Below are 56,555 nucleotides of genomic sequence, written 5' to 3' on the forward strand. Positions count from 1 at the left end.
GCCAGCGAAGGAACCACCAAGGTCGTCACCTCAGGCTTCTATCGCGTACGCTTCGCCAAGGCAGAGTCCGGGGTCTGGCAGATCGAGTACATGTTCGGCGGATTCGATAACCCGTTCTAAATAACCCGGAACCGACCAGGTCCCGCCTCCCCTGGGGGCCGTGAGCCCACTCCGGCCCCCACCACCCCTTGAAGTACTACCGCCAAGGCATCCCGATCGAGGACGATGCCTGCCCTTAGTGCACCCAAAATCCCCTCTGGAAGGCACCCCATGGCCACCTCGGACACCGACGTCCGTGTCGCGACGAATGCGCTGCGCATAGAGAACCTCTCCAAGACGTTCGCCAGCCAAAAAGCGCTGGACTCCGTATCTTTCTCGGTACAACGCGGGAAGATCACTGCTCTGCTGGGCATGAACGGATCAGGAAAATCCACTCTCATCAAGGTCCTCGCCGGCGTCTACCAGCCCGACGACGGCGCCAGCTTGACGATCGGCGACACGGAGGCCCCACTGCCGATGACGCCCCGGACCGCTCATGAGGCAGGTCTCCGTTTTCTGCACCAGGACGTCGGGCTCGTCGACAGCCTGACGATTGCCGACAACTTCGCTTTTGTCGACCGCTTCCGTTCCCCGGGACTGCTCGGTCCCATCAACCAACGTCGCCAGCATGAGCATGTGGCCGCGACGTTGGCGAAGTTCGGCGTTTCCGTCCACCCCGGGACCCTCGTGGCACAGCTGAACCCGACTCTGCGTACTATGGTCGGTCTGGCACGGGCGTTCCAGGACGAGGAAGAGTCGGGCGTTGCCGCGTTCGCAAAGAACGTCGTTGTCCTCGACGAGCCCACCGCTTCCCTCCCTGTCGAGGAGGTCGACACCATCCTGACCTCCTTGGAGGAGCTCAAGGCCAACGGCGGCACGGTGATCTACGTCAGTCACCGCACCGAGGAAGTGAAACGGATCGCGGACCAGCTCGTGATCCTCAGGGATGGAAAGCTCGTTGCGGATGAGCCGATCGCGGACATGACAGTGGACGACATCGTCTCCCGCGTCGTCGGAAAGAGGCTCGAGAAGACGCGCCTCCCCCGGCAGAGCGAACGCGAAGGAGGCGTCGTCCTCTCGGCCCGCGGCATCAGCGGACCGCGGTTGCGCGAAGTGGACCTCGATGTCCGCTCCGGAGAGATCGTCGGCATTGCCGGCCTCGTCGGGTGCGGGCGCAGCGAACTCGTCCGCATCCTGGCCGGGGCGCAGAAGCCGTTGGTGGGGGAGATGCAGCTCGATGGCAAGCCGTACCGGCCCGACTCTCCAGCCACCGCCATCTCACGCGGGGTTGCATGCGTTCCTCAGGAACGCCGCCGCGAGGGCGCTGTGCTTTCCATGACGGTGAGGGAGAACATCACCCTCGGCCGCCTGAAGGCCTTCGCGAAGAACGGCATGCTCGACGGGCGGAAGGAACGTGAGGGCGCACTGCGGCTGATCGAACAGTTCGCCGTCAAACCCCCTGCTCCCTCCCAGCTCATCGGACTGCTCTCAGGCGGGAACCAGCAAAAGGTCGTTGTCGCCCGCGCCGCCGGCTATGGCGGGACCGCGCTCCTGCTGGACGAACCGAGCCAGGGGGTGGACGCCCTGGCCAAGCAGGAGATCGCCAACATCGTCCGGTCCCTCGCGGCCGACGGCCTGGCCGTGGTTTTGGCCTCGACCGACTTCGAGGAGTTCGTCGGCCTCTGCGACAGGGTCCTCATCCTCGACCGCGGCCGCTTGGTTGCCGAAGCCACGGGACTTGACATCAGTGAAGAGCACCTTGCCCTCCTGTGTGCCCAGCACGGATCTACGAACGGGGCCGCGGCATGAGCGCCTTCACCACATCACGCACGACCACCCACGAGAATCAGCAGAAGGAAACCATGAGCACCACCACCAGCACGCCATCGGAGGTCCAGCGGTCCCCGAAGCCAAAGAGGAGCCTTCCCGATTTCGGCACCATCGCCACCTCCTATGGCGTGATCATCTTCCTGATCGTGATGGTCGCTGTCTTCTCCCTTCTGCTGCCGGACACCTTCCCTACATTCGATAACGCCAAGGCTGTGCTCTCCGACCAGTCGATCCCCGCGATGCTTGCCCTGGCTGCTGTCCTGCCGCTGGCTGCCGGCGAGTTTGACCTGTCGCTTGGTGCCGTCCTGGGTTTCAGCGCGATCACGTCCATTGCTCTTTCTGATGCGGGGGTCCCCTGGCCCGTGGCAGTGTTGGTGTCCCTGCTGGTCGGCGCTGCCGTTGGTGGCGTGAATGCCTTCCTCGTCGTCAAGGTCGGGGTCAACGCGTTCATCGCCACGCTCGCCTCGGCGACGATCCTATCGGGCCTGAACCTCCTGCTCACCAACAGCTCCCTGCTCGTCCTGGACTCGGCCGAGTTCGGAGCCCTCACCACCACAGAGACATTCGGTATCCAAATCGTCCTCGCCTACGCCATCGTGCTGAGCCTTGTGCTCTACTTCGTGATGGAGAAGACCCCGTTCGGCCGCTACCTGCGGGCCACGGGCATGGGCCGAGACGCCGCACGCCTCAGCGGGGTCCGCGTTGACCGCTACCTCGCCACATCCTTCATCGCCGCGGGCGTTCTTGCCGCGCTGGCCGGGGCTCTGCTCGCCTCCCGGGGTGGCACTGCCGCCCCGACACTCGGTCCTGACTTTCTCCTTCCTGCCTACGCCGCCGCCTTCCTCGGGGCGACCACCATCAAGCCCGGATACTTCAACGTCTGGGGCACCGTCATCGGCGTCATCCTTCTCGCCGTCGGCAGCAATGGCCTGACCCTGCTTGGGGTGGCGACCTGGGTCACCAACATCTTCAACGGAGTCGCCCTCATGATCGCCGTATCAGCCTCGGTGCTCGTCGGCAGACGCCGGCGCCGCGCCGCCCGCTAAAACACCATCAACCCACCCCCTTAGTCGAAAGAGACACCATGATCCTCAGCAAGCGCCGCGTTGCCCCCTGGGCTGCAGCCTTCGCCGTGACCGCCCTCGCTCTCACGGGTTGCGGAAGCGCGAAGAGTACATCCGCTTCCGCCGGCAGCCACGACATCACTGCGGCACAGAACGTGGTCAAACAAGCACAGGCCCCCGTCACCAAGTTCGATTTCCCGAAGGATGCCGTCTCCGTCCCCAAGGACAAGCTCGTCATCGGTATTCCCTGCGCCTACGCGGCCGAGGGCTGCAAGCGGGGCGTGGACGCCGTCGCCGAGGCTGCTAAGACTCTCGGCTGGCGGTACCAGATGATCGACCCGGCCGGGGATCCACAGAAAATGCGATCAGCTGTGCGCACCGCCATCCAGCTCCACGCAGACGGAATCGTCCTTGGCGCCGTTCCCGCCAGTGTGGTCAAGGACGACGTTGCGGCAGCCCGGTCGGCGGGAATCAAAGTGGTGAACACATTCGAGCCCGCCCCCGAAGGCTTTGCTGACGCCAACAGCCTCTACGATCACGTCCAGGCCGGACGGGCGAATGCTGCCTACGTGGCCGCGGCGACCAACGGTGCCGGCAAAGTCATCTCCGTCAACGACTCCGAGTTCCAGTCCGACGTCGAGCTCCACCAGGGCTTCACTGACGGGCTCAAGGAGCTCTGCCCCGGCTGCGAGATCGCCAAGGACTTCGATTTCCAGATCGCCAACCTCCAGAGCCAGGTCCCAACCCAGTTCCAGGCCATCCTCCAGGCCAACCCCAAAGCCAACGCTGTCTGGACCGCTTACGACCCTGTAGCCCTGGCAATCGCCCCCGTTATCACCCGCTCCGCCCAGAACGGCAAGCTGACTGTCGTCTCCCACAACGGCGATCCAGAGGCGCTCCAAGCCATTAAGGCCGGCAACCAGCCGTTCAGCGCCAGCGTCGCCTTCAGCGTTGAGTGGCAGTCCTACGCCGCCATGGACCAGATGGTCCGCCTTTTCGACGGTAGCCTCCCGGCGAACCTCAAGACCGTGAACGTCCCCCAGAAACTCGTGAACAAAGACAACGTCACCTCGGTCCCGTGGGACGGGGACATCGACTGGAAGAGCGCCTACACCAAGCTCTGGAAGACCACTAAGTAACCTCCAGCAAGAAAAGGAACAGCAATATGGGACGTCTCAATGGAAAGGTCGCGCTGATCACCGGCGCAGCGGGCGGTCAAGGGGCCGTCGAGGCCGAACTCTTCGCCCGGGAAGGAGCTAAGGTTGTCGTCGCCGACATTAGCGCCGACGGGGTAGCCGCAGTGGTCGACCGGGTAGAACGGGCCGGCGGAGAGGCCCTCGGTATTGAACTGAACGTCACCGACGAAGCAGCTTGGGAATCCGCGATGGACAGCATCCGGACACGCTTTGGGCGCCTCGACATTCAGGTCAACAATGCCGGCATTCTTTCGCTGGAGGGGATCGCGAAGATCGACCGCGGCGAATGGGACAAGGTGATCAGCGTCAACCAGACCAGTGTGATGCTCGGAATGAAGCACGGCACCGCTCTCATGCGCGAGGGCGGCAGCGGCGGCTCGATCATCAATCTGTCCTCGACCTACGCGCACGTCGGCAGCGGAGGCGCCGTGGCCTATCAGGCAAGCAAGGGTGCCGTGTTCATCATGACGAAAACTGCGGCCGTCGAGTTTGCCCCCGACGGGATCCGCGTCAACTCCGTCGCACCAGGCATCATCGAGACACCGATGACCCGTGAAGTGCTCGCCGCAGCGGGCCCCTCACACCCGGACATCACGAGGACGCCCCTGCAGCGCGCGGGCCAGCCCATCGAAGTTGCCCAGACAGTTCTCTTCCTCGCAAGCGATGAGGCCTCCTACATCACAGGCGCTGAGATTCTGGTCGACGGCGGCCGGACCATCACCTGATGGCAGCGACGCAGCCGGTCGCGTGCACCCCGGGATGGGTGCACGCGGCCGGAGTCATCAATTTGCAGCCCGTGGCTCCGGTGCCCAACGAGATAACCGCCATTGCGGACAGGCTCATGGTTCAGGAGACGGCGTCCAGGTACTGTTTGGCCTACGACGAGCGTCGGTTGGACGTCCTCGAAAGCCTCATGACGGAAACAACCACTTTCGCGTACCGCTTCGGTGAAGGGCCCGTGCACAGCCATTCGGGGCGAACGAATGTTTTGGACTGGCTTGCGCATGTGATGCAGTCCCAACCGGATCAAAGACGGCATATAGTTGGCAGCCTTGTGGTGGAGAGCCTCAGCGCAAGGGAAGCCAAAGTACTGGCACACACTGCGATCTACGGGATAACGGATAGCGCACGTCTTGTGACGACCGGGATCTACGTTTTCAACATGGTGAAGCAAAACAGCAGGTGGCTGATCAACGAGGCGATCGATGCCCTCGACCTTCCCTTTTGACCCGTGGCGCAGCGCAAGAGGGACTCTGATTAAGAATCCCAATGATTAAAATGGCAGGGCGGGCCAGTCTGGACTGGCCCGCCCTGCCGTTTATCCTTACAACCAAGACAGACGGCGATTGGGAACCCTACCGAACCCAGCGGGCCTCGTTATTCAGGTACGGATGAAACAATTTCCGAACATAGGTCCCGCGAAGCTGCCTGCAACGGTACAAGGTTCCCCAACAGAGCTGCTGTGCATGAACTGTGTCCGGGGCGGTGATGTCCACGGCGCTTCCCCCTTCGCTTGCCGGGAGCAGCGGAGCAGATGTATCCACCCAGCCGGGACCTTACCTGCTGCTTCCCACGAAACCGTTCGCCTCCATGGCACGGAAGACTCCCACGGTCTGAAAAAATGACGGGCTTGCCGTTGGAAGCCAGGCATCTTCGCCCCGGTCTGTCCTGGAGCCAGCCGAAAACGCTCTTCCGCCCAGCCTGTTCGATGACTTGACCTGGAGACGTATCTCGTCAGCCGGCAACCTCACTTTCGAGGCTGCTGAAAGCGGAGCCGTTCAAGTGATCTGATGGGGCCTGAGAAATTGTCGGCCTTAAACTCAGAGCCGGTCCTAGATATTCGGGTTCAGATCGACTACCCGCCCAGGCCCTTCCTCGCTAGTCGGGGCGAAGACTATAAGAGCCGGTTCGAGCCGCAAAAATCACCGCCGGCAGCTCCGGCACGAGGAAGCAGTCACGGCCTCGAACGTGGAGTACGCCTGGACCAGCGCGCAGTACCCTGAACCGGGAGACAACGTGGGGTGGTATCAGGAACAATGGGCCCCGCAGGGAACACGGCCCGGCCCTTTGCGACGCGATGAAGGTTCCAGGGCCTTACAGGCTCTTACCATCGGCACAATCGGGCAGCAGCCCGATTGTGCCGATGCTCGTTCCTTGGCAACCAGCCATATTCCGCCGCCGGGCTGCAGGCTAGGGGGATTCCCTGTCCGCGGGGACTCTCCAGACAACCGCTCCTTCAGAACGCAAAAACAGTTTGCGCCCTTCTCCCGCTGCTATGTGCAGCCAGAGAATCGAGCCATCCTCTGCGACCACATCAACGCGGCCAGGTACTCCACGCCCGTTTAGAGGGCACATACACACACAGTCTCCTGCCTCCAGCGCTGCCCAGTCCCGAACGTACTCTGCCCCTTGGGGAGGTAGAAACGCCGTTGACTGCTCCTGCACTCTCAATCCTCCCTGGAACTTCAAAAGAGGCCGTCCACGAGCCACGACGGTCGCCCCGTGAACCTACGCGTTGCGCAGCCCCGGCTGGCTTCATTCAGCCTTTGTTGTCCAGGCCACCGCGTCAGGGCTATACCCATAGATGCTGTCACTTGGTGTAGGGGTTGGTGATGCCGATGTATTGGGTGGTGGTGTATTCGGCGATGCCTTCGGTGCCGCCTTCGCGTCCGAGGCCTGATTGTTTGACGCCGCCGAAGGGGGCTGCGGCGTTGGAGATGACGCCGGCGTTGAAGCCGACCATGCCGAATTCGATTTGTTCTGCGACGCGCAGGAGGCGGTTGAAGTCGCGGCTGTAGAGGTAGGAGGCGAGGCCGTACTCGCTGGCGTTGGCGAGCCGGATGGCGTCTTCCTCGGTGGTGAAGGTGGTGACCGGGGCGACGGGGCCGAAGATCTCCTGGCCCAGGATGGCCGCGTCATTGGGGACGTTGGCCAGCACGGTGGGCTGGTAGAAGTATCCGGGCCCGTCGACGGGTGCGCCGCCGGTGACGGCGGTGGCTCCGGCATCCACGGCGGCAGTGACCAGGGCGTGGACGTCGTCGCGGGCGCCGGCGTCGATCAGGGGACCGACATTCGTGGCCGGTTCGGTGCCGCGGCCGGTGGTCAGGGCCCCCATGGCGGCGGCGAACTTGGCGGTGAACTCCTGCGCCACGGATTCGTGGACGAGGAAGCGGTTGGCGGCGGTGCAGGCTTCGCCCATGTTCCGCATTTTGGCGGCCATGGCCCCTTCGACGGCGGCGTCGAGGTCGGCGTCCTCGAACACGATGAACGGCGCGTTGCCGCCCAGCTCCATGGACGTGCGGAGCACGTTTTGGGCGGCGTCGGCCATGAGGCGTTTGCCGACCGGGGTGGAGCCGGTGAAGGAGACCTTCCGCAGCCGCGGGTCGGCCAGCAGCGGCCCGGATATACCAGAGGCGGAGGAGGAGGCTACGACGTTGAGGACACCGGCGGGCAGGCCGGCGTCGAGCATGGTCTGGGCGAAGTACTGGGCCGTGAGCGGGGTGAGTTTGGCGGGTTTGAGGACCATGGTGCAGCCGGCGGCGACGGCGGGTGCGACCTTGCGGGTGGCCATGGCGAGCGGGAAGTTCCAGGGTGTGATGAGCAGGCAGGGGCCTACGGGTTTGTGCTGGACGAGGATCTTGTTTTTGCCCTCGGGGGTGGTGAGGTAGCGGCCGTAGTCGCGGACGGTCTCTTCGGAGAACCAGCGCAGGAACTCGGCCCCGTAGGTGACTTCGCCGCGGGCTTCGGCCAGGGGCTTGCCCATTTCCAGGGTCATCAGCAGCGCGAAGTCCTCGGCGCGTTCGGTGACCAGGTCGAAGGCGCGGCGCAGGATCTCCGCCCGCACCCGGGGCGCGGTTCGGGCCCAAGGCGCCTGGGCGGCGTCGGCCGCGTCGAGTGCGGCGATCGCGTCGTCGCTGCTGGCTGAGGCGACGGTGGCGAGCAGCTCCCCGGTGGCGGGGTCGTGCACGTCAAACGTGCCGCCGTCGGACGCGCCCCGCCACTGCCCGCCGATCAACAAACCAGTGGGCACGGAGGCGAGGAGATCGGCTTCACGGTCGGAGGTGATGGCGGCGGACGTCAGTGGAGAAGTGGTCATGGGTGTCTCCTGAGAAAGGTGTGAGGCCGGTGGTTGGGTCTGTCGTGGAAGAGGTCGGCGGGCCCAACCACCGGGGTTAGTAGCTGGCCGGGGTGTCCCCGTCAGGTGGCTTGATGTATTCGGCGGCGAGGGCTTCGGAGCCGCGGGCGAGGAGGGCGACGTCAGCGCCCACCAGGATAAAGGCGGCGCCGTTGGCCAAGTAGTGCTGTGCGGTGTCCGGGTTGAAGGCGTTCACGCCGGCGGGTTTGCCGGCCGCCTTGGCGGCGGCGAGGCAGTGTTCGACGGCGGCGCGCACCTCGGGGTGTTCCTGCTGTCCCAGCAGCCCCATGGAAGCGGCGAGGTCGGAGGGCCCGACGAAGATGGCGTCCACGCCGTCGACCTTCAGGATGTCCTCCACCGCCTCGACGGCAGCCGTCGACTCGATCTGGACGGTGACGCTCACGGTCTCGGAGGCCCGGGTGAGGTAGTCCGGGACGCGGTTCCAGCGGGCTGCGCGGGCCAGCGCGGAGCCGACCCCGCGCACGCCGTGGGGCGGGTAGCGGGTGGCGGCCACCGCGGCTTCGGCCTCGGCGACGGAGTTAACCATCGGGACCAGCAGGTTCTGCACGCCGAGGTCCAGGTACTGCTTGATCACTACGGTGTCGTTGACCGGCGGCCGCACCAAAACGTGGACCGGGTAGCCGTGGATGGCCTGGAGCTGGGCGAGGATGGATTCGAGCCCGTTGGGGCTGTGTTCGGCGTCGACCAGGAGCCAGTCCAGGCCGGACCCGGCGCACAGTTCGGCGATCAGCGGGCTGCCGGAGCAGACCCACATCCCGGCCAGCGGCCGGCCTGCTTCACCTTTTTGGCCCTCCAGCGCGGACCGGAACGTGTCTTCTATTCGAAGCGGCATGTCACCGTCCCCAGGGGGCCGTAGTCGGCGTGGACGGTGTCGCCCTTGTACACCCAGAGCGGGCGGGTGAAGGACCCGGCGAGGATGATGTCGCCGGCCTTCATGCTGTCCCCGTGCGCGGCGATCTTGTTGGCGAGCCAGTGCACGCCGTTGGCGGGGTGGTCCAGGACGCCTGCGGCCACGCCGGTTTCCTCCACGGTCTGGTTCTTGTACAGGATCGCGGAGACCCAGCGCAGGTCGACACCGTCCGGTTTCACCGGGCGGCCGCCGAGCACCATGGCGCCCATGGCGGCGTTGTCGGAGATGGTGTCCACGATGGTCCGGCCCTCCATCTCGATCCTGGAGTCGAGGATCTCGAGGGCCGGGACCACGTAGTCGGTGGCGTTGAGGACATCGAAGATGGTGCAGCCGGGTCCCTTGAGCCCGTCCTTCAGCACGAAGGCGAGCTCCACCTCCACCCGCGGGCGGGTGTAGCGGTCCCATTCCACCGAGCACCCCGTTTCGAGCACCATGTCGTCGAAGATGGCGCCGTAGTCGGGTTCGGTGATGCCGGTGGCGTCCTGCATGGCTTTGGACGTGAGGCCGATCTTGCGCCCCACCAGGGTCCGGCCGGCCTCTTCGTTCCGCTGCCGCCACAGCTGCTGCACCGCGTAGGAGTCCTCCACCGTCATGCCCGGGTAGCGGGCAGTCAGCCGGGGCACAGGGGTGCGGGAACGGTTGGCCTCTACCAGCTCATCGGCGATGGCCTCGATTGTCTTCGAATCAAGCAATTATCGGCTCCTCAAAGGGCAGGACTAGTGGTTTGTAATGAGGGTGGCCGGCCCCGCTGTTGCGGCACGGGACCGGCCACCCAGTCGGGCTAGACCTGGGCGCCGAGCTTGAAGCCTTCGGCCGCGCCTGCTTCGTCGGCCCGGGTGTAGGAGAAGCCGTCGGCACCCACGGTGACGGTCATTTCGGAGGCGTCGGTGCGTTCGATGACCGGCTGCGGGTTGCCGTCCAGGTCCAGGACCAGGGAGGCCTCGGTGTACCAGGACGGGACGACGGGGTTGCCCCACCAGTCGCGGCGCTGGTTGTCGTGGACGTCCCAGGTGACGGTGGGGTTGTCCGGGTCGCCGGTGTAGTAGTCCTGGGTGTAGATCTCGATGCGGTGGCCGTCCGGGTCCAGGATGTAGAGGTAGAACGCGTTGGAGACGCCGTGCCGGCCGGGGCCGCGTTCGATCCGGTCGCTGATGCGCAGGGCGCCCATCTTGTCGCAGATCTGGATGATGTTGTGCTTCTCGTGGGTGGCGAAGGCGACGTGGTGCATGCGCGGTCCGTTGCCGCCGGTGAGGGCGGTGTCGTGGACCGTCTGCTTGCGGTGCATCCAGGCGGCGTAGGTGACGCCGTCTGAGTCCTTGATGTCCTCGGAGACGCGGAAGCCGAGGTCCTCCAGGTACTTGCGACCCTTGGGGACGTCCGGGGTGACCTGGTTGAAGTGGTCCAGGCGGACCAGTTCGCCGGCGGAGTAGAGGTCGTAGCGCTGGGTGAGGCGCTCGACGTGCTCGGTCTCGTAGAAGAACTCGTAGGGGAAGCCGAGCGGGTCCTCGACGCGGACGGAGTCGCCGATGCCCTTGGTGAAGCCTTCCTTGCGGCGCTCGGTGCGGCAGCCGAGTTCGCGGTAGTAGGCCTCGGCGGCGTCCACCTCGGCGGGGGACTTTACCCGGTAGGCGAAGGCTGCGACGGCGGCGATGGGTCCCTGGCGGAGGACCAGGTTGTGGTGGATGAACTCCTCCAGGGAGCGCAGGTAGATGGTGGTCTTGTCCTCTTCGGTGACGTGCAGGCCGAGGACGTCGACGTAGAACTCACGCGACTTGGCGAGGTCGGTGACCACGATTTCCATGTAGGCGCAGCGGACGATGTCCGGTGCCGGGGCGGTGGGGGTGGGAACGAAGTTGGTCATGATGGTCTCTCTTCTTCGAAAGGTTGGGGAAGGATTTAGCTGTCGCTGGTTTCGGCTGCGTCTTCGACGTTGCCGAACTTGGGGGAGTGGGCTTCGTTGAGGGTGATCTGCACGGACTGCTGGGTGGTGTAGAAGTCGACGGAGCGGTAGCCGCCCTCACGGCCCAGGCCGGAGGCCTTGACGCCACCGAACGGGGTACGCAGATCGCGGACGTTGTTGGAGTTCAGCCACACCATCCCGGACTCGATGCCGTGCGCGAAGTTGTGGGCGCGCTTCAGGTTCGAGGTCCACACGTAGGCAGCGAGGCCGTACTTCGTGTTGTTAGCGAGCTCGAGGGCTTCTTCGTCTGTATCGAAGGGGGTGATGGCGACGACGGGACCGAAGATCTCTTCCTGGAAGATCCGGGCGTCAGGGGCGACGTCGGCGAACACGGTGGGGGCGACGTAGTTGCCGGTAGGGAAGCCTTCAGCACGCCCACCGCCTGCGAGGAGACGGCCCTCGGTCTTGCCGATCTCGATGTAGCTCATGACTTTGTCGAAGTGGTTCGCGTGGACGAGGGATCCGACCTCGGTCTTGGGATCGCTCGGGTGACCGACCACGATGTTCTTTGCGCGCTGAGCGAAGCGGGCTACGAAGTCGTCGTAAATGTCGCGCTGGACGAGGACGCGGCTACCGGCGGTGCAGCGTTCCCCGTTCAGGCTGAATACACCGAAAACGGTGGCGTCAAGCGCGGCCACAATGTCAGCATCGGCGAAAACTACAGCCGGGCTCTTGCCACCGAGCTCGAGCGAGAGGCTCTTGAACTGCGGGGCTGCTGCCGTCGAGATGGTGGCACCGGTCGAGCTGTCGCCCGTGAAGGAAACGATCGGGACATCCGGGTGCTTGACGAGGTAGTCGCCCGCGACGCCGCCGGACCCGAAGACCAGGTTGAAGACCCCGTCGGGCAGGCCGGCTTCGCGGAAGATTTCGGGCCACAGCACGGCGGAGAGCGGGGTGTAGCTGGCAGGCTTCATGACGACGGTGTTGCCGGTCGCGATTGCCGGAGCGAGTTTCCAGGACTCCTGCATGAACGGGACGTTCCACGGCGTGATGAGGGCGGCGACGCCGATCGGCTTGCGGTTCACGTAGTTGATCTGCCGGCCAGGCACCTTGAAGGCGTTGTCCTCCTGCCCGACGATGAGGTCGGCGAAGAAGCGGAAGTTCTCCGCGGCGCGTCGGGCCTGGCCCTTGGCCTGGGTGATGGGCAGGCCTGAGTCGAAGCTCTCGAGGAGCGCCAGGTCGTCGTCGCGCGACTCGACGATGTCGGCGATCTTGTGCAGCACGCGGGAGCGTTCGCGGGGCAGCATCTTCGACCAGGGGCCTTCCTTGAAGGCCCGCTTGGCGGCGGCGACAGCGAGGTCGACGTCTTCCGGCTGGGCAGAGGCAACCGTGGCGTAGTTCTCGTTGGAGACCGGCTCCTGCACGTCGAACGTCTTGCCGGAGGCCGAATCAACGAACTGGCCGTCGATGAAGTGCTGCAGATGCGTGGGCAGGTTTTCCGGGATGTGATGTTTGATGGTTTCTACCGAGGTCGTCATCGTTGAGGTCCTAACTGTTGTCTGGGTGCTAATTGGATTGGGCAAGGTAGGCGTCCAGGGTGGCGGACCGGTGCAGCCTGGCGGCTGCTTCTATCTGCTCCGTGCCGGCGCCGTTTTCGACGAGCTGCAGGAGCGCCTCGTGTTCCTTCACGGATTCGCGGGCCCGGCCGGGGACGAAGCGGAAGGTTGAGGACCGCAGGGATGCGAGCCGGTTCCAGCCGCGGTGGACGAGGTCCAGGATGTGCGGGTTGGGGCAGTGTTCGAAGAGGACGCTGTGGAAGTCCTGGTTGAGCTGGGTGAACCGGACCGGATCGAAGTGCTGCAGGCATTCGCGCATGTCCTCGTTCACGGCGCGTGCCCGGGCGATGTCCGCCGCACCGATCAGCGGTGCCGACAGCGCCGTGGCCGCACCCTCCACAATGCTCAGGGTCTGCATTGTGTAGAGGTACTCGGTGGGGTCGATTCCGGAGACGGTGGCGCCGACGTTGCGTTCGAACTTCACCAGGCCCTCGGCTTCGAGCCGGCGGATCGCTTCGCGGACCGGGACCACGCTGAAGCCGAGGTCTTTGGCGATGGCGGCCAGGACCAGCCGGTAGCCGGGGGTGTAGGTGCCTTCCACGATCCGTGCCTTGATGGCCTGGTAGGCCTGCTCGGACTTGCTGCCGGCGGTGCCTTCAGAAATGCTCGTTGAGGCTGTTGCCGTTTCAGTCATTGGCTTTGCCTGCTTCCCATTCCTCGTACTTGGCGCGCCAGGCAGCGTTGAGCGGGTAGAGCCCGTCCACGCTGTGGCCCTGCTCCACCATTTCGGCGATGAAGACCTCTTCGCGTTCCTGGGCGATGGAGTCGTTGGCGACTTCCTCGGCGATGGCCGGCGGGATTACCAGGATGCCGTCGGCATCGGCCACGATGATGTCGCCGGGCTGCACGGTGGTGCCGCCGCAGGCGATGGTGATGTCCGTGTCCCACGGGATGTGGCGGCGGCCCAGTACGGCGGGGTGCGGGTTGGAGTAGTAGGTGGGCAGCTCCAGAGCGGCCACGGCGGAGAAGTCGCGGACTCCGCCGTCGGTGATGATGGCTGCGGCGCCGCGGACCTGTGCGCGGAGGGCCAGGATGTCGCCGATGGTTCCGGTGCCCTTTTCGCCGCGGGCTTCCATGACGAGGATTTCGCCTTCATTGACGGAGTCGATGGCGCGTTTCTGGGCGTTGAAGCCGCCGCCGTGGGTCTTGAAGAGGTCCTCGCGGTTGGGCACGTAGCGCAGGGTCCGCGCCAGGCCCACCACCTTGCGGTCCGGGCGGGTGGCGGTGAGACCGTCGATGCTGACGTTGTTCAGGCCGCGTTTGCGCAGCTGGGAGGACAGGGTGGCGGTGCAGACGCTCTCCAGTTTCGCCTTCAGTTCGGGGGAGAGGGCAGGCCTGACGGCGGCGCTTGCGTCGGCGGCCGGAAGGCCGGCGGCCTCCCTGGAGCCGTACGCCTCTTCCCGCTGCAGGTCATCGGCCTTGGGCTGCGCACCAAAGTCAGCGAACGCCGTCGTGCCTTCCTTAACTGTGGTGGTGAGGCGGCCGGTGCTCAGCGCCCCGTCAGCGGTGCTGACTTCGACCTCCAGGACGTCGCCGGGAAGGGTGACGGAGGCGCCGGCCGGCGTGCCGGTGAGGATGATGTCCCCCTCTTCGAGGGTGAGCAGCTGGGAGAGGTCCGCGACGAGCCGGGCGAACGGGAAGAGCAGGCCTTCGGTGGTGTCGTCCTGGACCAGTTCTCCGTTGTGCCAGGTGCGGATGCGCAGTTTGGCGGGGTCGACGGCGTCTGCCGGGATCAGTGCCGGGCCCACGGGGGTGAAGCCGTCGCCGCCCTTGGACCGGAGGTTGGAGCCTTTGTCCGCGTAGCGGAGGTCGTACACGCCGAGGTCGTTGCTGGCCGTGACGGCGGCGACGTGGTTCCAGGCGTCCTCGACGGCGACGCGGCGGGCGGCCTTGCCGATGATGATGGCGATCTCGCCCTCGTAGCCGAGGAGTTCGCAGCCGGCCGGGCGTTCGACGGCGGTGCCGGTCAGGGAGAGCGACGACGACGGCTTGAGGAAGTAGGAGGGCTGCGCCGGGGTCCGGCCGCGCTGTGCTGCGCGGCTGGGGTAGTTGATGTGCACCGCGATCACCTTGCGCGCTGCTGCAATGGTGTCGTCGTTGACCTGCTCCAAAGCGTTCTCCTCATCAGGTACGAAATCGTATACGAAACTATGGAGGCTGCTCTCCCTCTTCGTCAAGGGGCATACTGCGGCGAACCTTCATGCTTGTTGGACTCCCCACACAATAGTACAATGTTTTACTAAATCCAACGATCCGTTCGGATAGAGAAGTATAAATTCGCATATGGAACAACTAGTCCTATGTGCACATGCCCACAGTGAAGTGAGGAAAGCCCGTGCAGTTCCACCACCACGGTTACGTTTCCGGTGACCCGCGCATCCAGCCGGCCGCCGGCGTCGGCATCAACCGCCCCGAAGAGCTGCCCGACGAGGTTGACGTGCTCATCGTGGGCTCCGGCCCCGCGGGCATGCTCGCAGCAGCCCAGCTCTCGCAGTTCCCGGACATCACCACACGCATCGTGGAGCGCCGCGGCGGACGCCTCGCCATCGGCCAGGCCGACGGCATCCAGGCCCGCAGCGTTGAGACGTTCCAGGCGTTCGGCTTCGCCGAGGAGATCACCGCCGAGGCCTACCGGATCACCGAAATGGCGTTCTGGAAGCCGAGCCCCGAGAACCCAAAGCACATCTACCGTGCCGCCCGCGCGGTCGACGACGAGATGGGCATCAGCGAATTCCCGCACCTGATCGTCAACCAGGCCCGCGTGCTGGACTACTTCGCCCGGGTCATGGCCTTTTCCCCGACCCGGATGACCCCCGACTACGGCTACGAGTTCCGCAGCCTCGACGTCACGGAGGCGGGGGAGTACCCGGTCGCCGTCACGCTGGTCCACACCACCGGTGAGCTGGCAGGCCAGGAGCGTCCTGTGCGCGCCAAGTATGTGGTGGGTGCCGACGGCGCCCGCAGCAAGGTCCGCGAGGCGATCGGCTGCACGCTCGCCGGCGACCAGGCCAACCACGCCTGGGGCGTCATGGATGTCCTGGCATCCACCGACTTCCCGGACATCCGCACCAAGTGCGCGATCCAGTCCCACGACGGCGGCAGCATCCTGCTGATTCCGCGCGAGGGCGGCCACCTGTTCCGCATGTACGTCGACCTCGGCGTCGTGCCGGAGAACGACAACGGCGCCGTCCGCAAGACCACCATCGAGCAGATCATCGCCCACGCGAACCAGATCCTGCAGCCGTACACCCTCGACGTCCGCAACGTCGCCTGGCACAGCGTGTACGAGGTGGGCCACCGTCTCACCGACAGGTTCGACGATGTCCTGCCCGCCGAACGGGACACCCGCACGCCGCGCGTGTTCATCACCGGCGACGCCTGCCACACGCACAGCGCCAAGGCCGGCCAGGGCATGAACGTGTCCATGCAGGACGGCTTCAACATCGGCTGGAAGCTCGGCCACGTGCTCGAGGGCCGCAGCCCGGAGTCGCTGCTCGCCACCTACTCCGCCGAGCGCCAGGTCGTCGCGAAGAATCTCATCGACTTCGACAAGGAATGGTCCACCCTGATGGCCAAGAAGCCCGAGGAGTTCGACGACCCCTCGGAGCTGGAGGACTTCTACGTGCGCACCGCCGAATTCCCGGCCGGCTTCATGACCGAGTACGCGCCGTCGATGATCGTCGCGGAGGCCAAGCACGCCGGCCTGGCCACGGGTTTCCCGACCGGCAAGCGCTTCAAGTCCGCTCCCGTGCAGCGCGTCTGTGACACCAACCCGCTGCAACTGGGCCACCAGGCAACTGCCGACGGGCGCTGGCGGATCTACGTGTTCGCCGACGCCGCCGAGGCCGGCGCCGCGTCGCCGACCACCGAGTTCGCCCAGTGGCTGGCGACCTCGCCGGAGTCCCCGCTCGCCGCCACCCCGGAGGGTGCCGACGCCGACGCCTGGTTCGACGTGAAGGTCATCTACCAGCAGGACCACCGGGGCATCGACATCAACGAGGTTCCGGCCGTGTTCAAGCCGGAGGTCGGGCCGTTCAAGCTCACTAACCTCGAGAAGGTCTACGGCGCGGACCCGAAGGCCGACATCTTCGACCTGCGCGGCCTGGACCGCGGCGGCGTCGTGGTGGTGGTCCGGCCGGACCAGTACGTGGCGAACGTCCTGCCGCTGACCGCGACGTCGGAACTCGGCGCGTTCTTCGCCTCTCTCCTGAACGGAGCACCAGCAACGGCTTTGTCCCTGACCTAGAAAACTATCTGGATGGCGCGCCTGCTGGCAGCGGGAAAGAAATGGGCGCCGTGGAACTACGAGAATCCAACAGGGCTGCACTCTGCTGCAGCCCTGTTGGACAGATAGTGCCCCGAGTCCTGTTTCCCGCCGCCAATCGCCCAGGAGGAGGAGTTACAAAATGCGGCGTGTAGTTGTATTTGGAGTCAGCAGTTACGCCGGAGGCCACATCGCCCGTGAGCTGTTGGACCGCGGCAGCTCAGTTATTGGCGTAGCCAGCACACGTTCTGCAGCCTGTCTAGCATGTGGCCCGGGTGGCCCCGGTAAGCGAGTCCCACTGACGGTTCGCCAACTCCCTGGCAGGATGCACCACATCGTTTGGCAATTCGCCAACGAGGCTGGCAAACCACAACAGGTGAGCCATTCTCCCGTCTAGTGACGGCTCGGACCGAACGCCGATAATGGAGATTCCGTAAAGCTGCTCCGTGGGCTTTGGCTACCTTTATTGTTCGGTCGGTGGTGAGGCCCGTTTAACGAGGTGCTCCATGGAGGTCTGCCATCCGAGGATTTCGCGTGGTGGCCGGTTGAGTTCGGTGGCGACAACACTGAGGTGTTCGCGCTATGAACGCGGAGGTCTGTCCTTTAGGAAAGTACTGGCGGAGCATGCCATTAGTGTTCTCGTTTGATCCGCCTTGCCACCGGCTTGCGGGGTCGCAGAAGTACACGAAGGTCCCACGCGTGAATTCGCGGTACACCGGCCCTGCATCCTCCAGCACGTTGAGGGCGTGCCGCGCTCTCATGCGGCCAATGCCGAATTCCAGGCAAAGCTCACGTTCCGGCGGCAGCGGGGACTGAAGCATGAGATCACCGGAATTGATGTAGATTCGCCAACACTCAAGACCGCCCGGCTTCGGTGTTGAGGCCGGTCTTAACCAGTCCAAAGGGCCGCTTTGGATGCGTCGGATCAGAACGGGACCTGACCGAAGAGCAGCGCTTTTGACAACAAGCGTTCGGCGCCAGGCCGCCTGGACACATGTCGGGGAAGCTGTGCTCGATTCCCCGACCGTCCGCGCTCCGTGGTGCGGTATAGCCGGTGGGATGTACCGCATCAATGCCAGCGGCGACTCCCCAAGACCGTCACAGCGGCGGTGATGGCGATGCCGAGGCCGATCGGGACGCTGAGATGGATCCGGAGCAGGAGTACTCCGATGGCGGCCCCTGCGAACATAGCGAGGACAGCGCCCAGCCGTCGGTTGAGTAACCGGGGCCGTTGCTTGCCCACAAGTGACTCTCCGGCGAGGGAAGTCATCGTGGAAGTAATGACCACTGTGGTCATGTCCCGTACGCCCAAATGCCGCGCAATCAGGGCCTGGGAGCCCATGTGCATGGCGATAACGGCGGCAACAATGACACCCATGGACTGCCGACCGATGTCTTCCACGATGAGAGAGATGGCGGCGGTTCCCGTCAACGCCATACAACCCGCTGTGAGAAGGAGCGTGACCCTTCGGTTCCAGCCTTTCGGGCTTGACTGGAGCGTAAATCCGGCAACCGCCGCGCCGAGGAGAAAGGCGCCAAGTGCTACCAGTGGGCCCAAAGTTGGCAGGTTCGCCGCCCCGGCCAACGCCATCGCAAGAATCACCACGTTGCCGGTCATGTTTCCGGTGAAGATGTGATCAAGTCCAAGGTAGCCGACCGCGTCAACCACACCTGTAACGAGCGTGAGGGCCATCATGAGCATCAGTCGGAACTTTTCCAGAGACGACGCATTATCTTGCGGGGTAGAGGCGGTTTTAGTACCTGAGCTGGCTACGGCTGATGTCATGGTTTAAGGGATCCTTCATCGTGAGGGGTGATCTCTGTGACCACCCCTCGGACATGCTTGTTGGTGGGTTTACATGGACTGGCTGGCAACTACGGCGATGCCGTCGCTCCGGGGATCTGCGCCGACGGCTAGGGCGCCATCGTAGCGTCGCCCTGCAATCATGGAATGACCGACAAGGTCGTCCCGGCCCTTGCCGTTCAGGATCGTGAACGTTGTCTCGCCCAACGGGACGAGGGTGTCATCGTCAAATCGGGCCCTCGGCAAGGATGTGGTCGTTGGCCGTCTGTGCGTCCTTGCCGCCAACCACGAAGCGCGGACGACGGCGGGAGTTGTGCTCCCGCCGTCGTGAGCCGTTCGGCTTGCTGCCTGGCATTGTTGGCGCGGCGCTCAGCCTTCAAGCTTGGATTCTTCGCCCAGCCGGTGCCATGAACGGTTGTGGTAGACCAGAGCGTCGCCAGGTTCGCCCGCTTGGACGTCACGCATCACGCGGGACTCTAGGGCGTGAACGGCGATGATTGTGGAGGTTCCCACCTCCATGCGATCGATGACGGCGCAGCGGACCCAGGCGCGGACATCGTCATACACCGCTTCGCCGGTTGCAAGGGGCGACCAGCGGTGCGTCTGGTCAAAGCGGTCGGCCCCGGGGGTCGCTCCGAACTTCGCCAAGTGGACGTCGTGCGCGTCCAGCAGGTGCACGACGACGGTTTCGGCGCGCGAAAGCACCTCTGACGCAGAGGACAGTGCCGAGACCGAGAAAATCAGCAACGGAGGTTCCGCACTCACTGACACGACCGACGATACCGTCAGTGCCACCGGTCCTTCGCCGGCATCCGCCGTGATGACGGCGACTCCTCCCGGGTGGCCACGGAACAGCTCTTTGAATTCGTCGGCTAAGAGGGAGGACGGGAAGCTTTGCTTCGGAGCCTTGAGCCAAGTGTCTGCGGGGTAGGCGTGAAACATGGTTAGGAGAGCCTGGGTGCGGAGCGGTGGAGTTCCTCGCGGATGATGTTCGTCCCTGCGCTGAGAGCACTCAGCTTGGCGAGTGCGACGTCCCGGGGGAACGGTGCCATGCCGCAGTTGGAGCTGGGGATGAGCTTGTCCGCATCGACGAACTGCAGGGCCTTGCGGAGGGTGTTGGCGACGTCCTCCGGGGTTTCGATGGTCTCGCTTGCGACGTCGATTGCCCCGAGCATGACTTTCTTGCCGCGGAGGAGCTCGATGAGGTCCATGGGCACATGGGAGTTCTGGCATTCGAGTGAGATGATGTCGATGCTGGAGCTCTGGAGCAGCGGGAACGATTCCTCGTACTGCCGCCACTGTGAGCCGAGCGTCGCCTTCCAGTCGGTATTGGCCTTGATCCCGTAGCCGTAGCAGATATGCACAGCGGTCTCCGCTCGCAGTCCTTCTGCCGCTCTCTCAAGCGCAGCCACGCCCCAGTCCTTGACCTCATCGAGGAAGACATTGAACGCGGGCTCGTCGAACTGGATGATGTCCACGCCGGCCGCCTCTAGTTCTTTCGCCTCCTGGTTCAGGATCGTGGCGAACTCCCAGGCCAGCTTCTCGCGGCTCTTGTAGTGGTCATCGTAGAGCGTGTCCACCATCGTCATTGGACCGGGAAGAGTCCATTTGATCGGCCGGTCGGTGGCTGCGCGGAGGAACTTCGCGTCTCCGACGAATACCGGCCGCTCGCGGCGCACCGGTCCGACGACGGTCGGCACGCTCGCGTCGTAGCGATCGCGGATGCGCACGGTCTTGCGCTGTTCAAAGTCGACTCCGCTGAGATGCTCGATGAAGGTCGTGACGAAGTGCTGGCGGGTTTGCTCGCCGTCGCTGACGATGTCGATGCCGCGTCGGCTCTGCTCGTGGATGGCGATACGCAGCGCATCCTGCTTGCCCTCGAGCAGCGCCTCTCCCTCCAGCTTCCACGGGGACCAAAGAGTCTCCGGCTGTGCGAGCCACGATGGTTTCGGCAGGCTTCCGACAACGGTGGTGGGCAAAAGTGTGTTCATGATTGACGATTCTCCGTGGGTCAGTTGACGAGAGCGGGGTAGTTGGCGGTCCACTGGTCCAACAGATCCTTGTGGGGCGTGATGAAGTGCTCCTCCGTGTACTTCGCCTGCGTGATCGCGAGCTGACTGCGCTCGACGCGGTCGTAAGCGATCTGGGTCCGCGAGTAATCCTGCTCTCCCAGGCTCGGCTGGTAGACGGGGGCGGCGGCGGAGTTCGCGTTGTAGACCTCCGGGCGGTAGATCTTCTGGAACGTCTCCATGGTGCTGATCGTGCCGATGAGCTGCAGGTTGGAGTAGTCGTTGAGCAGGTCGCCGCGGAAATAGAAGGCGAGCGGCGCAACGCTGCCGCGTGGCATGAAGTAGCGGACCTGCAGCCCCATCTTTCCGAAGTACGCGTCCGTCAGCGAGAACTCATCCTGCTGGTACTCGACGCCCAGGATCGGGTGACGGTTCCCGGTTCGCCGGTAAGTCTTGCTCGTGGAGACGCTGATGCACACCACTGGCGGCTGCGGGAAGCGTTCCTGGCATTCGGGGGAATCGAGGAAGTGCTGGAACAGTTTGCCGTGAAGATCGCCGAAGTCCTCGGGAACGGTGGGCTTGCCTGAGTCCCCTGCTGCCGCTGGCAGTAGGACGCTGAAGTCGAAGTCACGGACGTAGGAGGAGAAGTTGTTCCCCACGATCCCCTGGTGGCGGACCCCGTTCAGCAGGTCGAGGATCTGGATGTCGAGGACCTCAAATAGCGGGAACTGCTGATCCGCGCCTTCCACGGTGACCTGTATCTGCACGGAGACGATCTCAAGCTCGAGCGTGTAGCGGTCGCGGTCCGGGTTGTCCCAGTCTGCGAGATCGTTGAAGCGGCGCCGCATCATGGTCAAGGCGTTGCGGAGGTTCTCCTGACGGTGCTCGCCCCGTGCCAGGTTGGCGAAGTTCGTCGTGATCCGGGAGCCCTCCGACGGGGAGTAGTCCTCGTCGAAGCGGGTGGTGGTGATGCTGAAGGTGAAGTCGTCTGCCATGCGCTGCCAATCCGTGGATGATGGGCCGGAGACGGCCTTTCAGAAGGTGATGTATCCATGGTGCAGCCTTCCGGGGGGTATCGAGTAACTAGGCGTTACTATGCATTCATATAGAATTTTCCTATGCCCCAGCTTTCGAGCGGACTGACCCTGCAGCAGCTCCGCTACTTCATAGAAGTTGCAGGTGAGGGGTCGATCTCCGCGGCTGCCGATCTTCTCTACGTAGCGCAGCCGACAATGTCCGCAGCGATGAAGGACCTTGAGGCCCGGGTGGGCCGTGCGCTCCTGCTTCGCTCCGCCCGCGGGGTCACCCTCACCACCGACGGGGCAGAGTTCCTCGGCTATGCGAGGCAGGTCGTCGAGCAGTTCGCCCTCCTCGAGCAGCGCTACCTTGGTAGGCCACCGACGCGACGTTTGCTCGGGGTGTCAACGCAGCACTACTCGTTCGCGGTGGACGCCTTCGTCCGGATGGTCAAGGCCACTGAGGTGGCTGAATACGAGTTCTCGCTGCGTGAGTCCCGCACCTGGGACATCATCGAGGATGTCCGGACGCTCCGCAGCGAGATAGGCATCCTCTACCGGAACGATTTCAACCGGAAGATCATCGACAAGCTGCTCCGGGAATCCGGGCTCGCGTTCACTCCGCTTTTCCTCGCCGATCCACACATTTTCATTTCACGGAACAACCCGCTCGCCTCAAAAGAGCGAGCGACTCTCGCCGATCTCGCCGGCTTGCCGCGCCTAACCTTCGATCAAGGTGCGAACAACTCTTTCTACTTCGCCGAGGAGATTCTCTCCACCTTGTCCAGTAAGCAGGAGATCCGGGTCTCTGACCGTGCGACGATCTTCAATCTCATGATCGGGCTCCATGGCTACACGATCTCGACGGGCATCATCAGCGGACGCCTCGACCCGGAGATTGTCGCCATCCCGCTCGACGTTGACGAACGCATCGAGATCGGCTGGATCGGTCACGCCGCGATTCCGCTCACCGACCAAGCGCAGCGCTACCTCAGGGAATTGCGGGCGGTCGTCGCTGAGTTCGGCGTAGCGCTACTCGACTGAATGCAGTTGAGTGGGCGGGTCTTTACCCCTTCGGTGACTTCTCGACCTGCAGAAACGCCGGATTCGTTGATGCACGGGAGTTCTCGCAGCTACTTCTACTCCCGTACTTTAAACGGCGATAACGGATATTCGGTCAAGTGGCCAGGGGCCATGCCCGAGGGAGCAGGCACCCTAGGAGGGTCCGATATGTCGTGCCCCATAACGTCGGCGTCAGAGTAGGGCGAAATTCCGTTTCACTGACAGTTACTCCAAGGTGCTCTCAGGTTCCACCCTGACAGTAGGCAAGGTCAGGACACCCGGTGCAGTGAACCGAGAATCATCGAAATAGTCCACGAAATGAGGGCCTGATGGAAAATCTGCTGGGACAGGGACTGGCGACGTTACCTCTTGCAGCTCTATAGGTACCTAAGAACAGTCCTGAACTCCGCCAGACTGGCACATCCTCCCTGGCCTGACGTCCGTGACGTCAGGTTCGGGTGTGCTTCTAGCGGACACACCGGCGGCCAATCTTCTTCGTCTGGACGCTCCAGAAGGAACCCCGGGCAGTCCTGAGGCGCGGTAACAAATGCCCGACTTTTGAGGAAATATCTTGGGCCGCCGTTGGTCTCTGTGACGGCGTGAAGGTTTACGAAGGGACCACTACCCGCGATTCCTCCTCCAAATTCACACGGAGGAGACGTGGCATTGATACGTACCTGGGTTGTTTGAGGACGATGCGTGACGCCCCGGGACGCTGCACCAGTGGGTAGGTTTCGTAGCGTTGCCCTCCCTTGCCTCGAATTTCACTACTTTCCGCAGCATGTCTTCGTGCGTCGGTTTGGTCCGGTGCGACGCCGTGTGAACCGCGTTTTACTCCCGGTTTCCCTTCGTGAACACGGCTCTTCTGTGCCCGTTTCCTCTCTGCTCTCATGGTGGAAACGCCAGCCAGCCGGACAGGCCACACCGTACAATCCATCCCCGAAGCTCAGAAAGTCCCTCATGAAAAACCTGCAGGTATCCCGAAGAACCTTCTCCGTCCTTGGCGTGGCCGCGGCAATGTCCGCCGTTTCCTTGATGGTTTCGGGCTGTGGAGGCCCGGCAACTGCTCAGGGCGGTTCGGGAGCGCCCGAGGTTACGGAATTGCGCTATGAAGGAACAACTAACGCCGTGACCCTTCCCGAGCTTGCTGAGGACCTTGGCTACCTGGGCAATGTGAAGCTTAAGTGGGTGGGAAACACCATCAGCGGCCCGGCCAGCATTCAATCGGCGGCCACTGGTGCCACCGATTTCGGCGGTGCGTTCGCCGGTGCCGTCGTGAAGCTCATCGAGGCAGGCGCCCCTGTAACGGCCGTCATCAGCTCCTACGGGGAGGACGAGAAGACCTTCAACGGCTATTACGTCAAGGACGACAGCCCTATCCGTAGCCCCCGGGATCTGATCGGCAAAAAGGTCGCCGTCAACACCCTGGGTGCCCACTACGACGCGGTCCTGAACAGCTACCTGAAGAAGAACGGTCTAAGCCAGGAGGAGATCAAGCAGGTCCAGCTGGTCGTGGTTCCACCTAACGACACTGAGGAAGCCATTCGCCGTGGTCAGGTCGACATCGGGGTCCTTGGCGGGGTGCTGCAGGACAATGCCGTCGCCACGGGTGGGCTTCGTTCCCTTTTCAACGACTTCGAGCTTTTTGGAACGTTCGCCGGAGGCCAGTACGTCCTGCGGAAGGACTTCATTCAGCAGAACCCGGACACCACGAAGATCTTCACTACCGGCGTCGCGAAGGCGATCGAATGGGAACGCACGACCCCCCGCGATGAGGTCATCGCCCGCTTCACCAGCATCATCGAAAAGCGGCAGCGTAATGAAAGCACCGCGACGTTGAAGTACTGGAAGAGCGTCGGCGTACCGGCCAAGGGAGCCATCGCCGATAAGGACTTCAGCCGCTGGTCAGAATGGCTGAAGGACACGGGCATCGTCACCGGGGACATCACCCCGTCCAAGTACTACACCAACGAATACAACGGATTACTGAAGGCCTCGTCATGACGCAGAGCTTCCCAACCAATCAGCCTGCAGAGCGCCGGGATAACCTTCGCTGTCACGCCTACCAAGGACGCCCTTTCCACGTGGATGTTCCACGTCCCCGCATCGTGGGGGTCCCTGTCCTGACCGCCATACGCCGGTGCCAGCTCAGCGGCCGCGGCGTCGATCTTCCCACTCTGGAGTCCGCATGAATACCGACATCCTGAATCTCACCGCTGACGTCCTGGTGATCGGCGGTGGCCCGGCCGGGACATGGGCCGCGATCAAGGCTGCCCGCGCCGGAGCGGATGTGATCTTGGCAGACAAGGGCTACTGCGGCACGTCGGGCCCGACCGCTTCCGGCGGCACGGGGGTCTGGTACGTGCCGCCTTCGGAGAAGGCCCGTCAGGCTGCGATGGACAGCCGTGACAAGCTGGGCGGATTTCTCGCCGACCGGGGATGGATGCGGCGGGTGCTGAACCAGACCTGGGACAACATGAACGAGCTCGCCGATGAGGGCAGGTACCCTTTCCCCGTCGGGCCGGACGGGCAGCAGATGCGCAAAGGCCTGCAGGGCCCGGAATACATGCGCATCCAACGCCTCCGGGCGACGCGGGCCGGTGTCCGGATCCTTGATCACAGCCCGGCGCTCGAACTGCTGACCGACGCGAACGGGGCTGTCGCCGGCGCCCGCGGGTACCGCCGCCAGGAAGGCACACACTACACGGTGCGGGCCGGAGCGGTGGTGCTCGCGACCGGCGGGTGTGCGTTCCTGTCCAAGGCGCTGGGGACGAACGTCAACACCGGCGACGGTGCCCTGATGGCGGCCGAGGCCGGTGCGGAACTCTCAGGCATGGAGTTCTCGACGGCCTACGCGATCGCCCCGGAATTCAGCACGGTCACGAAGACGGCGTACTACAGCTTCGCGACGTTCTACCGCGAGGACGGATCGGTGCTCGAGGGCGCCGGCAGCCAGGGCGGGCGCTCGGTGATCGCCCGCGAACTGCTCACCAGCCGGGTCTTCTGCACCCTGGACGGTGCTTCTCCGGATGACCAGGCCGCCATGCGCCTCGGGCAGGTCAACTTCTTCCTGCCGTTCGACCGCGCTGGCATCAACCCGTTCACGGACCGCTTCCCGGTGACGCTGCTGCTCGAGGGCACTGTCCGCGGCACCGGCGGCGTGCACGTTGCGGGCGAGAACGGCGAGACGTCGGTGCCCGGCCTGTACGTAGCAGGCGATGCCGCAACCCGCGAGCTGATCTGCGGAGGCTTCACCGGCGGCGGCTCGCACAACGCGGCCTGGGCAATGTCCTCAGGGGTGTGGGCCGGACGCGCGGCCGCGATCCACGCCGCAGGCCTCGGGGCCCGTGCCACGGGCCGCGCGGTCTCCGGGGCCGGTGAGGCCGCGCTGCGACCCACCGGGACGCCCGGACAGCCCGAGGCGTACCAGGATGTGCTCCGCGTCGTCCGCGAGCAGGTCCACCCGTACGATAAGAACTACCTGCGCCATGCCGACCGGCTCACCCCCGCCCTCGCGGCCCTGAACGACACGTGGGACCAGCTCCGCTCCTCCCTCTACGCCACGGACGGCGACGCCGTGCGCGCCCGCTCGGCGGCGGCGATGATCGCGCACGCCCGGTGGATGTACACCTCGGCACTGGCACGCACCGAAAGCCGCGGCATGCACACACGGCAGGACTACAAGAACATCGACCCTGCCCAGCACCACCGCCTGCTGGTCGGCGGCCTGGACTCCCTGTGGACCGCGCCGAGCACCTGGACCCGCGACCTTGCGAGCGTGGCGTCATGATCGAGCTCGTCTCCCCGGACAAGTGCATCAGCTGCGACAAGTGCGTCCAGGTCTGCCCGACCAACGTGTTCGACACCGGAGCGGACGGCCTGCCGGTCATCGCGCGGCAGGACGACTGCCAGACATGCTTCATGTGTGAGGCGTACTGCCCCGTCGACGCCCTGTTCGTGGCGCCGAACTCCGAGCCGCTGCCCGCCGACAGCCCCCTCCGCGACGAAGAGCATCTGGACAACAGCGGCCTGCTCGGCAGCTACCGCAAAGGCATCGGCTGGGGCCACGGACGCACGCCCGGCGCCCGCCTCGCTGTCGGGCCGGCACTTCCACCAGCGCGCATCTCCACCAAGGAGAACGCCGGCAAGCCCGCGCCGCCACCCACCACTGATCCACTGACCGCCTGATCCCGAACGCACCCGCGGCCCGACCGCCGACACCACCCACAACGAGCCGATCCCTCGGTGCCCGCATTCGTTCCCCAGCTGGATGTCTCCGAGGAATTCGATAACCGATACCACCAGATCTTCTCGAGGAGAACAAGTGACGCAGGATCCGATTCCCCCGTACGCCCGTGGCTACGAGACCTTCGAAGGAAGCATCGGCAGGACCATCACTGAATCCCGCCGGGCATGGCCGGCCGAGAAACGGGCCCCCGAAGGTGCACCGAACATCGTCGTAATTCTGCTTGACGACATGGGTTACAGCGACATCGGTCCCTTCGGCTCGGAAATCGAAACCCCTCACCTGGACCACCTCGCCCAGACCGGCGTGGCTCTGACCAACTACCACACGACGCCTGTCTGCTCACCCGCACGCGCTGCCCTGCTGACCGGCCTCAACCCCCACCGCGCCGGTTTCGCAAGCGTCGCCAACTCCGATCCCGGCTTCCCCGGACTCCGCCTGGAACTCGATGAAGATGTTGTCTCCCTGCCCGAAATCCTTCAGGGACAGGGCTACGCAACCTTCGGCGTGGGCAAGTGGCACCTGACCCGCGATGCGTTGATCAACGAGGGAGCTTCCAAGTCCACCTGGCCCGTTCAGCGGGGATTCGACCACTATTACGGGTCGTTGGAGGGGTTCAACTCGTTTTTCCACCCTAACCAGATCGTCCGCGACAACACCGTTGAACTGCGGGAGGAAACCCCCGAGGGTTACTACATCACCGATGACTACACTGACCAGGCGTTGTCGATGATCAAGGCCCTGAGAGTCAGTGACTCACGCAAACCCTTCTTCCTCTATTTCGCCCACACCGCAATGCATGGACCGCTGGGGGCCAAACGCGTCGACATCGACAAATACCGTGGGAAATATCATCACGGATGGGACGACGTGCGGGTGAACCGCCACGCCCGGCAGATAGCAGCCGGGATCATCCCTGAAGGAACACCACTGCCTGACCGCAACTCCAAGAACGGTGCTGGGGTCCCCGCGTGGGAGAGCCTGCCCGAGGAGACCCGGGACCTGTACGCGCGCTACATGGAGGTCTACGCCGCCATGGTGGATAACGTTGACCAAAACCTGGGACGGCTGCTGGAACTGCTGGAACAACTCGGTGAACGCGAGAACACCATCGTGGTCTTCACTTCCGATAACGGCGGAACCGGCGAAGGAGGCCCCGAAGGCACCAGATCCTACTTCAGCCGTTTCAACCACACCCCAGGGCTGCCCGCCGACTGGCAGCCTGACGTCGAACGGGATCCGGACCTTATCGGCGGACCCCAGACGATGGTGCACTACCCCCAGGGCTGGGGCATGGCCTCCAACACGCCCTTCCGCTTCTATAAAGGCCAGACCTATGCTGGCGGGGTCCGCGTTCCCCTGATCCTCTCCTGGCCCCAAGGACTCCAAAAATCGGCCCAGGAATCACCGATACGCCCGCAGTACCAGTACGTCACCGACCTGACTCCCACGCTCCTGGACCTCGCCGGACTGGAGCATCCCGGCCACCGGCACAACCTTCCGGCCCAGGAGATTGACGGGATCAGCTTTGCACCAATACTTCGGGACGCCAAGCATCCGAGCACGCACCGGGAACAGTACGCCGAGTTCGGCGGCAACAGAGGCTACTACCGCGATGGCTGGAAGATCGTTGCGGACCACCAGCCCGGAACCCCTATTGATGACGGCGAGTGGGAGCTCTACAACGTTCAAAGCGACCCCAACGAACTGCACAACGTGGCCGCGGACAACCCCGCATTGCTCCAGGAACTTGCCCTCGCTTGGGAAAAGTCCGCCTGGGAAAACACCGTTTTCCCGCTGCAGGATGGGCGCGGAGGAGGAAATTTGGACATCCGCCGCCCGGCCGAACAGGAACTCGCCAAGCCAGTCACACTCCTGCCCGGCACTCCTAAGCTTGAACGGTACCGGTCCAGTAAGCTCATCGCCCTCCGGAACTTCACCATTGAGATAGATGTGACCTTCGAGCCGGGGAAGCAGGGCGTACTTGTGTCACACGGCGATCAGGGCGGCGGCTACTCGGTCTACATCGAGGATGGCCAGCTCAACTTTGCCCTCAACGAGTACGGCAAGCTCCACGTCATCAACGGAGGAACGTTGGCGACCGGACGCCAAAAAATCCACCTGTCAGCCATAGCCGGCGAGGACTTCCGCGTCACCTACCTGCTGTCTGTAGACGGCGCCCAACGGGCGGCTCTTGAAGATGTTTGGGCATTTGTTGGAATGGCACCTTTCAGCGGCATTGACGTAGGAGTAAACCGAGGAGGGCCCGTCCACTGGGACCTGTATGAACGCCACGGATCATTCCGCTACACCGGTAACCTCCACAGCATCCACTACGAACCCGGAAACCGCGCGCCCTACGACCCACTGGTCCTGGCCGAACTGGAACTCGACGTCGCCCTCACCTACGACTGAAAAGCCCCGCAATCCAGCGCGTCCTGAGCTGAATGACGAGCTGTTTCGGAAACCAGTTCATGCGCCAAATTCGTGTCGAGAAAGTCATCCACCAGAAATGTGGGCGCAAACTGCAGCCCCTACTCTGAATTAGCGGGGTCAACCCGTAAGCATGAACGGAGGAGGGGACGTGACGGAAGAACAAGCACTCGGCACCGTGCAGGACCTAACGGACCTCGCCGTCGGCGACATCATTGAAGCCTGGCACGAAGGACGCTGCTACAACCGTGGAAAGGTGCTGCAGACCGTGCCGTCCATGGGGATGTTCTGGATCCTCGACACCGGCAGCGGCACCCGCAAGCTCGTTGATTTCGAATCCCTGCTCGTCCGGCGCATCTCAGTGGATGAACCCCGCAGCAACCCTTCCGTGGCCTAAGTGCTGGCCCCGGCGTGTCCGGCGCCAGCCGGAATACTGACAGAGCCACCACTGCGCCTTATTCGATAAAGCCCCGCCAGTTTGGTTCACCGACAACTGGGGCTCCGTCGAAGGCCGGTGTGCCCTCCTTGGGTGAGGGTTGGCAAGACGGCCACCGGGGCAGCTGAGAGGGCCTCGCCTATCGGCTCCTTGCATGGCCGTTTCGGGATGAACAGATGCGGCAGTAAATCAATATTGTCCAGCATCCACGCCTGCCACTACACTGGCGTCGCCCGTGAAGTCCATAACCCCGGCGCTCAAACCACGCCGGCGGAGGGCCCTTATGCATGGGTACACGCAGCACGTGATCGCGGCGGCACGGCACAGAACCGGCGACGCGTCGCAGATTCAGAGATACGCGTCCTGGACCCTGATCCAGTATTTTGCCTTGGCGCGCGGATGGCCGCCGCGCTCAGCGGTCTGGACGGATGCCTTGACCCAGTCGTGGTGGGACGAGGCCGCCCCGGCCATGCTCAAGACCGTTCAAAGCGCCTGGTCGCGCGAGGGGATGCGCGCCCACATCCGGCAACTGGCCGCCCTGAACGAGTTCTGCTGGGAGCTGTTCCCAGCGCCCGGGGACGACCAGGAGCGCAGGGACCTCGTCGTCGGTGTTGCGAACGACCTCGGGACCTGGAAGGCATGGCCCGGGCTGCACGACGTACGGAATCTCCTGCGCCTGCCCGCGGCGGTGGCGCAGGACCTTACGGCTTCCCAGCTTGCTGACCCTCACCAAGGCATAAGCTCTCCACCCTCGACTAACACCGACGGCCGCTGAAGGTGCCGGTCTTCCGCTTTCACGGCCGCGCGCTAGGTGTAGCAACCGACCTGTGCACTTCGCCAACTCCCAGGAAAGATAGCCAGCCTGTTGGTAATCCGCCAACAGGGCTGGCTATCCAGATTGGATGCGGGATAAATGTGATGACGGCCGGCAACGAACGCTAATAATGGATATTCGGTCAACCAAGGAGTCCTGGAACTGCTACGGGAGGGCCGCGAGCCGTAGGTACTGGTACACGTCTCCCTACTGATGCCGTAGTCGCGGGCGAGGACGGATTTCGGAACGCCGCCGGCTGCGCGCTGGACCAGTTCGGCCGCGCGTTCCGGTGTGAGGGTTTTCTTCCGCCCCTTGTAGGCGCCGCGTTGCTTGGCCAAGGCGATGCCATCGCGCTGGCGTTCCCTGATGAGGGCGTGCTCGAATTCAGCGAAGGCGCCCATGACCGAGAGCATGAGGTTGGCCATGGGGGAGTCCTCGCCGGTAAAGACCAGGCCCTCTTTGACGAACTCCACCCTCACGCCTTTACGGGTGAGGCCTTGGACCAGGGCATGGAGGTCGTCGAGGTTCCTGGCGAGGTGGTCCATGCTGTGCACCATGACAGTGTCCCCGTCACGGGCAAACCTCAGCAGCTCAGTCAGCTGCGGTCTGGCGGTGTCCCTGCCGGAGGGCTTGTCCGTGAAGACCCGGTCCAGAACCAGCCCGTCGAGCTGGCGCTGCCCGTTCTGATCCAGCGTGCTCACGCGCACCCAATCCTCTGACCAGCCACCATACCTCCAACCCTCGTTCATGTGGGATTGACTTCTAGGCCTTCCCCGACGAACGTCAAGAGGTGCAGGGCTTGGGCGTCAGGTTGGGGTGTGGGGCAACCGGACGCTCAAGCCGGATCATCGCAGACATTTGCTTAAGAGCGGGGTTGCTCAACCGTTCCGGGCTCGGCTTTCTTTGTTGGGCTTGCGGTATCGCGTGGCCCGGTGGCTGCTGCCCGTCAACCTCCAAAGGCCCCTGAAGGTGTCGGCGTCCGGCTACCTGGAGTATCCGAAACCCGGGCGGAGAACAATCTGCACTGCCGCGTCTACGTCCTGGCGGAGGTCCCGGTCCTGGACATCGGAGGGCAATCCCAGGCCGGAGGTGAAAGCTGCCCTGAGCCGTTGGCTGCGGAATCCGGCCGGAGTGCGGCCCTGTAGCCTCAGTGCGCGGGTGGCGCACAGGAATTCGATACCAATAATGGTCGAGAAAGCCTGGATGGTGGCGGAGAGTTGTGATGTTCCCACGCTTGCGAAGCTCGCATCTTCTTCCGCGCCCAGTGACAGGACTACTGTCTGCAGGCTTGCCGGCTGGGCGTTGGCACGAATTTGGCCGGCAGCTGCGGCTGCCACATATTCCAGCATCATCACCCCGGACTGGCCTGTATCGTCGGCGGCGAGGAACCGGTTGAGGCCGGTGTATAACGGATCGCAGAGCAGATCGATCCTGCGAAGGATGGTGGCACAGGCGGCACCGACCGCGAGGTGCAGGGCATCGACCCGCCTGGCGAGGGTGGTCATCTGGAACAGGCCGTGGTGGGCGACGCCGTTGGTGCCCTCCTGTGCGGAACCGAACACCAGCGGGTTCTCATTGCCGGCTACGACGATGCGTTCCAGAAGGCTCTGGAGCGCGTCGAGTTCCTCCCGCATGGAGCCGAGGACCTGGGGCAGGGTGCGCAGGCAGTAGGGGTCCTGGATCCGCGCCGGAGTGTGGTCTCGGTCGACGAGTTCATGGAGCACTTGGGCCATCTCAGCAACGGCAGCCGTATCGGCGGCCCGCGCCACCTCGGGTCCGAACGCCTCCGGGTTTCCGGACATCGCGGTAAAGGACAGGGCGCTGGCTGCTGTGAGGTTTTCCAGCAGTGTGGCCAGCTTCTGGTGGGCTACGACGGCCTGCGCGATCGTAAGCGCATTGGAGCTGATGAACGGCAGGGCATCTTCGGTGGCCCAGCTTTCCAGGGGTGCACTGATCTTCTGCCCGTCCATGGTGGGCCGCTCGCCCAGCAATGTGAGCGCCGTCCCGGACAGTGCGGGGAGGTCTGCTGTTCCGATGCCGCCGAACTCCCGCACCTCGGGGAGGGCATCGGCGTTAATCAGCCCCGCCAGAGCCTCCGCCACGGCGGGGCTGATTCCCGAGGAAGCGGCAGCGAGCTGGGAGAGCCTGATGATCAGCATGGCACGGACGGTTTCGCGGTCCAGGGCTTTGCCGGCATCGACGGCGTGGCTCCGCAGCAGGTTGAGTCCGTGAACGTCGCCTTCCATACCAACCTGGTTTAGGGTCACGGAGCGGTTGGCGCCGACGCCGGTGGAGCGGCCGTAGACCGGCCGGATTTTCGCGGTCGCCTGGGCGGAGCGCTGTGATTCTGCCATTCGCTCGAGGGCTGACGGCGCCAGCCGGACCTGTGTTGCCGCGGTGGCTGCTGCGGCCAGTGCGGGCAGGTCCAGCCGGCGCCCGTCGATCTCGATCACGGAAAGGATCCCTTCTTGGTGTGTCGGGTGGTTCAGGCCGGCGTCAGCGCTTTTCGTTCATGGGGATGCGGACGCCGCGTTCCTTGGCGACGTCGACGGCGCGGTCGTAGCCGGCGTCGACGTGGCGGATGACGCCCATGCCGGGGTCGTTGGTGAGGAGCCGCTCGAGCTTCTCGGCAGCGAGGTCGGTGCCGTCGGCGACGGAGACCTGGCCTGCGTGGATGGAACGGCCGATGCCCACTCCGCCGCCGTGGTGGATGGAGACCCAAGTGGCGCCGGAGGAGGTGTTGATCAGGGCGTTGAGCAGCGGCCAGTCGGCGATGGCGTCGGAGCCGTCGGCCATGGCCTCGGTCTCGCGGTACGGGGAGGCGACGGAGCCGGAGTCCAGGTGGTCGCGGCCGATCACGATGGGGGCCTTGACCTTGCCTTCCTTGACGAGCTGGTTGAAGAGCAGGCCGGCCTTGGCACGTTCGCCGTAGCCCAGCCAGCAGATGCGCGCCGGCAGGCCTTCGAACTCGACGCGCTCCTGGGCGGCGTCGATCCACTTGTGCAGGTGCTTGTTCTCCGGGAACAGCTCCTTGATGGCTTCGTCGGTGACGCGGATGTCTTCCGGGTCGCCGGACATTGCGACCCAGCGGAACGGGCCGAGGCCCTCGCAGAACAGCGGGCGGATGTAGGCCGGAACGAAGCCGGGGAACTCGAAGGCCCGGCTGTAGCCGCCCTTGCGGGCTTCATCGCGGATGGAGTTGCCGTAGTCGAAGACCTCGGCGCCGGCGTCCTGGAATTCGACCATGGCCTGGACGTGCTTGGCCATGGAAGCCTGGGCCTTCTTGGTGAAGCCTTCGGGGTCGGCTTCTGCTTCGCGGTGCCATTCGTCCACCGAGATGCCCTCGGGCAGGTAGCTCAGGGGGTCGTGGGCGGAGGTCTGGTCGGTGACGACGTCGATGGTCAGCTCTCCGGCCTTGTGGCGGCGGAGCAGCTCGGGGAAGACCTCGGCTGCGTTGCCCACGTAGCCCACGGACCAGCCGCGGCGCTCTTCCTTGGCCTTCTGGACCTTGGCGACGGCGGTGTCCAGGTCGGTCTCGACCTCGTCCAGGTAGCGCTTGCCGGCGCGGCGGCGCAGGCGGGACTCGTCGACGTCGACGATCAGGCAGGCGCCGTCGTTCAGGGTGACAGCCAGCGGCTGGGCGCCGCCCATGCCGCCGCAGCCGCCGGTCAGCGTCAGGGTACCGGCCAGCGGGCCCTCGGTGGAGCCTTCAGCGGCAGGAGCCGGTTGGCGGACAGCAGTTTGCCTGGCGGCCGTCAGCTTATTTCCGACGGCGGCGAAGGTTTCGAACGTGCCCTGCAGGATGCCCTGGGTGCCGATGTAGATCCAGGACCCGGCGGTCATCTGGCCATACATCATCAGGCCCTCGGCCTCGAGCCGGCGGAACTCGGGCCAGTTCGCCCAGTCGCCCACGAGGTTGGAGTTGGCCAGCAGCACCCGCGGGGCCCATTCGTGGGTGCGGAAGACGCCCACCGGCTTGCCGGACTGGACCAGGAGGGTCTCGTCCTTTTCCATGGTTTCCAGGGTGCGGGTGATGGCGTCGAACGCGGCCCAGCTGCGGACGGCGCGGCCGGTGCCGCCGTAGACCACCAGGTCATCGGGGCGCTCGGCAACCTCGGGGTCGAGGTTGTTCATCAGCATGCGCAGGGGCGCCTCGGTCTGCCAGGACTTGGCGGTGAGCTCGGTGCCGCGGGCTGCTTTGACCGGGCGGGCACCGGTGGTGAAATCGGTTGTCATTTGCATACTCCTGATATCCCGCGCTGCCTAGGCCAGGTTCTTGGACTTGAGCCAGTCCTTGGCGATCTCTCCGACGTCCTCGAACTTCGCGGTGCGGCCGTTCATCTCGATCAGGTCTTCAGTGGTGAGCGCGGCCGAAACCTTGTCCAGGACCTCCTTGACCGTGTCCGTGGACTTCTTCGCGTTGATGACAGGGACGATGTTCTCGGAGAGGAACAGGTTCTTGTCGTCCTCCAGCGCAATGAGGTTGTTGGCGGACAGCGCCGGGTCGGTGCTGAAGATGTCGGCCACCTGTACCTGGCCGGAAAGGAGGGCGTTCAGCGTCAGTGGACCGCCGGCGTCGAGCGCCGAGAATTCCTTGAACTCCAGACCGTAGACGGACTTCAGGCCGGCAACACCGTTGACGCGCGTCTTCCACTCCGGCGGCCCGCCCAGGGCGAGCTCCTTGGCCGCAGGCTGGAGGTCACTGATGGACTTGAGGTTGTACTTGTCGGCTGTCTCTTTTTTCACCGCCAGCACGTCCTTGTCCTGCGCCTTGGACGCCGTCAACTGGGTCAGTCCGGCGGGAATTTTGTCGCCCAGTTCCTTGGTGACTTCGGCGGGTGTTACTGCCTTCGTTTTCGGATCAAGGAACTGCAGGAGCGCACCTCCGTATTCGGGCATAAGGTCGATCGAGCCGTCCTTGAGCGCGGGGATCGTCACCTCGCGACTGCCGATGCTGGGCTTTTCGGTCACCTGGACACCCTTGGCCTTGAGCGCTTCGGCGTAGATCTTGGCGACGAGCTGGCTTTCGGGGAAGTCCGCGGAGCCCACGATGATGCTGCCGCCCGAGCCTGCGGCTTGCGTATTGGACGTGCTCATGGGATCCCCGCCGCACGCGCTGAGGGCGAGGGCGGCAGCAGCCGCGACGGCTAAACCGGTCAGGTATTTTTTCATGTCAATGCTCTCTGGGAGGGCTGGCGCAGGGCATGCAGTGGCCAGCTGGGGGTGGGCTTATTGCCGGGTTGAGGAGATGCCAAGTCTGGTTCAGACGGTGACGGGGGCTGCCTGGGCCTCTGCCGCCAAGGCAGGTGGGGCGGTCTTGAGGGTCCGCCGGGTCAGTCCTGGTGAGACAATCCGGCGGGTGATGAAGGCGAGTACCTGGTCGAAGAAGAGGGCCATGAGGGCCACGAGCACGGCACCGGCCACCATCTGGCCGTAGTCGTTCTGCGCCTTGCCGTCGATCAGCAGCCTGCCCAGGCCGCCGAGCGAAATGTATGCCGCGATGGTCGCCGTCGAGATGATCTGCAGCAGTGCGCTGCGGACGCCGGACAGCACCAGCGGCAGGGAGCAGGGGAGCTGGATATCCGTAAGGATCTTCATGGTGCGGAAGCCCATGCCTTTGGCGGCGTCGACGGCGGCGGCATCCACGGCCCGGATTCCGGCGTAGGTGTTGGTCAGGAGCGGCGGCACCGCGAGCAGCACCAGAACGATGAGGCTGGGGAGGATATAGCCCAACTTGGACGGGAACGCCGGGGAGATCAGCAGGACCAGCAGAATCAGCAGACCCACGCTGGGAAGTGCCCGCAGGGCGTTGGCCAGGCCCGCAATCATGAAGACGCCCTTGCCAGTGACGCCGATGTAGACACCGAGCGGAATAGCGATGATGGCCGCTATCGCAAGGGCGATGAGCGAGTACAGCAGGTGCTCGCCGATCAGGCTGGGAATGCCGTCTGCACCGGTCCAGTGCGCGGGGTCGAACAAGTAGTTCACGATGCCACCACCTTGGGGGTCCACGGTGTCAGCCACCGGTTCAGAAGAATGATCAGCCCGTCCAGGATCATGGCCAGGACCACGCAGAGGACGATGCCGGCAATGATCGGAGTGAAGAACCGCAACTGGAAGCCCTGGGTGAAGAGCGAACCGAGCTGCGGGATGCCCAGCAGCGCGGCCACGGACACTAGGCTGACGTTGGAAACGGCTGCGACGCGGAGGCCGGCGGAGATCACCGGGACGCCCACCGGGAGCTCCACTTTCAGAAGGCTCTGGTAGCCACGGTAGCCCATCGCTTTCGCCGCCTGGACGGTGTCTTCGGGAACGGATTCCAGGGCGTCGGCCACCACTCGGACCAGTAGCGCCACCGTGTAAATGGTCAGTGCGGCCACGATGTTCAGCGGGTCCAGGATCTTGGTGCCCAGGACCAGCGGCAGCAACACGAACAGCGCCAGGGAGGGGACGGTGTAGAGCAGGCCTGCAACACCCACCAGCAGGGGGTAGATACGACGGCTGCGGTGAGCCCACCAGCCCAGGGGAAGGGCAATCAGCAGACCCAGGACGAGCGGGGTGACGGCCAGCAGCACGTGCCAGCCGAGCAGGAAGACGATGTTGTCGAACTGGCGGCCCAGCCATTCAATGTTCATCGGGCCGTCTCCAGGTGCGGTTCTGCCTCGATGGCCCGGACGATGTCGCTGGCGGTGACCGTGCCGATGAGCTCCCCGTGGTCGTTGACCACGACGCCGCGGCGGCTGGGCGAGGACAGTGCCGCGTCAAGCAGTTGGCGCATGGTTCCGGAGGCTGACGCTGACGTGCCGCTGAGGTTCAGGTGTTCTGTCTTCAGCTCGCTGCCGATCAGCTCGGGCTGCGCCCATCCCAGCGGCTTTCGTGCGCCGTCGATGACCAGCACCCACGCCCCTGACGCCGTGGCCTGCGCCTCGGCGGCGGAGGCCCCGAGGTGGACCACGGGTTCTTCGGTGACCGAGACAGTGCCGGCGGCGTTGGCGAAGCCGAGGGAACGGTAGCCACGGTCCCGGCCAACGAAGTCGGCCACGAATTCGTCGGCGGGGGCGGTCAGGAGCTCCGACGGCGTGGCCATCTGGGCGAGCTTTCCTCCGACTCGCATCACGGCCACCTGGTCGCCCAGTTTGAGCGCCTCGTCGATATCGTGGGTGACCATGATGATGGTCTTGCCGATTTCGCGCTGCAGGCGGAGGAACTCGTCCTGCAGTTGCGCGCGGACCACGGGGTCCACGGCACTGAATGGTTCATCCATCAGCATGAAGGCCGGATCCGAGGCCAGCGCGCGGGCCACTCCAACGCGCTGCTGCTGGCCGCCTGAGAGCTGCCAGGGGTAGCGGTTGGCGAAGTTCGCCGGCAGCCCCACCCGCTCCATCAGTTCGAGGGCTTTCGTGCGGGCCCTGTGCCTGCTCTCTCCGAGCAGCACCGGCATGGTTGCCACGTTGTCCACGATGGTGCGGTGCGGGAACAGGCCGGCGTGCTGGATGACATAACCGATCCGGCGGCGGAGCAGCGCTGCATCCATGCCGGAAGTGGGCTGGTCGTCCAGATAGATGGTTCCGCTGGTGGGTTCGATCAGGCGGTTGATCATCCGCAGGGAGGTGGTCTTGCCGCAGCCGGAGGGACCGACGAGGATGGTCAGTTTCCCGGTGGGCGCTTCAAGGTTCAGCCCATCGACGGCGACTGTTCCGTCAGGATAGGCCTTGGTGACATTTTCAAACTTGATCATTTCTCTTCCATGCTTTCCTGGGGCATTTCATGGTTTCCGGAGGGCTCGGTGAGGACGTTGCCTGCGACCTTCGCCAGCGCCTCGCCAATTTTCAAAGCCTTGGCCTCGTCCAGCCGGTAGCTGGGCACGACGATGCTCAGGGCGGCAACAGTGCGGCCGCCGATCAGGATGGGAGCGGCGACGGCTGTGATGTCGTCTTCCACGCCGCTGCGCACAATGGCGAAGCCGCGCTCGGGTTGGTGGCCGTTCAGGACCTGGCCGGCGGCAGATCCGTCCAGCGGGATGCTCCGACCGACCCAGCTGGCATGCCGGACCGAACGGGTACCTTCGACGATTGCTATATAGATTCCGGTGTCCCCAGGACCGGGAATGCTCAGATAGCAGGACTCGCCCGTTTCGGCCACCAGCCGCTTCATGTGCGGGGTGCAGAGCGAGACCAGTGATTCCTGACTCAATGCCAGCGCACCCAGTTGAATGACACTGGCGCCCGGGCGGAAGTTACCGCCCGGCTCCCTCGATACGAAGCCGCTGCCCTCCAGCGTCCGGAGGAGGCGAAGGGCCGTGCTGGCAGACAGATCAACAACGCGTGCCGCGTCGCTCAGCGAGATGGAGCCGTCGGTACACACCGCACTGAGCAAGGCCAGCGCGCGCTCCACTGTCCGTGTCGAAGAATCTGCTGCCACTGCCTGACCCGCTTTCAAGTGGTCCGAATCACTATCTCTTGCCACTAAGTAAAAACCGACTTTCATCGAATGGCAACACCCTGAGCGAAAATGACGGAGGTATCCCGCCAGGCTGGGAAGTGTTACGCCGGGTGGAAACGGCGTGTTTCTGAAGTGTTGCAGGCGGGTTAATTGTCCGGGGCAGGCTCGGACGCTATTGTCAGCCACTGAAATCTGGTTTTTACTTGGTGGCAGTTGCTACTACCGGAGGTTATTGTGGAAACCGTCAATCAGCTCCTTGATTCGATCAAGGACGTGGGCCGTGATGCGGTTCGCGGAGGCTATTCCAGGGCCGTCTATTCGACAGCGGAGCTCGACCTGAGGGCGTGGTTCACCGAACAGGCACACCAGCGGGGCCTTGCCGTGGAGACGGACCGCAACGGCATCATCTGGGCGTGGTGGGGCAAACCGCAGGACGGCGCCCTGGTCACGGGCAGCCATCTTGATTCCGTGCCCGGAGGGGGAGCCTTTGACGGCCCCCTCGGCGTCGCATCGGCGCTGGCTGCCGTCGACATCCTTAAGGCTCGCGGAACAATGCCGTCGCGGTCACTGGCCATTACCGTATTCCCGGAAGAAGAAGGCTCCCGCTTCGGCGTAGCCTGCCTCGGATCCCGTCTTCTCACGGGCGCGATCGACGTCGGCAAGGCCCGGAACCTGCGTGACGGCGACGGCAACACCTTCGCCGACGTGGCGCGGGCCAACGGCCTTGACCCCCGCCATGTGGGCGCCGATGCCCAGTCCCTTGCACGGATTGGCGACTTCGTGGAACTCCATGTCGAGCAGGGCAAGGGGCTTGGGAAGCAGGGCCCGGCCATTGCCGTCGGAAGCTCCATCCTCGGGCACGGACGCTGGAAGCTGAGCATCAGCGGCCAGGGCAACCATGCCGGGACCACGCTGATGGCGGATCGAGCGGACCCGATGGTCGCCGCGGCACGGATCATCGTTGCTGTCCGCGACACGGCCGCGGCGCAGCCGGAGGCGCGTGCCACGGTCGGACGCCTCATGCCGGTGCCGGGCGGGACCAATGTCATTGCCTCCCGGGTGGACATGTGGCTGGACGCCCGCCATCCCGACGACGCTGTCACCGCCGCCATGATCGAATCCATCTACGGCACCGCCCGGAACGTTGCGGCCGGTGAAGGATGCTCTGTCTCCCTCACCGAGGAGTCATACAGCGACACCGTGCATTTCGACCCCGGACTGAGCCGGAAGATCAACGCAATCCTCCCCGATGCACCCATCCTGGCCACCGGCGCGGGCCACGACGCGGGAGTGCTCTCGGCGCACGTTCCATCCGCGATGCTTTTCGTGCGCAACCCAAGCGGCATATCGCACTCCCCCGAAGAGTATGTCGCCAACGAGGACGCCGACGCCGGTGCCGCCGCGCTGGCTGATGTATTGGAAGGCCTGCTGTGAGTGGGTATTGGTGCGAGGCGGCACTGATAGAAGCCGACGGCGGGCCAACGGTCGCCACCGGCGTGCGGCTGGAGACGCAGGACGGCCGGATTGCCGGCCTCATTTCCGGCGCCAGACCTGAACCGGGGGATCAGGTGCTCAACGGCGTCGTCTTCCCGGCCGCCGCCAACGCCCATTCCCACGCCTTCCACAGGATCCTCCGCGGCCGAACCCATGACGGCCGGGGCGACTTCTGGGTTTGGCGGGAGCAGATGTATCGCAGCGCCGGCGAACTGACCCCGGAAAAGTACGAAAAGCTTGCCACCGCGGTCTTCGCAGAGATGGTGGTGGCCGGCTTCAGCAGCGTGGGGGAGTTCCATTACGTTCACCATCAGCCGGACGGCCGCCCGTATGCCGAGCGGCATGCGATGGAACTGGCGCTGGCCCGGGCAGCGATGGCGGCGGGCATCAGACTGACACTGCTGGACACCCTCTATCTCGCCGGGGGAGTGGGGGCGAACGGCGTTGCCGCACCGCTCAGCGGAGAACAGGTCCGGTTCGGCGACGCCGACGCCCACGCCTGGCTGGATAGGCTCAGCTCGCTTCGAGCCCAGGTGAGCGGCGCTTTTCCCCCTGAGATGGTCAGCGTGGGAGCAGCTCTGCATTCAGTGAGGGGCGTTCCCGAGCAGGACCTCAAGATTGTCGCCGAACATCTCCCTGCCGACATTCCGCTTCACATCCACCTCAGCGAACAGCCCGCGGAGAACGATGCCTGCGAAAAGGCGTACGGGGTCACCCCGGCGGGTCTGCTGGCACGGCACGGCCTGCTCACCCGGCGCCTGTCCGCAGTCCACGCCACACACCTCACGCCGGAGGACATCCGGCTGCTTGGCGAGGCCGGTTCCACTGTGGTGATGTGCCCCAGTACCGAGGCAGATCTCGCAGACGGCATCGGGCCCGCCCGGGCCTTGTCCGACGCCGGTGTGAGCATTGCGCTCGGAACGGATCAACACGCCGCAATCGACCCTTGGACCGAGATGCGCGCCCTGGAAAATGGTGAACGGCTCGGCTCCGGCCAACGGGGCAGGTTCACACCGCGGGAACTGCTGGCCGCCGCCACCGACGGGGCTACGGCCGCCATGGCCACTCCCGTCATGCCGGCGGCCCTTCGAACCGGAGCCGTGTGTGACCTCATGGCCGTGGCGCCGGATTCGATTCGCACCGCAGGATCGGTGGCGCAGCAGTTCCCGTTCAGCGCGACGGCGAGCGACGTCACCGACGTCGTCATAGGGGGCCGGCTCATGGCGTCCGGCGGATCCCACCAAAGTCTGGGGCAGCCGGGCAGCCTCCTCACCGAAGCCCTTAAAAGTTTCTCCTAAACCTTTGAATCCTGGCTGGCGATCCTGTCCCTGTGGGCTGGGTCCCGCACTTCGATGACGCTCCACGACTGGAGATTGGACGAGGTGGCGGCCGACTGTCCTGCGGCGATGAGTGTGGACACTGTTTGTTCGTCGACCGGGTTCTCGGTGAAGCTCCGGACAGACCGGTGGCGGTACAGCAGAGCCACGGTCTCGTTGCGGGTGGCGGGTACGAGGAGCTGTCCGAATCTCCGTAGCGGGCCGCGATCAGGCCGTCGAGGCGTGTTGCGATTGTCATTTGACCTCCAGAACAGTCGTGGTCCGCGCCGTGGTTGTACATGGGTGCGCATTTGCATTCTGTACCAACACGCCAAGCAGTCTCACCAACCGTTCCGTACCCCTACGTCCGGCGACGCAGCATGAAGCAGGCCTTCGTGGAAGTAGCGGGTCGGTCCCCTCATCCTGGTTACAACCAGATACCTGAGGTGTCACAACAGCTTGGACAGCTGAACCGGGTCGGCAAACGGCGGTCCAGCGGGCCATATACCGGGAGATGGACGCCCCAGACGTCCGTCACGACAGGTCTGGGTAGTGTTTATAGCCCACAGTTGCTGGAGTAGCTCGCAAGGAGACGGTGAGAGGAGGGCTGAATAGTCAACGTGATTCAGGACCAGCAAGACGGGCTTGATTCAGGCCACTTCGGCTCCAGTTCGAATACGACGAAACGGTCCAAACAGACTGAGGTCCTAGGGGCAGGTACGTCATCTTGGATGGAAAGGGACAGCGGATCGATACCAAAGTTTGACGGCACAACACCGGTAATGGATATTCCGTCAACTAAGGAGCCCTTGAGGCTGCTACGGAAGGGTCCCGGGCCGTAGGTACTGGTACACGGTCTCCCGACTGATGCCGTCATCACGGGCGAGGCTTGTCGTGTCGTCGATCGCCCAGCGGAGGATTTGAAGGTCGAAGCTGTCACATTGGGTCAGGCCGTGCAAGTAGACCTCGAACTCGGCTGAGCCAACGCTTCCGCCGTTGGCCCAGTAGTTTAGCCAGAGCTCGTCCAGGTAGTTCTTGTCCTGCCGGATGAGATCCAGTGCCGTAAGTCGCGGATCTTCCATGGTGGATGCCCCCTGATTATCACGGCCGGCCCTTTCGGCGCGGCGTTCGTTATTTCACGTGTTGCCCCCGCTGCTGCAGCCACCACCCATGTTGTCACAATTAATTGTTCGTGCCCTAATGATCTGATCCGTTTTCTGCAGATCCGCGTCGGCCTCGAGGACGTTGCCGCATTCCGCCGCTTTGAACTGGGCGTCGTGGGCGTCGTGCCCAACCTCGCGTTCAGGCACAACAAGTGGATCTGAATCTTTGCTGAATGTGTTCTCCCCGCTTCATGCCCTAGCATGGCATATGAATCCTAAGCTTGCTTAGCAGTCGGGCGGCTTAGTGGCGATACTGAGCGGAGAAGACTGCATGAGCAAGGCCGAGACGCCGGGCTGACCAGGAATGATCACAAAACCGGGCGGGGCGGCGGGCAGAAGTCCCTCCTGCGCCGCTTTGCGGGACTTCTGGGTCCCGGGATGGTGACCGGGGCAGCGGACGACGATCCGTCGGGTATTGCAACCTATGCCAAGGCGGGCGCCACCTTTTCCAACGGCATGCTGTGGACGGCACCCTTAAGGTTGCCTCTGATGATGGCGGTCCAGGAAATCTCCGACCGCACTGCCCTGGCTACCGGCCAAAGCTTTGGCTGGCTGGCGCGCCGCAAGTTCTCCCGGCGGCCACGCGTGGTCATCGGCGTGCTGATCGTGGCCCTGCTGGTGGGCAACATCCTTAACGCGGCTGCCGACCTCATGGCGGTCGGGCAGGGCATGCAGATGCTCGGCGCCGGACCCGACCATTTGTGGAGCGCCCTCGCGGGTATCGGTATATCCATCGCACTGATGAGTGGATCCTTCGCCGTCATCGCGAAAGTCTTCAAGTGGCTGTGCGTTTCGCTGCTCGCCTACGTGGCAGTACTCTTCGTGGCCAACGTCGACTGGCCTGACGTCCTGGCAGGCCTGATTGGAATGAAGTTCAGCTTCACCCCGGAATATCTTGGCCTCATCGTTGCCGTGCTGGGCACCTCGATCTCCCCGTACCTGTTCTTCTGGCAAAGTGCCCACCGGGTCCAGGAACTGCGTTCCGAGGACCACGGCGGGGACGAGGCCGTCGGGTTGCAGGACCGTCCGGACGAAGCCGCGGCCCGAAAGCTCCGCAAAGCCCGCGCCGACGTGTTCATCGGCATGCTCTTCTCAGTCCTGGTGATGTTCGCGATCATGGCGGCCACGGCAGCAACCCTGGGCCGTGACGGCACGAGGTGAACACGGCAGCGGACGTGGCCAAGGCACTGGAACCCGTGGTGGGACCCGCCGCCAAGTTCCTGTTCGCGGCCGGCTTCATCGGCTCCGGCATCCTCGCGGTCCCGGTACTCGCCGCGTCCGGGGCGGCCGGGCTGTCAGGCCTGCTGGGCAAGGACTGGGGCCTGGACCTCAGCCCGCGGCGCGCACCCTTGTTCTACGTGCTGCTCGCTGCCGGAACCGGGGGCGGGGTGCTCATCAGCTTCTTCACCTCCGACCCCATCGGGCTGCTGATCCTCAGCGCCACCATCAACGGCATCGCCGCGGCCCCCTTCCTGGTGGTCACCATGCTCATCTCCGGGGACAAAAAAATCATGGGCGAATACCGGAACGGAATACTCGCGACCACCCTCGGCTGGTTCACGACCGCCCTCATGCTCGTGGCCGGAAGCATCGGCGTCTGGACAACCCTGACCGGGTCCTGAGGTTACCGATCGCTCCAACGAAAGGAAGAACGACGTGGACCGCTACGGCTTCACCCCGCCAGCCCACCGGCAGGGGCGCGGTGCGGACCCCCTACGGCACCTGCGATGACATCGTCGGCATTCGCAGAGGCGTGCCACAAACGGGGAAAGCCCCTAATCGTTGACGAGGCGAGAGTTGGGGGCGGACAGGACGCAGGGCAGGCCTTCGTTAGCTGACCGCCCGGGATAGTGCGAGGCTCTGCTGGAGGTACTTTTCCTGGTGGTCGGCGAAGGCGGCATGCGCAACTAACTGCGTGCTGTTGAGCAACGGGATTTCGAGTCTGGCGCCGCACTCTTTGCCCTGGCAGCGAATTTCGTCCGTCCATACCCAGCTGTAACCCGGGTGGGACGCCAGAACGGCGGCCATGCCGTCCCTTGGATCAGCCCTTCGGTTCTCGTTCTCTGTGCGATCTGCGCCGCGGGCCGGCAACTCGACTTCCAGCGGTTCGAGTGTCATGGTCCCCAACCTTCCATCCGGGAGTTGGTGTTGACCCTAATGCGCCCGGCAGCACGTGCACCCCTTTTCGGGCTAACGGTTGGGTCACGTTCTTACCCCTTGGTCTTCCTTGCAGAAAGCTGTTTCCGGACTGCAGCAGGACGTACGCTTCGTTGAAGGTGCGAGCCAGTTGCCCGGCCAGGCCCGGGCACTCCCCGAGCATGGCAGCCGGGTGATGACCTCGGCTGACGGTCTCCGTTCGTCGTCGGCCCACTGGCGCACCGCCCCGGCTCCCCTGACCGAACCGGTGTCGGCAACAAGCTTTGCGCCGAGGATGTCCTACAGGTCCCGGACCAGGTCCGGATCGGGCAACCGGATAGAACCCTGGTGTGCCTTCAGCCCGCCGGGCGCTGCTGAAACTGCTGTCCTATTCTCAGGGTGCCGTGGAAAAGCAACCCGTCTCAACGAGAAGATCGCGCCGGAAATCACAAGCTTCGAACGTCGGTAACGGAGATTCCGTCAAAAGCTGGTCCAGGGCCGAGTGATGAAGGCGAAGTCAACTTTCTTCAACTCGGTTGGCCGTGACTGGACAGCGCAGGCAATGAGGCATAACTTCGGTTCAGCACCTCCGGTGCTGACGCTGGCGGCCTTGGTTGGCCGGGGCGTTTCCAGGCCAGCAGAAAGCATGCGGGTGAGCGCGACCCACTTTGACGACTTCCTGAGGGAGGCGGTTTCAAGCGATCCAGGAAGCGAGCGAGGCTTGAGTAAAGAGGCAATCTTCGGCCTCTACACAAGTTGGTGCACGCTCTCTGAATGTCCGGCAGAATCCGAAGGCGCCCTGTGGGAGGCCTTGCTTTCGAAGGGCATCGATCCAAGAAAGAACACCTTGGCAATGACAGGGCCGGCTGCTGCAGACTACATCCTGTCCAGCGCCCCGAATCTGCCATAGGGAAGCGCTCAGGATTCGGCCGTGTCATCCGGCTCTGCCGACCATGGGCAGGGGAGCCGACCCACCAGAAGAGAGCAGCGCCTTTGTGACCACGCGGGGGCCTCTCCGCCTCCCGCTCAACATCAGGCAGGGCTTGCGCTGCAACGCCCGGATCGTGGTCGTTTCCTTACTTTTTCGGGGCAAAGCGAAGGCGCACCCCTCCACGTTGCTCACCGCAAAGTACTCAATTCGCTCACAAGCCACCGCTGCCTCCAATCCTTACATGCGGGCCCGGCTTATAGGGCCCTGCCAGACGAACGTCAAGAGGTTAGAGGTTTTGGGTGTCAGTTTGCGGTGTGCTTTCAACCTGGCAACTGAAGAGGTAACTTGCCACCAATTGAGCACGGCCAACGCTCCGGTGCGTTCTGAGCGCAGCTCACGTTCGGCTTAGGGCTTGCCTTAGTCGTCCGTAGCCGATTGTCTCGTGGCCGATGACTGTTACCGCGGGGGTGAGGGCGAGGATGAGGACAGACCAGGGGACGGGGAGTCCTAGTATTGAGCCGGCGATGGTGAGGATGATGATTGCTGCGGTTCCGCCTAGGAGCACGAGGTGGAACGGATCCTTCTGGTGCAGGAAGATCGAGCCGATCGTGTAGAGCGCGAGGATGAAGATTGCGACCGGGACCGCGATGGTCAGGACTGTTGCTGTGGGCCCTATCTTTGTCATGTCCTCGAGGAAGTACGCCGTGACGTGAAGGCCGGCGCCGGTTGCCGTGATCGATCCGAACATCAGGAGGTGACCGAGTCCCCACAGTGTCGATCGGTCTCGGTGCTGGGCGAGTACATCACCCCAGGGCACAACGAAGTACATCCACCACAGCCCGAGGGTGAGACCGATGCCGGCGACCGCGAACAGTCCCGCCTCGAAGGTCCAGCCGTACTCGTTGTGGACGAGCGCGTTGAGGACGCTGACCGTGCCGAAGATCGACTCTCCAAGGGTGATGAGTAGCAGTAGGCCGTGTCGTTCCGCGATGTGGCGGGCGTTCCACGGCGTGGGTATGCGCCGCTCGGCCAGTACCGGACCGAGCAGCTCGAGAGCCAGCAGGGGAGCGCCGGCGACTACAAACGCCCAGAGGGGGAGATGCAACACGGCGAGAGTCAGCCAGCCGGTTTGCGCAAGGCTGATGGTCCGGATGTACTTATATGCCGCGGGTGCGCGGTCCGGGTCGTGGCGGGCGGCCAGGGACCAGAGAAGCACCATGGGCAGGCGCATTACGACGTATCCGATGACTATCACTCTGACATCGATCGGCCCGCCGTGGTCGAGGGATTCGAACAGCTCCGCCAGTCCCAAGGTCCAGACGATCACGCCGACCATTTGCAGCAAGGTGGCGACGCGGAAGAGCCAGTCGTCGGTGTCGTACGCCGAGGTGAACCAGGAGTAGTTCATCCAGGCCCAGGTCGCCGCGAGTACGGCGATGGAGAAGCCGGCGATGGCCGTGGCGAGGTGGCCTTCTGCCAGGTAGTGCGCGAGGTGGTTGGCGGCCGTACCGAAGGCGACGACGAAGGTCAGGTCGTACAGCAGTTCCAGCGGTGTCGCGGTCCGGTGCGCCTCGTTCTGGTCACGCCCGGACAGCGGCCGCCGGCGGCGGCCGCTGTGTCGAGTGTTGAACATCGGTCAGCTTTCGCTCGAGGGACGCTTGTCGCTCCAGTCGATGACGAGTTTGCGGTCGCTGAAGCGCCATTCACTGTCGTGCCGGACGAAGGTGTCGACGTAGCGGATCGAGAGAACCAGCAGGACCCGCTGGCCGTTCTCGGTCCACATGTGCTGCGCGAGGCAGTAGGACTCGCCTGTGGCGGTGTCGCCGTCAACGTTGATCGTGCTCTGCCCGTTGAAGTGGGTGGTGACGTCGTACGTCTGCAGAATCTCGAACGACTTGGCGAGTGCGGCGTGCCCCTCGATGACTTGCATGGGCTCGGTCGATCCCGGATCGCCCGCATACACTGCGACCTTCCCGTCCGGGGTGAAGAGCCCGGCCTGCTGCTGGCGGAGGCGGCGGTCGGCGAAGTGTGCCCAGCCGTCGACCAGGTCGCGGATCGCCTGGTGGTCTGAAACGGTGGTCATGCGTTAGCTCCCTCGAGCGGGCTCGTGATGACAGTGGATTCGGTGGGTGCGGCGCTGGCCCGGCGGAGCCGCCGCCGGAGCATCCAGGCCTGGATGACGAAGAACGCACCGCCGGCGGCCGCGTACAGCGTGAGCGGATCAAGCGACACGTCGGGACCGGTCGCACTGAGGGCGAACGAGATGCCGCCGATGCTCGACAGTGCACCCGCGACCAGCATTGGCCACTGGTTGCCAAACGCCTTGCGCCGACGGACGGCGGCGATCAGCTGGGCAGCGCCGGTGGTTGCGGCCCAGACACCGAACACACCGAGGACGCTGCCGGTGCCCTCAGTAGCGGCCCCGGCGATGGCGATCGCTGCGGCCGCGCTGACGACGGCGTTGAGCGCCAGCACGCGTCGAGTGGACGCCTGTCGGCCGCGGGCTTCGATGATTGTGGCGACCAGGTCGATGACCGGGTAGAGGACGAGCAGGATGGCTGGGCCAGTTGTCAGGGAGTCGGACGCCGTGGCGAAGGCCGCAGCCCAGGCGAGGGCGGCTACGCCACGGATGAGGAAGATTCGCGTTTGCAAGAGAGACCTCCGGTCTCGAGTAGTGGATGGTTGTCAGGGGACGGAGTAGCCGCCGTCGACGGGCAGGGCGATGCCGGTGACGAAGCTGGCCTTGTCGGAGAGCAGCCAGAGAACGGCGTCGGCGATCTCGTCGGGCCGTGCAATGCGTCCCAGTGGGTGTGCGGCGCTGATCGACTCGCGGGTGGCCGGATCCAGCGCCGCAATGAGTTGGGTATCCACCAGCCCGGGAGCGACCGCGTTGATGCGGATACCGTGGGGTGCGACCTCGACGGCGGAGCTCTTGGTCATCGCGATTTCGGCGGCTTTGGTGGCGGTGTAGCCGGAGAACCCGGGGACGCCGAGCAGCCCGGCCCCGGAGGACATGTTGACGATCGAGCCCGATCCTTGCGTGACCATCGCCCGGAGCTCGTACTTCATCGACAGGAACACGCCCCGGACGTTGAGTGCGATCATGTGGTCGAGCATCTCGGTGGAGTAGTCCGTTGTGAGCTGGTATTCCCCGTCGTACCCGGCGTTGTTCAGGGCGAGGTCGAGGTGACCGTTCTCGGTCGCGGCCGCGACGGCCATCTCGACCTGCGCCTCGTCTGTCATGTCGGCGATGGCGAACCGGGCCGAACCGCCGTCGGCTTCGATCAGGCGAACGGTTTCCTTCAGGGTTTCCTCGGTGCGGCCGGTGACGGTCACCAGTGCTCCTTCGGCCGCCAGTGCCAGGGCGCTGGCGCGCCCGATCCCGCTGCCGCCTCCGGTGATGAGCGCCGACTTGCCCGCAAACTGCTTGGTCATGTGAGTTCTTTCCTTTCTCTGTAGGGGGTGTCAGAACTTCGCAGCGGTCGGGTTGACGACGATCTCGCTGACGTCGATGTCGGCCGGCTGGGCGATGGCGTAGCCGATAGCTCCGGCGATGGCGGAGGGGTCGATGCCGATCGTTTCCGCGGTCACCCGTGCGCCCTGCCGGGTGTCGGGGTCGCCGCCGATGGTAGTGAGTTCGGTAAGTGTGAAGCCGGGGCTGATGATGGTGACGCGGATGTCGCTGGTCTCCTGGCGCAGGCCTTCGGACAGGGCGCGGACGCCGTACTTGGTCGCGCTGTAGACGGCGCCGGTCGGGTAGACCCGGTGGCCGGCCGTGGAGGCGACGTTGATGATCTGACCGGACTTCTGCTCGTTCATCGTGGGGAGGACAGCGGCGATGCCGTGCAGCACGCCGCGCAGGTTGACGTCGATCATCTGGTTCCAGTCCTCGACGCGCAGGTCCTCGACGAGGGAGAGCGGCATGACGCCGGCGTTGTTGACCAGTACGTCGATCCGCCCGTGCCGCTCGAGAGCGCCGGCGGCGAAGGCCTTGACGCTGTCGGGGTCGGTGACGTCGAGTTCGGCGTACTCGGCCTGGTAGCCGGCTTCGGTCAATTCCTTGACGAGCAGTTCGAGGCGTTCGACGCGCCGGGCGCCGAGTACGACGAGGTGGCCGGCGGCGGCGAGATGGCGGGCGGTTGCTTCACCGATGCCGCTGGAGGCGCCGGTCACGAGTACGATCTTGGGGTTCTGCATCTGGGTGTCCTTACGGTGTTGGGGTTGCCAGGGATTCCTGACACCATCCAGATAATCAAGCGCGCGGAAGCCGAAGAAGGGGTGCGCTTTTCCCGGGGTACGGGCTACAGGGGGTCTGGCAGACCCCCTGTAGCCGGGTGGCCGCGCTAGCCTGATAGTTATGAACCAGTCCGTTCCCGAGACTGATCTTCGGGAGTTTCTGCGGACCCGGCGGGCCCGGATTACGCCGCAGGAAGCGGGTCTGCCCGCGTTCCCGGGGGTCCGGCGGGTTCCTGGTCTGCGGCGCGAGGAAGTCGCCCAGTTGGCCGGCGTCAGTTTCGACTATTACGTACGACTGGAGCGCGGCCGCAGCGCGTCGGTCTCGGACGCGGTCCTTGAGGCGGTGGCCAGGGTCCTGAAACTGGATGAGGACGAACGCGAGCACCTGTTTGCGCTGGCCCGACCGGGCCGACCGGCGGCGCGGACGGACATGCCTGAGCAGGCGCGACCTGGTCTGTTGCGTGTGCTCGATAACATCGCCAACATCCCGGCCCTGCTACTGAGTCACCGTTTGGACGTCCTTGCCACGAACCACCTGGCCCGGGCGCTGTATCTCGACTTCGACGTGCTGCCGGTCGAGGCGCGGAACATGGCCCACTACCTGTTCCTCAATCCCGCCGCACGCGATCTCTACGCCGATTGGTCCGAGACCGGCCGGGAGATCGTGGGCATGCTGCACTTCCAGGCGAGCCGCCATCCACATGACCCTCAGTTATCCCGGCTGGTCGGAGAGCTGTCCTCCGGCGACCGTGACTTCCGTCGCTGGTGGGCCGACCAGGACGTCTTCAAGCCCCGTCACGGCTCGAAGCACTACCGCCATCCCGTGGTCGGCGACCTGATCCTCGGCTACGAGTCCTTCACGCCCATCGGCGATCCCGACCAGACACTCGGCCTCTACACCGTCGAATCCGGGTCACCGTCCGAGCACGCACTGGGCAAGCTGGCCCTGAGCGCAGAACGAACCTGAAATGACCGAGGCGGAGACCGCGGCGAAAGCGGTCCCCGGCTCGGCCGGTCGTGCTCAGGCGCCTGGGGTGACGACGTGCTCGCCCTCGATCATGTCGTGGTTGGCCGCCGTGTTGGCCGGAAACCATGCCGTTGATCAGTCCGGTCTCTTCCTTGGTCTTGTCGCCGCGGGTCTTCAGTAAACTCGCGACGGTCGCTATGACGATGGCGGCGGCGATGACGATGAAGAGCAGCGAGAGCCAGATGGGAATCTCCGGCACCCAGAGGAGTGGTTCCCCGCCGTTGATAAAGGGGAGCTCGTTGAAGTGCAGGGCGTGGAATAGGAGCTCCGGTTACATGGCCCCCTTGTGGGACTGGGCGCGGGCCTCGATCGCCTTCACGGTGTTGTGGAATGCCTTCACGAGAACGCTCTTGCCGATGCTTCCGACAATGACTTCCAGGAGCCGTCCGCGCAGGTTTTTGCCTTCGCGGACTGCGATGTAGTCCACGGTGGTCGTGCCGTTCTGGTTCACCGTGAGGTTGTACGTGTGTCCGGAGTTTCGGCCCCAAGCGTTCGAATCCGTGGTGGTCAGTACGACGTGGGTCGGGTTCGACCAGTCGTAGTGCAGCCGCTCCCACACTCCGTTGGAGCCCTCGGTGACGTCGGCCTGGGTTTTCCCGCGGTCGTGAACCTGCAGGTACCTGTCGGCGCTGTTGCCGAACAGCTCTGCACGGCCCGGCCCGAAATCGGTCAGGGCGGCGATGAACTGTTCGGGAGTTGCACTCATGTTCTCGCGCAGCTTGATGGTGGTCATTTTTTCTTCGTCCTTCCCGGTGCGGTTCCGGATCCGTTGAGGGCATTTATGTGGTGACGGGGTTTGCGCTGTGCGCATTGAACTTGCCCGCGTCGGATCGCCTCCTCTTAGTCCGCGGTCGATGGTCCCGCGCCGACTGGCCTGCGCGCGGCCGCGATCTCACCGCGGAGTGCCTTCAGCGCGGAGACGTAGATTTCCGAGAATGTCGGGAACGGCTGGATCGTGTCGTTGAGGACATCGAGCGGTACATGGGCCCGTATGGCCAGCGTCGCCTATTGCAGCCACTCTCCGGCCTCCGGGCCCAGTGCGTAGGCGCCGGTCAGCCGCCCGCCGTCGCTGAGGAGGGTCAGGAAGCCGTTCTTCTCGGCGTAGGCGCGCGTGTAGGTCGCAGTCTTAGACACCTCCGAGACCGAGATCGTGGCGCTGAAGCGGCCTTCGACGGCGCCGACCGCCGCGGCCTGCGGGTCGGTGTAGGTGACCCGCGGAACGGCCTCATAGTTCGCTTTCCGCGCCTCGCCGAGGATGTTGGCCGCGACGACATCGCCCTGGTATTTGCCGACGTGGGTCAGCGGCCAGATGCCGGCCACGTCACCGATCGCCCATAACCCTTCCCTGACGCGAAGCTGCGCATCGACGGGGACCCCGTGGCCATCCGGCTCGATGCCGACGGTTTCCAGGCCGATGCCATGGACCCGGGGGCGCCGCCCGGTGGCGACGAGCAGCCGGTCACCGCGCAGTTCACGACCGTCGTCGAACTCCAGCACGTAGTCTTCGCCGTCACGCCGCGCACTGGTCGCGGTCGCGGACAGCACGAGCTCGAGGCCCTCGCTGCGCAGGACGTCGCCGAGGGCTTCGCCCAGCGGTGCCGGTTCCCGGCCGAGGACGTGCGCGGAGTGGTCGGCCAGTGCCAGGTCGCCGCCGAGCCGGCGAACGGCCTGGGCCATTTCGACGCCGACGGGGCCGCCGCCGAGGATGAGCAGCCGGCGGGGTACGGACTTCATCGAGGTCGCTTCCCTGCTGGTCCAGACGCCGTCGAGTTCGCGCAGGCCCGGGACCGGCGGCATCACAGGGTCGGCGCCGTTGGCGAGGACGATATGCCTGGCGGTGTGCCGGACGCCGTCGACCTCGACGACGCCGGGACCGGCGAGGCGGCCGGAGCCGCGCAGCAGGTCGATGCCGTGATCGGCCAGCCAGCGTTCCTGTCCGGCGTCGGAGTAGTCCGACACCATGTAGTCGCGCCAAGCGAACGTCGCCTCAACGTCGATCTCGGCGGTGGCGGCCGCTTCACGTGCTGCATGGACCGCGTCGCCGGGCCGGAGCAGCGTCTTGGACGGGATGCAGGCCCAGTAAGAGCACTCACCGCCGACGAGTTCGCGCTCGACCACGGCGACGCGCAGGCCGCCCTCGGCGAGGGCCCCGGCGCAGTGTTCGCCGGGTGAGCCGGCACCGATCACGATCACGTCGTAGTCGCTGTTCATGTCGGCAGCTCCTCCCCGGCATACTCGCGCACCATGTAGCGTACCAGTCGGGCCAGTTCGGATCTTCCTGGCCCGTGAGCTCCTCGTGCCTGCCGTGTGCTGCCGCGGCCCGCCTCAGGGCTTCGGCAAGGTCGCCGACGGATTCGTAAGTTGTGGCCATCGGCCTCTCCTCTCAGAGTTGAGTGGTTCAGCGGCCCGGGAGCCGGGTCTTGATCTCCTGCAGGACCCAGCCGTTGCCGTCCGGGTCGCTGAATGAGGCGAACGAACCGTAATCCCGCCGCCCGGGAGCCGGGCCGTCGAGGCGTCCCTCGTCCCGGCGTGGTGAAAGACGCCCGTGGCGTCATGGAACGGTTCGCTGACGTCGACCCCGCGGGCGATCAGGTCGGCGCGTGCTGCGTCGAGGTCGTACACGGCCAGATGCAGTCCCTGCAGCGAGCCCGGCTGCGCGTTGGTGACCCCCTTGCCGAGAATGATCGAGCAGCCCGATCCCGGGGGAGTGAACTGCATGAGCCGGTAGCCGTCATCGACTGCCGCTTCGGCGTCTGGCCGCCAGCCCAGGCCGGCGTAGAAGCGCTTCGCACGGTCAACGTCCGAGACAGGCACGACGATCACTTCGAGCCTGAACTGTCCGGGGATCACCGGCGGGCTGCCGGCTACGCTTTGGCTGCTTTGGTCTACGGTGCTCATTCCGGCCTCCCTCCATCGGGCGCGCCATGAACGGACGGCATCCGGGCCCTCACTGACGACCTGTGCCGGCGGCGGGTCGCAGGCCGTACACCGGGGGGCTTGCGCTGCTGGGTCGCCTTGCGCTTTCCTTGCCGCCTCCCGGCCGGTCTTCGGCCGGGGCGCTGCCCTCGGGACCCCACATTGGCCTCGTGTGGGATGAAAGTCAAGGGCGAAAATCTGCCTCCCCGGGTCCGGCGGAGGACCACCTGGGCCGGCCGATGTGGGGAAAGCGGCCGGGCCGGAGTGCTCCTCGACCGTGCCCACGGACGGGGGTTTAGCCTGAGAGCGGACAGACAGCCGGTGCAGTGCCGGATTGTCGTCCCGCAGGGGCTGTGCCGTCACCGCGGGCGTGACCCGGAAGCGAGGCCTTGTGATGGATGTCCCTGGAGGGTCCGGCCCCGGGGCGGGTGGCACGGACTCAGGGTTCAGGACTGGTAAAGCTTGGACTGGCGCAGGTACTGCCTCCAACCCTCCTGCATGTGGGCTTGAGTCCCAGGGCCTTTCCAGACGAACGTCAAAGGGTACAGCTCTTGGGAGTCAGGTTGGGGTGTAGTTCAGTCGGGCACAGCCCCGTCCCTAAGACAAGGACCCTAGGGTCATGAGTAGGTTGCAGTTGTTGAGAGCGGGCCTCGCTGCTGTCGGCCGCCCGAGTCGGGGGCTGCCGACAGCAGTGGTCTTCCCCTTAGTTGGAGGGGAAGTTGTAGGAGGCGCCGGAGGCGTGGGTGGGTTCGGGCCATCGGGAGGTGATGACTTTGCCGCGGGTATAGAAGGAGACGCCTTCGGGGCCGTAGATGTGCTTGTCGCCGAAGAGGGATGCTTTCCAACCGCCGAAGGAGTGGTAGGCCACGGGGACGGGCAGGGGCACGTTGATGCCGATCATGCCGACGTCCACGGAGCGCTGGAATTTCCGTGCTGCGGCGCCGGAGGAGGTGAAGATCGCGGTGCCGTTGCCGTAGGGGTTGGCATTGATCAGTTTGATGCCCTCGTCCAGGTCTTCCACGCGGACGACGACGAGGACGGGTCCGAAGATTTCCTCGGTGTAGGCGGTCATTTCGGTTTGACGTGGTCGAGGACGGTGGGGCCGACCCAGAAGCCGTCTTCGTGGCCGGGGATGACGAGGTCGCGGCCGTCAACGACCATGGCGGCGCCGGCCTGTTCGGCTTCGGTGACAGTTTTGAGGATGACGCTCGCTCGCCCCTGATGACCCACTTGCCGGCCTGGCGATCGGGGACCTGCCTGATACAGGATCTCCAGCCAAGGGCTGGGAGAAAATCACGCTCAAAGCCTCCGCACTGAATCATCACGACCTGTTCTCCCTCAAAGGCGTACTCGGCAAAGAGGATCTGCCGATGGTGCTGGGCTGCGACGGCGCCGGAATAGATCCGGCCGGCAACGAGGTGATTATCTATCCCGTCGTTGCAAGCCCTCGATGGCGTGGCGACGAAACGCTGGACCCTGAACGCACAGTCCTCTCGGAGCGGTATCCCGGAACCATGGCAGACCACGTCTGGGTGCCCGCAGGAAGCACAGTCCCCAAACCAGCGGAACTGAGCTGGGAAGAGGCCGCCTGCCTGCCCACCTCTTGGCTGACTGCCTACAAAATGCTGTTCTCCGTCTCCCCAGCGGCGCCCGGATCCACCATCCTGATCCAAGGAGCCGGCGGAGGGGTCTCTACAGCGTTGACAACGATGGCAGCAGCTAGCGGGTTCCGGGTGTGGGTTACCAGCCGCAGCCAGGAAAAACGGCTCCACGCATTGACCCTCGGGGCGGAACAGGCCTTTGAAAGCGGTGCGAGGCTCCCAAACAAGGTGGACGCCGTCTTTGATTCCGTGGGGCAGGCAACATGGGCGCATAGCCTCAAGGTGCTGCGACCCGGCGGGGCCGTTATCACCTGTGGGGCAACCTCGGGCAGCGTTGCAGCAACCGACTTGAATCGGCTCTTTTTCACCCAACTGAAGATCCTTGGCTCCACCATGGGCACTAGGGACGAACTCGAAAGACTCACCCGGTTCCTTGCTGGAACCGGGATACGCCCAACCATCGACACCGTACTGCCCCTTTGTGAAGCCACTAAAGGT

General features: G+C 64.6%; 51 protein-coding genes and 5 pseudogenes (2 of these 56 running past the window's edge). 21 read left to right on the forward strand and 35 right to left on the reverse strand.

The genetic code is table 11. The annotated features are described in order from the left end of the window. The 6 genes from ACFRAH_RS16290 to ACFRAH_RS16315 all read left to right on the forward strand — a co-directional run. Window positions 1-120, forward strand: partial view of a nuclear transport factor 2 family protein gene (locus ACFRAH_RS16290; RefSeq protein ID WP_377991943.1) — the 3' end only. The gene continues 390 nt to the left of window position 1, outside the view; only the last 120 of its 510 coding nucleotides appear in the window; its start codon lies off the left edge, out of view; it ends in the stop codon at window positions 118-120. Window positions 121-270: 150 nt separating this feature from the next. Beyond that, complete coding sequence (locus ACFRAH_RS16295) at window positions 271-1,848, forward strand: sugar ABC transporter ATP-binding protein (RefSeq protein WP_377991944.1); 1,578 nt, start codon at window positions 271-273, stop codon at window positions 1,846-1,848. A 53-nt stretch (window positions 1,849-1,901) separates the two neighbouring features. After that, a complete protein-coding gene (locus tag ACFRAH_RS16300) occupies window positions 1,902-2,915 on the forward strand; it encodes an ABC transporter permease (RefSeq protein ID WP_377991945.1) in 1,014 nt (337 codons plus the stop codon). Between the two features lie 38 nt (window positions 2,916-2,953). Continuing rightward, window positions 2,954-4,072: a sugar ABC transporter substrate-binding protein gene (locus ACFRAH_RS16305; RefSeq protein ID WP_377991946.1), complete on the forward strand. Its 1,119-nt coding sequence runs from the start codon at window positions 2,954-2,956 to the stop codon at window positions 4,070-4,072. 26 nt (window positions 4,073-4,098) lie between these two features. Further along, window positions 4,099-4,854 (forward strand): SDR family NAD(P)-dependent oxidoreductase, encoded by a 756-nt coding sequence (locus ACFRAH_RS16310; protein WP_377991947.1) that lies wholly within the window; start codon window positions 4,099-4,101, stop codon window positions 4,852-4,854. After that, window positions 4,854-5,357 carry a nuclear transport factor 2 family protein gene (locus ACFRAH_RS16315; RefSeq protein WP_377991948.1) on the forward strand — a complete coding sequence of 168 codons (504 nt, stop codon included), beginning with the start codon at window positions 4,854-4,856 and terminating at the stop codon, window positions 5,355-5,357. The genes ACFRAH_RS16310 and ACFRAH_RS16315 overlap by 1 nt, the downstream gene beginning before the upstream one ends. Window positions 5,358-6,719: 1,362 nt before the next feature. On the opposite strand, the gene ACFRAH_RS16320 is transcribed toward ACFRAH_RS16315, so the two are convergent. The 7 genes from ACFRAH_RS16320 to ACFRAH_RS16350 all read right to left on the reverse strand — a co-directional run bounded on the left by ACFRAH_RS16320 (window position 6,720) and on the right by ACFRAH_RS16350 (window position 14,822). Then, complete coding sequence (locus ACFRAH_RS16320; RefSeq protein WP_377991949.1) at window positions 6,720-8,225, reverse strand: NAD-dependent succinate-semialdehyde dehydrogenase; 1,506 nt, start codon at window positions 8,223-8,225, stop codon at window positions 6,720-6,722. Window positions 8,226-8,301: 76 nt separating this feature from the next. Continuing rightward, on the reverse strand, window positions 8,302-9,117 hold the full coding sequence (locus ACFRAH_RS16325; protein WP_377991950.1) for an HpcH/HpaI aldolase/citrate lyase family protein: 816 nt from the start codon (window positions 9,115-9,117) through the stop codon (window positions 8,302-8,304). Then, the gene (gene hpaH / locus ACFRAH_RS16330) at window positions 9,102-9,887 is read right to left on the reverse strand and encodes a 2-oxo-hept-4-ene-1,7-dioate hydratase (protein WP_377991951.1); all 786 of its coding nucleotides are present in this window, start codon (window positions 9,885-9,887) and stop codon (window positions 9,102-9,104) included. Before hpaH ends, ACFRAH_RS16325 begins: the two co-directional genes overlap by 16 nt. 89 nt (window positions 9,888-9,976) lie before the next feature. Beyond that, complete coding sequence (hpaD, locus tag ACFRAH_RS16335) at window positions 9,977-11,056, reverse strand: 3,4-dihydroxyphenylacetate 2,3-dioxygenase (protein WP_377991952.1); 1,080 nt, start codon at window positions 11,054-11,056, stop codon at window positions 9,977-9,979. Window positions 11,057-11,091: 35 nt separating this feature from the next. Further along, a complete protein-coding gene (gene hpaE / locus ACFRAH_RS16340; RefSeq protein ID WP_377991953.1) occupies window positions 11,092-12,633 on the reverse strand; it encodes a 5-carboxymethyl-2-hydroxymuconate semialdehyde dehydrogenase in 1,542 nt (513 codons plus the stop codon). Window positions 12,634-12,661: 28 nt separating this feature from the next. Next, a complete protein-coding gene (locus ACFRAH_RS16345; protein ID WP_377991954.1) occupies window positions 12,662-13,345 on the reverse strand; it encodes a GntR family transcriptional regulator in 684 nt (227 codons plus the stop codon). Beyond that, entirely contained in the window at window positions 13,338-14,822 is a 1,485-nt protein-coding gene (locus tag ACFRAH_RS16350; RefSeq protein WP_377991955.1) for a fumarylacetoacetate hydrolase family protein, read from the reverse strand. Before ACFRAH_RS16350 ends, ACFRAH_RS16345 begins: the two co-directional genes overlap by 8 nt. A 224-nt stretch (window positions 14,823-15,046) precedes the next feature. Here ACFRAH_RS16350 and ACFRAH_RS16355 point away from each other — a divergent pair, with 224 nt between their 5' ends. Next, window positions 15,047-16,957, forward strand: a complete 1,911-nt coding sequence (locus tag ACFRAH_RS16355; protein WP_377991956.1) for an FAD-binding monooxygenase — start codon at window positions 15,047-15,049, stop codon at window positions 16,955-16,957. A gap of 481 nt (window positions 16,958-17,438) precedes the next feature. Here ACFRAH_RS16355 and ACFRAH_RS16360 read toward each other — a convergent pair. The 7 genes and pseudogenes from ACFRAH_RS16360 to ACFRAH_RS16390 form a co-directional block, all read right to left on the reverse strand. After that, window positions 17,439-17,670 (reverse strand): annotated as a pseudogene (locus ACFRAH_RS16360) (transposase); the annotation flags it as partial. A 48-nt stretch (window positions 17,671-17,718) separates the two neighbouring features. Then, window positions 17,719-18,045: pseudogene (locus ACFRAH_RS16365) on the reverse strand (hypothetical protein); the annotation flags it as partial. Then, window positions 18,045-18,761 (reverse strand): YoaK family protein, encoded by a 717-nt coding sequence (locus ACFRAH_RS16370; RefSeq protein WP_377991957.1) that lies wholly within the window; start codon window positions 18,759-18,761, stop codon window positions 18,045-18,047. The gene ACFRAH_RS16370 and the pseudogene ACFRAH_RS16365, both read right to left, overlap by 1 nt. 69 nt (window positions 18,762-18,830) lie before the next feature. Next, on the reverse strand, window positions 18,831-18,986 hold the full coding sequence (locus ACFRAH_RS16375) for a hypothetical protein (RefSeq protein ID WP_377991958.1): 156 nt from the start codon (window positions 18,984-18,986) through the stop codon (window positions 18,831-18,833). Window positions 18,987-19,148: 162 nt separating this feature from the next. After that, complete coding sequence (locus tag ACFRAH_RS16380; protein WP_377991959.1) at window positions 19,149-19,721, reverse strand: flavin reductase family protein; 573 nt, start codon at window positions 19,719-19,721, stop codon at window positions 19,149-19,151. A 2-nt stretch (window positions 19,722-19,723) separates the two neighbouring features. Further along, window positions 19,724-20,770 (reverse strand): methionine synthase, encoded by a 1,047-nt coding sequence (locus tag ACFRAH_RS16385; RefSeq protein ID WP_377991960.1) that lies wholly within the window; start codon window positions 20,768-20,770, stop codon window positions 19,724-19,726. A gap of 20 nt (window positions 20,771-20,790) precedes the next feature. After that, entirely contained in the window at window positions 20,791-21,783 is a 993-nt protein-coding gene (locus tag ACFRAH_RS16390) for a DUF1852 domain-containing protein (protein ID WP_377991961.1), read from the reverse strand. Window positions 21,784-21,906: 123 nt separating this feature from the next. Between ACFRAH_RS16390 and ACFRAH_RS16395 the strand changes: the two genes are divergently transcribed. The 7 genes from ACFRAH_RS16395 (at window position 21,907) to ACFRAH_RS16425 (ending at window position 30,756) form a co-directional block, all read left to right on the forward strand. After that, window positions 21,907-22,848 (forward strand): LysR family transcriptional regulator, encoded by a 942-nt coding sequence (locus ACFRAH_RS16395; RefSeq protein ID WP_377991962.1) that lies wholly within the window; start codon window positions 21,907-21,909, stop codon window positions 22,846-22,848. Window positions 22,849-23,994: 1,146 nt separating this feature from the next. After that, complete coding sequence (locus tag ACFRAH_RS16400; protein ID WP_377991963.1) at window positions 23,995-24,870, forward strand: ABC transporter substrate-binding protein; 876 nt, start codon at window positions 23,995-23,997, stop codon at window positions 24,868-24,870. A gap of 184 nt (window positions 24,871-25,054) precedes the next feature. Further along, the gene (locus ACFRAH_RS16405; RefSeq protein ID WP_377991964.1) at window positions 25,055-26,656 is read left to right on the forward strand and encodes an FAD-dependent oxidoreductase; all 1,602 of its coding nucleotides are present in this window, start codon (window positions 25,055-25,057) and stop codon (window positions 26,654-26,656) included. Continuing rightward, on the forward strand, window positions 26,653-27,054 hold the full coding sequence (locus ACFRAH_RS16410; protein ID WP_377991965.1) for a 4Fe-4S binding protein: 402 nt from the start codon (window positions 26,653-26,655) through the stop codon (window positions 27,052-27,054). Before ACFRAH_RS16405 ends, ACFRAH_RS16410 begins: the two co-directional genes overlap by 4 nt. Window positions 27,055-27,190: 136 nt before the next feature. Further along, complete coding sequence (locus ACFRAH_RS16415; protein WP_377991966.1) at window positions 27,191-29,527, forward strand: arylsulfatase; 2,337 nt, start codon at window positions 27,191-27,193, stop codon at window positions 29,525-29,527. Window positions 29,528-29,696: 169 nt separating this feature from the next. Next, complete coding sequence (locus ACFRAH_RS16420; protein ID WP_377991967.1) at window positions 29,697-29,942, forward strand: hypothetical protein; 246 nt, start codon at window positions 29,697-29,699, stop codon at window positions 29,940-29,942. Between the two features lie 472 nt (window positions 29,943-30,414). Continuing rightward, a complete protein-coding gene (locus ACFRAH_RS16425; protein WP_377991968.1) occupies window positions 30,415-30,756 on the forward strand; it encodes a hypothetical protein in 342 nt (113 codons plus the stop codon). Window positions 30,757-30,960: 204 nt separating this feature from the next. Here ACFRAH_RS16425 and ACFRAH_RS16430 read toward each other — a convergent pair. The 8 genes and pseudogenes from ACFRAH_RS16430 to ACFRAH_RS16465 form a co-directional block, all read right to left on the reverse strand. After that, window positions 30,961-31,544, reverse strand: a pseudogene (locus tag ACFRAH_RS16430) (recombinase family protein). 234 nt (window positions 31,545-31,778) lie between these two features. Beyond that, entirely contained in the window at window positions 31,779-33,248 is a 1,470-nt protein-coding gene (locus ACFRAH_RS16435; RefSeq protein ID WP_377991969.1) for an aromatic amino acid lyase, read from the reverse strand. Between the two features lie 43 nt (window positions 33,249-33,291). Continuing rightward, on the reverse strand, window positions 33,292-35,031 hold the full coding sequence (locus ACFRAH_RS16440) for a urocanate hydratase (protein WP_377991970.1): 1,740 nt from the start codon (window positions 35,029-35,031) through the stop codon (window positions 33,292-33,294). 27 nt (window positions 35,032-35,058) lie between these two features. Beyond that, window positions 35,059-35,967 (reverse strand): ABC transporter substrate-binding protein, encoded by a 909-nt coding sequence (locus ACFRAH_RS16445; protein ID WP_377991971.1) that lies wholly within the window; start codon window positions 35,965-35,967, stop codon window positions 35,059-35,061. A 90-nt stretch (window positions 35,968-36,057) separates the two neighbouring features. Beyond that, complete coding sequence (locus tag ACFRAH_RS16450; protein WP_377991972.1) at window positions 36,058-36,783, reverse strand: ABC transporter permease; 726 nt, start codon at window positions 36,781-36,783, stop codon at window positions 36,058-36,060. After that, window positions 36,780-37,430, reverse strand: a complete 651-nt coding sequence (locus ACFRAH_RS16455) for an ABC transporter permease (protein ID WP_377991973.1) — start codon at window positions 37,428-37,430, stop codon at window positions 36,780-36,782. The genes ACFRAH_RS16450 and ACFRAH_RS16455 overlap by 4 nt, the downstream gene beginning before the upstream one ends. Next, window positions 37,427-38,533: an ATP-binding cassette domain-containing protein gene (locus tag ACFRAH_RS16460; protein WP_377991974.1), complete on the reverse strand. Its 1,107-nt coding sequence runs from the start codon at window positions 38,531-38,533 to the stop codon at window positions 37,427-37,429. Before ACFRAH_RS16460 ends, ACFRAH_RS16455 begins: the two co-directional genes overlap by 4 nt. Beyond that, window positions 38,530-39,216, reverse strand: a complete 687-nt coding sequence (locus tag ACFRAH_RS16465; protein WP_377991975.1) for an IclR family transcriptional regulator — start codon at window positions 39,214-39,216, stop codon at window positions 38,530-38,532. The genes ACFRAH_RS16460 and ACFRAH_RS16465 overlap by 4 nt, the downstream gene beginning before the upstream one ends. 255 nt (window positions 39,217-39,471) lie before the next feature. On the opposite strand from ACFRAH_RS16465, the gene ACFRAH_RS16470 reads away from it, so the two are divergent. Beyond that, a complete protein-coding gene (locus ACFRAH_RS16470) occupies window positions 39,472-40,671 on the forward strand; it encodes an allantoate amidohydrolase (RefSeq protein ID WP_377991976.1) in 1,200 nt (399 codons plus the stop codon). Next, the gene (locus ACFRAH_RS16475) at window positions 40,668-42,029 is read left to right on the forward strand and encodes a formimidoylglutamate deiminase (RefSeq protein WP_377991977.1); all 1,362 of its coding nucleotides are present in this window, start codon (window positions 40,668-40,670) and stop codon (window positions 42,027-42,029) included. The genes ACFRAH_RS16470 and ACFRAH_RS16475 overlap by 4 nt, the downstream gene beginning before the upstream one ends. Here the strand turns inward: ACFRAH_RS16475 and ACFRAH_RS16480 are convergent. Both ACFRAH_RS16480 and ACFRAH_RS16485 read right to left on the reverse strand, forming a co-directional pair. After that, window positions 42,026-42,217, reverse strand: a complete 192-nt coding sequence (locus ACFRAH_RS16480) for a nitroreductase family protein (RefSeq protein ID WP_377991978.1) — start codon at window positions 42,215-42,217, stop codon at window positions 42,026-42,028. The genes ACFRAH_RS16475 and ACFRAH_RS16480 overlap by 4 nt on opposite strands. 648 nt (window positions 42,218-42,865) lie before the next feature. After that, window positions 42,866-43,129 carry a hypothetical protein gene (locus ACFRAH_RS16485; protein WP_377991979.1) on the reverse strand — a complete coding sequence of 88 codons (264 nt, stop codon included), beginning with the start codon at window positions 43,127-43,129 and terminating at the stop codon, window positions 42,866-42,868. A gap of 459 nt (window positions 43,130-43,588) precedes the next feature. Here ACFRAH_RS16485 and ACFRAH_RS16490 point away from each other — a divergent pair, with 459 nt between their 5' ends. Further along, window positions 43,589-44,371: an NRAMP family divalent metal transporter gene (locus ACFRAH_RS16490; RefSeq protein WP_377991980.1), complete on the forward strand. Its 783-nt coding sequence runs from the start codon at window positions 43,589-43,591 to the stop codon at window positions 44,369-44,371. Continuing rightward, on the forward strand, window positions 44,368-44,832 hold the full coding sequence (locus ACFRAH_RS16495; protein ID WP_377991981.1) for a divalent metal cation transporter: 465 nt from the start codon (window positions 44,368-44,370) through the stop codon (window positions 44,830-44,832). The genes ACFRAH_RS16490 and ACFRAH_RS16495 overlap by 4 nt, the downstream gene beginning before the upstream one ends. A 208-nt stretch (window positions 44,833-45,040) precedes the next feature. Here ACFRAH_RS16495 and ACFRAH_RS16500 read toward each other — a convergent pair whose 3' ends face one another. Then, window positions 45,041-45,328 (reverse strand): hypothetical protein, encoded by a 288-nt coding sequence (locus ACFRAH_RS16500; protein WP_377991982.1) that lies wholly within the window; start codon window positions 45,326-45,328, stop codon window positions 45,041-45,043. Window positions 45,329-45,851: 523 nt separating this feature from the next. Between ACFRAH_RS16500 and ACFRAH_RS16505 the strand changes: the two genes are divergently transcribed. After that, window positions 45,852-46,256, forward strand: coding sequence for a hypothetical protein (locus tag ACFRAH_RS16505; protein WP_377991983.1), 405 nt, complete (start codon window positions 45,852-45,854; stop codon window positions 46,254-46,256). Between the two features lie 415 nt (window positions 46,257-46,671). Here ACFRAH_RS16505 and ACFRAH_RS16510 read toward each other — a convergent pair whose 3' ends face one another. Genes ACFRAH_RS16510 through ACFRAH_RS16530 form a run of 5 tightly spaced genes read right to left on the reverse strand, consistent with a single transcriptional unit; the run spans window position 46,672 to window position 50,474 of the window. After that, window positions 46,672-47,910, reverse strand: a complete 1,239-nt coding sequence (locus tag ACFRAH_RS16510) for a low temperature requirement protein A (protein WP_377991984.1) — start codon at window positions 47,908-47,910, stop codon at window positions 46,672-46,674. A gap of 3 nt (window positions 47,911-47,913) precedes the next feature. Further along, on the reverse strand, window positions 47,914-48,360 hold the full coding sequence (locus ACFRAH_RS16515) for a nuclear transport factor 2 family protein (RefSeq protein ID WP_377991985.1): 447 nt from the start codon (window positions 48,358-48,360) through the stop codon (window positions 47,914-47,916). Further along, window positions 48,357-48,929 carry a DUF308 domain-containing protein gene (locus tag ACFRAH_RS16520; RefSeq protein WP_377991986.1) on the reverse strand — a complete coding sequence of 191 codons (573 nt, stop codon included), beginning with the start codon at window positions 48,927-48,929 and terminating at the stop codon, window positions 48,357-48,359. Before ACFRAH_RS16520 ends, ACFRAH_RS16515 begins: the two co-directional genes overlap by 4 nt. A gap of 33 nt (window positions 48,930-48,962) precedes the next feature. Continuing rightward, entirely contained in the window at window positions 48,963-49,712 is a 750-nt protein-coding gene (locus tag ACFRAH_RS16525) for an SDR family NAD(P)-dependent oxidoreductase (protein ID WP_377991987.1), read from the reverse strand. Between the two features lie 30 nt (window positions 49,713-49,742). Next, window positions 49,743-50,474 (reverse strand): SDR family oxidoreductase, encoded by a 732-nt coding sequence (locus tag ACFRAH_RS16530; RefSeq protein WP_377991988.1) that lies wholly within the window; start codon window positions 50,472-50,474, stop codon window positions 49,743-49,745. A 160-nt stretch (window positions 50,475-50,634) separates the two neighbouring features. Here ACFRAH_RS16530 and ACFRAH_RS16535 point away from each other — a divergent pair, with 160 nt between their 5' ends. Then, entirely contained in the window at window positions 50,635-51,480 is an 846-nt protein-coding gene (locus tag ACFRAH_RS16535; RefSeq protein ID WP_377991989.1) for a helix-turn-helix transcriptional regulator, read from the forward strand. A 127-nt stretch (window positions 51,481-51,607) separates the two neighbouring features. Here ACFRAH_RS16535 and ACFRAH_RS16540 read toward each other — a convergent pair. The 5 genes and pseudogenes from ACFRAH_RS16540 to ACFRAH_RS16560 all read right to left on the reverse strand — a co-directional run. Further along, window positions 51,608-51,808: pseudogene (locus ACFRAH_RS16540) on the reverse strand (TerC family protein); the annotation flags it as partial. A 3-nt stretch (window positions 51,809-51,811) separates the two neighbouring features. Next, window positions 51,812-52,273 carry a hypothetical protein gene (locus tag ACFRAH_RS16545; protein ID WP_377991990.1) on the reverse strand — a complete coding sequence of 154 codons (462 nt, stop codon included), beginning with the start codon at window positions 52,271-52,273 and terminating at the stop codon, window positions 51,812-51,814. Between the two features lie 272 nt (window positions 52,274-52,545). Beyond that, window positions 52,546-53,751: a dihydrolipoyl dehydrogenase family protein gene (locus ACFRAH_RS16550; protein WP_377991991.1), complete on the reverse strand. Its 1,206-nt coding sequence runs from the start codon at window positions 53,749-53,751 to the stop codon at window positions 52,546-52,548. A 114-nt stretch (window positions 53,752-53,865) separates the two neighbouring features. Next, window positions 53,866-54,438, reverse strand: coding sequence for a VOC family protein (locus ACFRAH_RS16555; protein WP_377991992.1), 573 nt, complete (start codon window positions 54,436-54,438; stop codon window positions 53,866-53,868). Window positions 54,439-55,159: 721 nt separating this feature from the next. After that, window positions 55,160-55,659 (reverse strand): annotated as a pseudogene (locus ACFRAH_RS16560) (aldehyde dehydrogenase family protein); the annotation flags it as partial. A gap of 167 nt (window positions 55,660-55,826) precedes the next feature. Between ACFRAH_RS16560 and ACFRAH_RS16565 the strand changes: the two are divergent. Further along, window positions 55,827-56,555, forward strand: the 5' portion of a protein-coding gene (locus tag ACFRAH_RS16565) for a zinc-binding dehydrogenase (protein WP_377991993.1). The gene runs 54 nt beyond the window's last position; only the first 729 of its 783 coding nucleotides appear in the window; it begins with the start codon at window positions 55,827-55,829; its stop codon lies beyond the right edge, outside the window.

The organism is Arthrobacter sp. NPDC056727 (genome assembly GCF_042790555.1).
Classification (GTDB): domain Bacteria; phylum Actinomycetota; class Actinomycetes; order Actinomycetales; family Micrococcaceae; genus Arthrobacter.

What these genes read in the sequence shown, in the direction of transcription:
- ACFRAH_RS16295 (WP_377991944.1), top strand. Translation starts at nt 271, where the DNA reads ATGGCCACCTCGGACACCGACGTCCGTGTCGCGACGAATGCGCTGCGC.
- ACFRAH_RS16300 (WP_377991945.1), top strand. Translation starts at nt 1,902, where the DNA reads ATGAGCACCACCACCAGCACGCCATCGGAGGTCCAGCGGTCCCCGAAG.
- ACFRAH_RS16305 (WP_377991946.1), top strand. Translation starts at nt 2,954, where the DNA reads ATGATCCTCAGCAAGCGCCGCGTTGCCCCCTGGGCTGCAGCCTTCGCC.
- ACFRAH_RS16310 (WP_377991947.1), top strand. Translation starts at nt 4,099, where the DNA reads ATGGGACGTCTCAATGGAAAGGTCGCGCTGATCACCGGCGCAGCGGGC.
- ACFRAH_RS16315 (WP_377991948.1), top strand. Translation starts at nt 4,854, where the DNA reads ATGGCAGCGACGCAGCCGGTCGCGTGCACCCCGGGATGGGTGCACGCG.
- ACFRAH_RS16320 (WP_377991949.1), bottom strand. Translation starts at nt 8,225, where the DNA reads ATGACCACTTCTCCACTGACGTCCGCCGCCATCACCTCCGACCGTGAA.
- ACFRAH_RS16325 (WP_377991950.1), bottom strand. Translation starts at nt 9,117, where the DNA reads ATGCCGCTTCGAATAGAAGACACGTTCCGGTCCGCGCTGGAGGGCCAA.
- hpaD (WP_377991952.1), bottom strand. Translation starts at nt 11,056, where the DNA reads ATGACCAACTTCGTTCCCACCCCCACCGCCCCGGCACCGGACATCGTC.
- hpaE (WP_377991953.1), bottom strand. Translation starts at nt 12,633, where the DNA reads ATGACGACCTCGGTAGAAACCATCAAACATCACATCCCGGAAAACCTG.
- ACFRAH_RS16345 (WP_377991954.1), bottom strand. Translation starts at nt 13,345, where the DNA reads ATGACTGAAACGGCAACAGCCTCAACGAGCATTTCTGAAGGCACCGCC.
- ACFRAH_RS16370 (WP_377991957.1), bottom strand. Translation starts at nt 18,761, where the DNA reads ATGACATCAGCCGTAGCCAGCTCAGGTACTAAAACCGCCTCTACCCCG.
- ACFRAH_RS16380 (WP_377991959.1), bottom strand. Translation starts at nt 19,721, where the DNA reads ATGTTTCACGCCTACCCCGCAGACACTTGGCTCAAGGCTCCGAAGCAA.
- ACFRAH_RS16385 (WP_377991960.1), bottom strand. Translation starts at nt 20,770, where the DNA reads ATGAACACACTTTTGCCCACCACCGTTGTCGGAAGCCTGCCGAAACCA.
- ACFRAH_RS16390 (WP_377991961.1), bottom strand. Translation starts at nt 21,783, where the DNA reads ATGGCAGACGACTTCACCTTCAGCATCACCACCACCCGCTTCGACGAG.
- ACFRAH_RS16395 (WP_377991962.1), top strand. Translation starts at nt 21,907, where the DNA reads ATGCCCCAGCTTTCGAGCGGACTGACCCTGCAGCAGCTCCGCTACTTC.
- ACFRAH_RS16405 (WP_377991964.1), top strand. Translation starts at nt 25,055, where the DNA reads ATGAATACCGACATCCTGAATCTCACCGCTGACGTCCTGGTGATCGGC.
- ACFRAH_RS16410 (WP_377991965.1), top strand. Translation starts at nt 26,653, where the DNA reads ATGATCGAGCTCGTCTCCCCGGACAAGTGCATCAGCTGCGACAAGTGC.
- ACFRAH_RS16440 (WP_377991970.1), bottom strand. Translation starts at nt 35,031, where the DNA reads ATGACAACCGATTTCACCACCGGTGCCCGCCCGGTCAAAGCAGCCCGC.
- ACFRAH_RS16445 (WP_377991971.1), bottom strand. Translation starts at nt 35,967, where the DNA reads ATGAAAAAATACCTGACCGGTTTAGCCGTCGCGGCTGCTGCCGCCCTC.
- ACFRAH_RS16455 (WP_377991973.1), bottom strand. Translation starts at nt 37,430, where the DNA reads ATGAACATTGAATGGCTGGGCCGCCAGTTCGACAACATCGTCTTCCTG.
- ACFRAH_RS16460 (WP_377991974.1), bottom strand. Translation starts at nt 38,533, where the DNA reads ATGATCAAGTTTGAAAATGTCACCAAGGCCTATCCTGACGGAACAGTC.
- ACFRAH_RS16485 (WP_377991979.1), bottom strand. Translation starts at nt 43,129, where the DNA reads ATGGAAGATCCGCGACTTACGGCACTGGATCTCATCCGGCAGGACAAG.
- ACFRAH_RS16490 (WP_377991980.1), top strand. Translation starts at nt 43,589, where the DNA reads ATGGTGACCGGGGCAGCGGACGACGATCCGTCGGGTATTGCAACCTAT.
- ACFRAH_RS16500 (WP_377991982.1), bottom strand. Translation starts at nt 45,328, where the DNA reads ATGACACTCGAACCGCTGGAAGTCGAGTTGCCGGCCCGCGGCGCAGAT.
- ACFRAH_RS16505 (WP_377991983.1), top strand. Translation starts at nt 45,852, where the DNA reads ATGAAGGCGAAGTCAACTTTCTTCAACTCGGTTGGCCGTGACTGGACA.
- ACFRAH_RS16510 (WP_377991984.1), bottom strand. Translation starts at nt 47,910, where the DNA reads ATGTTCAACACTCGACACAGCGGCCGCCGCCGGCGGCCGCTGTCCGGG.
- ACFRAH_RS16515 (WP_377991985.1), bottom strand. Translation starts at nt 48,360, where the DNA reads ATGACCACCGTTTCAGACCACCAGGCGATCCGCGACCTGGTCGACGGC.
- ACFRAH_RS16525 (WP_377991987.1), bottom strand. Translation starts at nt 49,712, where the DNA reads ATGACCAAGCAGTTTGCGGGCAAGTCGGCGCTCATCACCGGAGGCGGC.
- ACFRAH_RS16530 (WP_377991988.1), bottom strand. Translation starts at nt 50,474, where the DNA reads ATGCAGAACCCCAAGATCGTACTCGTGACCGGCGCCTCCAGCGGCATC.
- ACFRAH_RS16535 (WP_377991989.1), top strand. Translation starts at nt 50,635, where the DNA reads ATGAACCAGTCCGTTCCCGAGACTGATCTTCGGGAGTTTCTGCGGACC.
- ACFRAH_RS16545 (WP_377991990.1), bottom strand. Translation starts at nt 52,273, where the DNA reads ATGACCACCATCAAGCTGCGCGAGAACATGAGTGCAACTCCCGAACAG.
- ACFRAH_RS16550 (WP_377991991.1), bottom strand. Translation starts at nt 53,751, where the DNA reads ATGAACAGCGACTACGACGTGATCGTGATCGGTGCCGGCTCACCCGGC.
- ACFRAH_RS16555 (WP_377991992.1), bottom strand. Translation starts at nt 54,438, where the DNA reads ATGAGCACCGTAGACCAAAGCAGCCAAAGCGTAGCCGGCAGCCCGCCG.